Source organism: Kitasatospora sp. NPDC059327 (genome assembly GCF_042752535.1).
GTDB lineage: Bacteria > Actinomycetota > Actinomycetes > Streptomycetales > Streptomycetaceae > Kitasatospora.
Genome location: NZ_JBHYYB010000020.1, coordinates 57,020 through 110,881 on the forward strand (window position 1 = coordinate 57,020; position 53,862 = coordinate 110,881).

General features: G+C 72.0%; 54 protein-coding genes and 1 pseudogene (1 of these 55 running past the window's edge). 32 read left to right on the top strand and 23 right to left on the bottom strand.

What is annotated here, in order from left to right; translation table 11 throughout:
* Window positions 1-620, top strand: the 3' end of a protein-coding gene (locus tag ACFXHB_RS15025; protein WP_380574565.1) for a DUF6350 family protein. Its footprint begins 979 nt before the window's first position; 620 of the gene's 1,599 nt are visible here — the last part of the coding sequence; the start codon falls outside the window, past its left edge; its stop codon occupies window positions 618-620.
* A 25-nt stretch (window positions 621-645) separates the two neighbouring features.
* Here the strand turns inward: ACFXHB_RS15025 and ACFXHB_RS15030 are convergent, their stop codons facing one another.
* Window positions 646-1,311: a hypothetical protein gene (locus ACFXHB_RS15030; protein WP_380574566.1), complete on the bottom strand. Its 666-nt coding sequence runs from the start codon at window positions 1,309-1,311 to the stop codon at window positions 646-648.
* 466 nt (window positions 1,312-1,777) lie between these two features.
* On the opposite strand from ACFXHB_RS15030, the gene purN reads away from it, so the two are divergent.
* Both purN and purH read left to right on the top strand, forming a co-directional pair.
* Complete coding sequence (purN, locus tag ACFXHB_RS15035) at window positions 1,778-2,437, top strand: phosphoribosylglycinamide formyltransferase (protein ID WP_380574567.1); 660 nt, start codon at window positions 1,778-1,780, stop codon at window positions 2,435-2,437.
* Window positions 2,434-4,014 carry a bifunctional phosphoribosylaminoimidazolecarboxamide formyltransferase/IMP cyclohydrolase gene (gene purH / locus ACFXHB_RS15040; RefSeq protein ID WP_380574568.1) on the top strand — a complete coding sequence of 527 codons (1,581 nt, stop codon included), beginning with the start codon at window positions 2,434-2,436 and terminating at the stop codon, window positions 4,012-4,014. The genes purN and purH overlap by 4 nt, the downstream gene beginning before the upstream one ends.
* Before the next feature lie 99 nt (window positions 4,015-4,113).
* Here the strand turns inward: purH and ACFXHB_RS15045 are convergent, their stop codons facing one another.
* A complete protein-coding gene (locus ACFXHB_RS15045; RefSeq protein ID WP_380574569.1) occupies window positions 4,114-4,860 on the bottom strand; it encodes an RDD family protein in 747 nt (248 codons plus the stop codon).
* A gap of 527 nt (window positions 4,861-5,387) precedes the next feature.
* Here ACFXHB_RS15045 and ACFXHB_RS15050 point away from each other — a divergent pair.
* From ACFXHB_RS15050 to ACFXHB_RS15075, 6 genes are all read left to right on the top strand, one after another.
* Window positions 5,388-6,242, top strand: a complete 855-nt coding sequence (locus ACFXHB_RS15050) for a bifunctional methylenetetrahydrofolate dehydrogenase/methenyltetrahydrofolate cyclohydrolase (protein WP_380574570.1) — start codon at window positions 5,388-5,390, stop codon at window positions 6,240-6,242.
* A gap of 111 nt (window positions 6,243-6,353) precedes the next feature.
* The gene (locus tag ACFXHB_RS15055) at window positions 6,354-6,779 is read left to right on the top strand and encodes a DUF3017 domain-containing protein (protein WP_380574571.1); all 426 of its coding nucleotides are present in this window, start codon (window positions 6,354-6,356) and stop codon (window positions 6,777-6,779) included.
* Between the two features lie 215 nt (window positions 6,780-6,994).
* Entirely contained in the window at window positions 6,995-7,987 is a 993-nt protein-coding gene (locus ACFXHB_RS15060; protein ID WP_380574572.1) for a malate dehydrogenase, read from the top strand.
* Between the two features lie 102 nt (window positions 7,988-8,089).
* A complete protein-coding gene (locus ACFXHB_RS15065) occupies window positions 8,090-9,412 on the top strand; it encodes a hemolysin family protein (protein ID WP_380574573.1) in 1,323 nt (440 codons plus the stop codon).
* Window positions 9,413-9,487: 75 nt separating this feature from the next.
* Window positions 9,488-10,483 (top strand): tryptophan--tRNA ligase, encoded by a 996-nt coding sequence (gene trpS / locus ACFXHB_RS15070; RefSeq protein WP_380574646.1) that lies wholly within the window; start codon window positions 9,488-9,490, stop codon window positions 10,481-10,483.
* 188 nt (window positions 10,484-10,671) lie between these two features.
* On the top strand, window positions 10,672-11,160 hold the full coding sequence (locus tag ACFXHB_RS15075) for a 2'-5' RNA ligase family protein (RefSeq protein WP_380574574.1): 489 nt from the start codon (window positions 10,672-10,674) through the stop codon (window positions 11,158-11,160).
* Between the two features lie 100 nt (window positions 11,161-11,260).
* Here ACFXHB_RS15075 and ACFXHB_RS15080 read toward each other — a convergent pair whose 3' ends face one another.
* Together ACFXHB_RS15080 and ACFXHB_RS15085 are read right to left on the bottom strand one after the other, a co-directional pair.
* Window positions 11,261-13,774, bottom strand: a complete 2,514-nt coding sequence (locus ACFXHB_RS15080) for a CDP-glycerol glycerophosphotransferase family protein (protein ID WP_380574575.1) — start codon at window positions 13,772-13,774, stop codon at window positions 11,261-11,263.
* A gap of 273 nt (window positions 13,775-14,047) precedes the next feature.
* Complete coding sequence (locus ACFXHB_RS15085; protein ID WP_380574576.1) at window positions 14,048-17,620, bottom strand: CDP-glycerol glycerophosphotransferase family protein; 3,573 nt, start codon at window positions 17,618-17,620, stop codon at window positions 14,048-14,050.
* Window positions 17,621-17,797: 177 nt separating this feature from the next.
* On the opposite strand from ACFXHB_RS15085, the gene ACFXHB_RS15090 reads away from it, so the two are divergent.
* Window positions 17,798-18,796 carry a glycosyltransferase family 2 protein gene (locus ACFXHB_RS15090; protein ID WP_380574577.1) on the top strand — a complete coding sequence of 333 codons (999 nt, stop codon included), beginning with the start codon at window positions 17,798-17,800 and terminating at the stop codon, window positions 18,794-18,796.
* 137 nt (window positions 18,797-18,933) lie between these two features.
* Complete coding sequence (locus ACFXHB_RS15095) at window positions 18,934-19,893, top strand: YihY/virulence factor BrkB family protein (protein WP_380574579.1); 960 nt, start codon at window positions 18,934-18,936, stop codon at window positions 19,891-19,893.
* A gap of 23 nt (window positions 19,894-19,916) precedes the next feature.
* On the opposite strand, the gene ACFXHB_RS15100 is transcribed toward ACFXHB_RS15095, so the two are convergent.
* Window positions 19,917-21,143: a D-alanyl-D-alanine carboxypeptidase family protein gene (locus ACFXHB_RS15100; protein WP_380574581.1), complete on the bottom strand. Its 1,227-nt coding sequence runs from the start codon at window positions 21,141-21,143 to the stop codon at window positions 19,917-19,919.
* Window positions 21,144-21,285: 142 nt separating this feature from the next.
* Between ACFXHB_RS15100 and ACFXHB_RS15105 the strand changes: the two genes are divergently transcribed.
* Window positions 21,286-21,543 (top strand): SCO4848 family membrane protein, encoded by a 258-nt coding sequence (locus ACFXHB_RS15105; RefSeq protein ID WP_380574583.1) that lies wholly within the window; start codon window positions 21,286-21,288, stop codon window positions 21,541-21,543.
* Between the two features lie 143 nt (window positions 21,544-21,686).
* On the opposite strand, the gene ACFXHB_RS15110 is transcribed toward ACFXHB_RS15105, so the two are convergent.
* The 4 genes from ACFXHB_RS15110 to sdhC are packed head-to-tail and all read right to left on the bottom strand — an operon-like array spanning window position 21,687 to window position 25,137.
* Complete coding sequence (locus ACFXHB_RS15110; protein ID WP_371518497.1) at window positions 21,687-22,460, bottom strand: succinate dehydrogenase iron-sulfur subunit; 774 nt, start codon at window positions 22,458-22,460, stop codon at window positions 21,687-21,689.
* Window positions 22,460-24,202, bottom strand: a complete 1,743-nt coding sequence (sdhA, locus tag ACFXHB_RS15115; RefSeq protein ID WP_380574584.1) for a succinate dehydrogenase flavoprotein subunit — start codon at window positions 24,200-24,202, stop codon at window positions 22,460-22,462. Before sdhA ends, ACFXHB_RS15110 begins: the two co-directional genes overlap by 1 nt.
* Before the next feature lie 54 nt (window positions 24,203-24,256).
* Window positions 24,257-24,748, bottom strand: a complete 492-nt coding sequence (locus ACFXHB_RS15120) for a succinate dehydrogenase hydrophobic membrane anchor subunit (protein ID WP_360631424.1) — start codon at window positions 24,746-24,748, stop codon at window positions 24,257-24,259.
* An 8-nt stretch (window positions 24,749-24,756) separates the two neighbouring features.
* Entirely contained in the window at window positions 24,757-25,137 is a 381-nt protein-coding gene (sdhC, locus tag ACFXHB_RS15125; protein ID WP_360631421.1) for a succinate dehydrogenase, cytochrome b556 subunit, read from the bottom strand.
* A 254-nt stretch (window positions 25,138-25,391) separates the two neighbouring features.
* Here sdhC and ACFXHB_RS15130 point away from each other — a divergent pair, with 254 nt between their 5' ends.
* Window positions 25,392-26,159 (top strand): hypothetical protein, encoded by a 768-nt coding sequence (locus ACFXHB_RS15130; RefSeq protein WP_380574586.1) that lies wholly within the window; start codon window positions 25,392-25,394, stop codon window positions 26,157-26,159.
* A 13-nt stretch (window positions 26,160-26,172) separates the two neighbouring features.
* Here ACFXHB_RS15130 and ACFXHB_RS15135 read toward each other — a convergent pair whose 3' ends face one another.
* The 3 genes from ACFXHB_RS15135 to ACFXHB_RS15145 all read right to left on the bottom strand — a co-directional run bounded on the left by ACFXHB_RS15135 (window position 26,173) and on the right by ACFXHB_RS15145 (window position 29,443).
* A complete protein-coding gene (locus tag ACFXHB_RS15135; RefSeq protein WP_380574587.1) occupies window positions 26,173-26,658 on the bottom strand; it encodes a 2-oxo-4-hydroxy-4-carboxy-5-ureidoimidazoline decarboxylase in 486 nt (161 codons plus the stop codon).
* Window positions 26,659-26,968: 310 nt separating this feature from the next.
* Window positions 26,969-28,624: an alpha/beta hydrolase gene (locus tag ACFXHB_RS15140; RefSeq protein ID WP_380574588.1), complete on the bottom strand. Its 1,656-nt coding sequence runs from the start codon at window positions 28,622-28,624 to the stop codon at window positions 26,969-26,971.
* A 78-nt stretch (window positions 28,625-28,702) separates the two neighbouring features.
* Window positions 28,703-29,443: an SDR family oxidoreductase gene (locus ACFXHB_RS15145; protein ID WP_380574590.1), complete on the bottom strand. Its 741-nt coding sequence runs from the start codon at window positions 29,441-29,443 to the stop codon at window positions 28,703-28,705.
* 171 nt (window positions 29,444-29,614) lie between these two features.
* Between ACFXHB_RS15145 and ACFXHB_RS15150 the strand changes: the two are divergent.
* The 9 genes and pseudogenes from ACFXHB_RS15150 to ACFXHB_RS15190 all read left to right on the top strand — a co-directional run.
* Window positions 29,615-29,827: pseudogene (locus ACFXHB_RS15150) on the top strand (methylmalonyl-CoA mutase family protein); the annotation flags it as partial.
* A 32-nt stretch (window positions 29,828-29,859) separates the two neighbouring features.
* On the top strand, window positions 29,860-30,018 hold the full coding sequence (locus tag ACFXHB_RS15155; protein ID WP_380574591.1) for a methylmalonyl-CoA mutase family protein: 159 nt from the start codon (window positions 29,860-29,862) through the stop codon (window positions 30,016-30,018).
* A gap of 190 nt (window positions 30,019-30,208) precedes the next feature.
* Window positions 30,209-31,462 (top strand): amidohydrolase, encoded by a 1,254-nt coding sequence (locus tag ACFXHB_RS15160; RefSeq protein ID WP_380574593.1) that lies wholly within the window; start codon window positions 30,209-30,211, stop codon window positions 31,460-31,462.
* A 233-nt stretch (window positions 31,463-31,695) separates the two neighbouring features.
* The gene (locus ACFXHB_RS15165) at window positions 31,696-32,748 is read left to right on the top strand and encodes a BMP family protein (RefSeq protein WP_380574594.1); all 1,053 of its coding nucleotides are present in this window, start codon (window positions 31,696-31,698) and stop codon (window positions 32,746-32,748) included.
* Between the two features lie 338 nt (window positions 32,749-33,086).
* Complete coding sequence (locus tag ACFXHB_RS15170; RefSeq protein ID WP_380574647.1) at window positions 33,087-34,628, top strand: ABC transporter ATP-binding protein; 1,542 nt, start codon at window positions 33,087-33,089, stop codon at window positions 34,626-34,628.
* Between the two features lie 4 nt (window positions 34,629-34,632).
* Window positions 34,633-35,790, top strand: coding sequence for an ABC transporter permease (locus tag ACFXHB_RS15175; RefSeq protein ID WP_380574595.1), 1,158 nt, complete (start codon window positions 34,633-34,635; stop codon window positions 35,788-35,790).
* Window positions 35,787-37,052, top strand: a complete 1,266-nt coding sequence (locus ACFXHB_RS15180) for an ABC transporter permease (RefSeq protein ID WP_380574596.1) — start codon at window positions 35,787-35,789, stop codon at window positions 37,050-37,052. Before ACFXHB_RS15175 ends, ACFXHB_RS15180 begins: the two co-directional genes overlap by 4 nt.
* Complete coding sequence (locus ACFXHB_RS15185) at window positions 37,049-37,447, top strand: cytidine deaminase (RefSeq protein WP_380574598.1); 399 nt, start codon at window positions 37,049-37,051, stop codon at window positions 37,445-37,447. The genes ACFXHB_RS15180 and ACFXHB_RS15185 overlap by 4 nt, the downstream gene beginning before the upstream one ends.
* A 97-nt stretch (window positions 37,448-37,544) precedes the next feature.
* Complete coding sequence (locus ACFXHB_RS15190; RefSeq protein WP_380574599.1) at window positions 37,545-38,822, top strand: thymidine phosphorylase; 1,278 nt, start codon at window positions 37,545-37,547, stop codon at window positions 38,820-38,822.
* A gap of 27 nt (window positions 38,823-38,849) precedes the next feature.
* Here ACFXHB_RS15190 and ACFXHB_RS15195 read toward each other — a convergent pair whose 3' ends face one another.
* The 5 genes from ACFXHB_RS15195 to ACFXHB_RS15215 all read right to left on the bottom strand — a co-directional run bounded on the left by ACFXHB_RS15195 (window position 38,850) and on the right by ACFXHB_RS15215 (window position 42,172).
* Window positions 38,850-39,404: a Uma2 family endonuclease gene (locus tag ACFXHB_RS15195; RefSeq protein ID WP_380574600.1), complete on the bottom strand. Its 555-nt coding sequence runs from the start codon at window positions 39,402-39,404 to the stop codon at window positions 38,850-38,852.
* A gap of 41 nt (window positions 39,405-39,445) precedes the next feature.
* Window positions 39,446-40,120, bottom strand: coding sequence for an alpha/beta fold hydrolase (locus ACFXHB_RS15200; protein ID WP_380574601.1), 675 nt, complete (start codon window positions 40,118-40,120; stop codon window positions 39,446-39,448).
* A gap of 105 nt (window positions 40,121-40,225) precedes the next feature.
* Complete coding sequence (locus tag ACFXHB_RS15205) at window positions 40,226-40,492, bottom strand: hypothetical protein (protein WP_380574603.1); 267 nt, start codon at window positions 40,490-40,492, stop codon at window positions 40,226-40,228.
* A 12-nt stretch (window positions 40,493-40,504) separates the two neighbouring features.
* Window positions 40,505-40,858, bottom strand: coding sequence for an AbrB/MazE/SpoVT family DNA-binding domain-containing protein (locus ACFXHB_RS15210; protein ID WP_380574604.1), 354 nt, complete (start codon window positions 40,856-40,858; stop codon window positions 40,505-40,507).
* A 9-nt stretch (window positions 40,859-40,867) separates the two neighbouring features.
* Window positions 40,868-42,172 (bottom strand): MFS transporter, encoded by a 1,305-nt coding sequence (locus ACFXHB_RS15215; protein ID WP_380574605.1) that lies wholly within the window; start codon window positions 42,170-42,172, stop codon window positions 40,868-40,870.
* Between the two features lie 71 nt (window positions 42,173-42,243).
* Between ACFXHB_RS15215 and ACFXHB_RS15220 the strand changes: the two genes are divergently transcribed.
* The 3 genes from ACFXHB_RS15220 (at window position 42,244) to ACFXHB_RS15230 (ending at window position 45,105) form a co-directional block, all read left to right on the top strand.
* Window positions 42,244-43,242, top strand: coding sequence for a LysR family transcriptional regulator (locus tag ACFXHB_RS15220; protein ID WP_380574606.1), 999 nt, complete (start codon window positions 42,244-42,246; stop codon window positions 43,240-43,242).
* A gap of 165 nt (window positions 43,243-43,407) precedes the next feature.
* Window positions 43,408-44,550, top strand: coding sequence for an adenosine deaminase (locus ACFXHB_RS15225; RefSeq protein ID WP_380574607.1), 1,143 nt, complete (start codon window positions 43,408-43,410; stop codon window positions 44,548-44,550).
* Window positions 44,551-44,754: 204 nt separating this feature from the next.
* The gene (locus ACFXHB_RS15230; protein WP_380574608.1) at window positions 44,755-45,105 is read left to right on the top strand and encodes an ATP-binding protein; all 351 of its coding nucleotides are present in this window, start codon (window positions 44,755-44,757) and stop codon (window positions 45,103-45,105) included.
* Window positions 45,106-45,222: 117 nt separating this feature from the next.
* Here ACFXHB_RS15230 and ACFXHB_RS15235 read toward each other — a convergent pair whose 3' ends face one another.
* The gene (locus ACFXHB_RS15235; protein ID WP_209416762.1) at window positions 45,223-45,405 is read right to left on the bottom strand and encodes a PspC domain-containing protein; all 183 of its coding nucleotides are present in this window, start codon (window positions 45,403-45,405) and stop codon (window positions 45,223-45,225) included.
* 344 nt (window positions 45,406-45,749) lie between these two features.
* Window positions 45,750-47,210, bottom strand: coding sequence for a DUF2079 domain-containing protein (locus tag ACFXHB_RS15240; protein ID WP_380574609.1), 1,461 nt, complete (start codon window positions 47,208-47,210; stop codon window positions 45,750-45,752).
* Window positions 47,211-47,329: 119 nt separating this feature from the next.
* Here ACFXHB_RS15240 and ACFXHB_RS15245 point away from each other — a divergent pair, with 119 nt between their 5' ends.
* From ACFXHB_RS15245 to ACFXHB_RS15255, 3 genes are read left to right on the top strand one after another with little or no spacing between them, the layout of a single operon-like run.
* On the top strand, window positions 47,330-47,752 hold the full coding sequence (locus ACFXHB_RS15245; RefSeq protein WP_380574610.1) for a GntR family transcriptional regulator: 423 nt from the start codon (window positions 47,330-47,332) through the stop codon (window positions 47,750-47,752).
* The gene (locus ACFXHB_RS15250; protein WP_380574612.1) at window positions 47,749-48,708 is read left to right on the top strand and encodes an ABC transporter ATP-binding protein; all 960 of its coding nucleotides are present in this window, start codon (window positions 47,749-47,751) and stop codon (window positions 48,706-48,708) included. Before ACFXHB_RS15245 ends, ACFXHB_RS15250 begins: the two co-directional genes overlap by 4 nt.
* Window positions 48,705-49,847, top strand: coding sequence for a hypothetical protein (locus ACFXHB_RS15255; protein WP_380574613.1), 1,143 nt, complete (start codon window positions 48,705-48,707; stop codon window positions 49,845-49,847). Before ACFXHB_RS15250 ends, ACFXHB_RS15255 begins: the two co-directional genes overlap by 4 nt.
* 223 nt (window positions 49,848-50,070) lie before the next feature.
* Here ACFXHB_RS15255 and ACFXHB_RS15260 read toward each other — a convergent pair whose 3' ends face one another.
* Genes ACFXHB_RS15260 through ACFXHB_RS15275 form a run of 4 tightly spaced genes read right to left on the bottom strand, consistent with a single transcriptional unit; the run spans window position 50,071 to window position 51,099 of the window.
* Window positions 50,071-50,229, bottom strand: coding sequence for a hypothetical protein (locus tag ACFXHB_RS15260; RefSeq protein ID WP_380574614.1), 159 nt, complete (start codon window positions 50,227-50,229; stop codon window positions 50,071-50,073).
* Entirely contained in the window at window positions 50,226-50,465 is a 240-nt protein-coding gene (locus ACFXHB_RS15265) for a hypothetical protein (protein WP_380574615.1), read from the bottom strand. The genes ACFXHB_RS15260 and ACFXHB_RS15265 overlap by 4 nt, the downstream gene beginning before the upstream one ends.
* Entirely contained in the window at window positions 50,453-50,731 is a 279-nt protein-coding gene (locus tag ACFXHB_RS15270; RefSeq protein ID WP_380574616.1) for a hypothetical protein, read from the bottom strand. The genes ACFXHB_RS15265 and ACFXHB_RS15270 overlap by 13 nt, the downstream gene beginning before the upstream one ends.
* Entirely contained in the window at window positions 50,728-51,099 is a 372-nt protein-coding gene (locus ACFXHB_RS15275; protein ID WP_380574617.1) for an ATP-binding protein, read from the bottom strand. The genes ACFXHB_RS15270 and ACFXHB_RS15275 overlap by 4 nt, the downstream gene beginning before the upstream one ends.
* 262 nt (window positions 51,100-51,361) lie before the next feature.
* Between ACFXHB_RS15275 and ACFXHB_RS15280 the strand changes: the two genes are divergently transcribed.
* The 4 genes from ACFXHB_RS15280 (at window position 51,362) to ACFXHB_RS15295 (ending at window position 53,332) form a co-directional block, all read left to right on the top strand.
* Window positions 51,362-52,252, top strand: coding sequence for a helix-turn-helix domain-containing protein (locus tag ACFXHB_RS15280; RefSeq protein ID WP_380574618.1), 891 nt, complete (start codon window positions 51,362-51,364; stop codon window positions 52,250-52,252).
* Between the two features lie 10 nt (window positions 52,253-52,262).
* Window positions 52,263-52,463, top strand: coding sequence for a DUF397 domain-containing protein (locus ACFXHB_RS15285; protein ID WP_380574620.1), 201 nt, complete (start codon window positions 52,263-52,265; stop codon window positions 52,461-52,463).
* Window positions 52,464-52,585: 122 nt separating this feature from the next.
* Entirely contained in the window at window positions 52,586-52,786 is a 201-nt protein-coding gene (locus tag ACFXHB_RS15290; RefSeq protein WP_380574621.1) for a DUF397 domain-containing protein, read from the top strand.
* 75 nt (window positions 52,787-52,861) lie between these two features.
* The gene (locus ACFXHB_RS15295; RefSeq protein WP_380574622.1) at window positions 52,862-53,332 is read left to right on the top strand and encodes an NUDIX domain-containing protein; all 471 of its coding nucleotides are present in this window, start codon (window positions 52,862-52,864) and stop codon (window positions 53,330-53,332) included.
* The last annotated feature ends 530 nt before the right edge of the window (window positions 53,333-53,862 follow it).

Consider the following 53,862-nt stretch of genomic DNA (forward strand, 5'->3'; position numbering starts at 1 on the left):
GCGGGTGGCGGCTGCTGGTCTGTCTGCTGCCGGCGCTGGCCGGGGTGGTCCCGGCCCTGCTGCTGGGTCGGGCGGCGGCGAACGGAGCCCGGCGGCAGGGCCGGGCGGACCGCTCCCCGGACCGGCGCCCGCCCTACCTCGACGAGTGGGACGACCTCGACGAGCCGGACGGCCTGGACCGGTCGGAGGCCTCGGCGCCCGCGGCCGGGTGGCACCCGGCGGGGACGACCGTCGCCGTGCTGACGGTGGCCCTGCTGACCGGTGCGGCCGCCGCGGTGCTCGGCTGGCTCTCCGGCGGGGCCCTGGCCGGCGGCCGGCTGGCGGAGCTGGGCCCGGTGCCGTGGCGGACGGGTCTTGCGGCGGCGGGTTGGATCGCCGCGGTGGCCGTCCCGGGCGCCCTGCTGACGCGGGCCCGGCTGCTGGGCGCCGGAGCGGGCGGTGCCTTCGCCGCGCGGGACGCCCTCGGAACGGGAGCGGGCGGTGGCGGGCCCGTCGGCCTCGCCCGCCGGGGCGCGCTGCTGCTGCGTGCCGGCGCGTACGCGGTGGTGCTGCGGCTGGGCCGGTCGGCCGACCGCGCGGCGGGCGCGGACCCCGTGGACGGCCCGGGCGGGGCGGTCTGACCGGCTCCGCCGCCCCGCTACCCGCTCACTCGCTCTTCGTGGTGATGTCCACGTACCACTTCGGCGCGAGCCGCTCGCAGTTGTCCGCGCCGGTCGAGGTGAGCGAGTCCCGCACGCAGGTCACGTACTCGTTGTAGTGGAGGCTGAGGCCGATCAATGAGGAGACGAAGACCACCGTCATCGCGCCGGTGAGCACCCCGGCGAGGGCCGCCGGGGTCAGTGGGTTCGGGGTGGGGTTCTCCCCGGCGGCGGTCGCCGACGGGCCGCTGCCGGTGCTGTCGGCGGCGGGCTTGGCGGCAGCCGGCTTGGGGGCCCGCATCGCGGTGACGCCCCAGACGATGGCCAGCGCGCCGACGAACAGCGCCACGTAGTACAGCGAGGCGAACGCGCACACCAGCGCGCCCATGCCGGCCAGGGCGGCGTTGCGCGCCTTGCGCTGCGCCGGGTCGGTCGGGTCGAGCTTGGGCGGTTGCGGGGCCGGCGGCCGGGGGTGCCGGCCGCCGCCCTGGTAGCCGGGGCTCCACGGGTGCGGCGGCGGGACCTGCGGGCGTTCGTCCGGGCCCCCTTCGCCGTCGGGAGCGTCGGAACCCTCGGTGGGGCCGGGGTTGCGCGGCTGCCACGGCTGGTCCGGGGCATCCGCCGGCGGCGGCGCGAAGGGATTGCGCTCGCCGGTGTTGTCACCGCTGCTCATGGTTCAGCCATTCCTTCTCGGTCGGTGGGGCGGACGCCCGCGCCACCCTATGATCCCGCAGCCGCCAGTGGGGCCTTCGGCGGCCCGCTTTCGGGGTGGGTCGTGCCGCCCCGGCGAACGCGCGACGGGGCGGCCGCCCCGGCCGCTCGCCCCGGTACCACCCCCGCCGTCGGCCGTCCGCGGCCCCGCTCCGCCCTGCCCGCGGGCGGACAGCGGGCGTCCGGCGGGTGAACGGCACCCCGATGGAGATCCCCGTCTCAACTACGCGCGTAGCGCCGTCAGGGCGTTTCAGGGGCCGTCCGACCAGCCGTTATCGTGGTGACGGTCAGCAGCTCAGATAGGTTCCCCGGGGCCCGCGTCGCGGCGGGTTCTTCGGTGTCCCCCCTCGCTCGACCTGCCGTTCGTAGTGGCCCCACCGCCGGTGGATGTACCAGCGGGCGGCGCCCGACCTACGGAGATTCGCGCAGTGGCCGCCGCCCCCGCCCAGCTCTTCCCGCCCCGCACGCCCGGCCCGGCCCGCCTGGTGGTGCTGGTCTCCGGCTCCGGCACCAATCTGCAGGCGCTGATCGACGCGGCGGCCGACCCGGCCTTCGGCGCCGAGATCGTCGCCGTCGGCGCCGACCGTGACGGCATCGCCGGCCTGGAGCGCGCCGAGCGCGCCGGGCTGCCGGTCTTCGTGCACCGGCTGAAGGACTTCGCCGACCGTGCCGACTGGGACCGCGCGCTGACCGCCTCCGTCGCGGCCCACGAGCCGGACCTCGTGGTCACGGCCGGTTTCATGAAGATCCTCGGCTCCGGGTTCGTCACCGCCTTCGCCGGGCGGACCATCAACACCCACCCCGCACTGCTGCCCTCCTTCCCCGGCGCCCACGGCGTCACCGACGCGCTCGCGTACGGGGTCAAGGTCACCGGCTGCACCGTCCACCTGGTCGACGCCGGTGTGGACACCGGGCCGATCATCGCGCAGGGCGTCGTCGAGGTCACCGACGCCGACCACGCCGATGGCGGCGAAGCGCTGCACGAGCGCATCAAGACTGTCGAGCGAAAGCTGCTCGTCGACATCGTGGGCCGGCTGGCCCGCGAGGGTCACCGCATCGAGGACCGAAAGGTATGGATCCCGGCATGAGCGCCGCCCCCACCACGCCCGTTGTCTCCGAGAACGTCCGTCCGATCCGCCGCGCGCTGATCAGCGTGTACGACAAGACCGGTCTGGAGGAGCTGGCCCAGGGCCTGCACGCCGCCGGGGTCGTCATCGTCTCCACCGGCTCCACCGCCGGCCGGATCGCCGCCGCGGGCGTCCCGGTGACCGAGGTCTCCGAGCTGACCGGCTTCCCCGAGTGCCTCGACGGGCGCGTGAAGACGCTGCACCCGCGCGTGCACGCCGGCGTCCTCGCCGACCTGCGCCTGGAGTCGCACCGCGCGCAGCTGGCCGAGCTGGGCGTCGAGCCCTTCGAGCTGGTCGTGGTGAACCTCTACCCGTTCAAGGCCACCGTCGCCTCCGGCGCCACCCCGGACGAGTGCGTCGAGCAGATCGACATCGGCGGCCCGAGCATGGTCCGCGCCGCCGCCAAGAACCACCCGTCGGTCGCCGTCGTGGTCGACCCGGCCCGCTACGGCGACGTGCTGAAGGCCGTCCAGGAGGGCGGCTTCGACCTGGCCACCCGCAAGCGCCTGGCCGGCGCCGCGTTCGCGCACACCGCCGCGTACGACGTCGCGGTGGCCTCCTGGTTCGAGGCCGGCTACGCGGCGGGCGACGTCGAGGGCTTCCCGGAGTTCCTGGGCGCCACCTACGAGCGCCAGAACGTGCTGCGCTACGGCGAGAACCCGCACCAGGGCGCCGCGCTGTACAGCGACGGCACCGGCGGTCTGGCCGGCGCCGAGCAGCTGCACGGCAAGGAGATGTCGTACAACAACTACGTCGACACCGATGCCGCCCGCCGTGCCGCGTACGACCACGCCGAGCCGGCCGTCGCCATCATCAAGCACGCCAACCCGTGCGGCATCGCGACCGGCGCGGACGTCGCCGAGGCGCACCGCAAGGCGCACGAGTGCGACCCGGTCTCCGCGTACGGCGGCGTGATCGCGGTCAACCGCCCGGTCACCGTCGCGCTGGCCGAGCAGATCGCCCCGATCTTCACCGAGGTCGTCGTCGCCCCCGGCTACGAGGACGGCGCCGTCGAGGTGCTCGCCCGCAAGAAGAACCTGCGGGTGCTGGTGGCCCCCGAGGCGCCGGCCAACCGCCAGGAGGTGCGCCCGATCTCCGGTGGCGTGCTGCTCCAGGACGCCGACCGGATCCACGCCGCGGGCGACGACCCGGCGAGCTGGACGCTGGCCACCGGCGAGGCGCTGTCCGAGGCCGAGCTGGCCGAGCTGGCCTTCGCCTGGCGGGCCTGCCGGGCCGTCAAGTCCAACGCGATCCTGCTGGCCAAGGGCGGTGCCTCGGTGGGCGTCGGCATGGGCCAGGTCAACCGGGTCGACTCGGCGAAGCTCGCGGTGGAGCGGGCCGGCGAGCGGGCCCGCGGTTCGTACGCGGCCTCCGACGCCTTCTTCCCCTTCGCGGACGGCCTGCAGATCCTGCTGGACGGCGGCGTCAAGGCCGTGGTGCAGCCGGGTGGTTCGATCCGGGACGAGGAGGTCGTCGCCGCCGCCGCCGCGGCCGGCGTGACCATGTACTTCACCGGTACCCGCCACTTCTTCCACTGACCCGGGAGCCGGTGGCGACACCGGCGGGGTGACGACGTGACAGAGCGGCCCGGCCCCCGGGGAGGGGGCCGGGCCGCTCTGTCGTGCGTCCGGTGCGCGTTACTTCTTGATCACCAGGGTGCCGGCGGCACGGTCGTGCCAGCCCTGCAGCTTCCCGGAGTTGTCGAAGAACGGGGACAGGTAGACCAGCGCCGCGCCGATGTAGCAGAGGAAGGCGCCGACGATCGGGATGATGAAGCGGATGAAGCCGCCGCCCAGGCCGGGGACCTGGCCGTTGCTCTCCTTGACGACGCGCAGGCCCAGGGCCAGCTTGCCGAGGGTGGCGCCCGCGAAGGAGACCATCAGCCACTCGTAGAGCAGGTTGAACACCGACAGCACGCCGACCATGACCATCATGGTGACGAAGAAGCCGGCGGCGGCGTCGTTGTTGGCGTTCAGGCAGTCGTAGTACGCCGAGTTGGAGCCGCCGTAGGTGTACTTGGCGCTGCAGTCCTGGCTGTCCTTGGCGATCCCGAGCGCGCTGGCCAGACCGAGCGCCATCACCAGCGCGACGACCGCGCCGATCGCGAGGCCGTCGATCAGCCGGGCCAGGAACCGCTGCCCCATGGTGGCGATCTTCACCGTGCCCAGCTGGGCGATGTTGATGTAGCCGTTGTTGGCCTGGATGGTGCCCGGCATCGGCGCGTACCCGTAGGCCGGCTGCTGCGGCACGCCGTACTGCGGGGCCTGCGGCGGCTGCTGCGGGTAGCCGTACCCGGCGGCCGGCGGGGCCTGCTGCGGGTAGCCGTACCCCTGCGGCGGGGGCTGCTGGCCGTACGGGTTGTTCGGATCGGGCGGGTAACTCATCGATGCCTCCGGGCAGGATGTGGGGACGTGGGACAGGGCAGCGCAGGGCCCGGAACGCACCGGCGGGCCGACCTTGCCGGGCGGACGGGACGATAGCGGAGCGCGGTGACAACGGGGGCGCGAACGGTCCGGCGCCCGCCGGTACGGCTCAGGAACGTGGGTGGCGCCGGCGCGGCGCGAACGGGAGCATCGACGGCTGCGGTCCTGGCAGCACGCGGCCGTGGCGGTCGGGCGGCACGGTGTGGTGTGGTCGGCTCACTCTGTTCTTCCCCCGGGTACGCCCCGCCGGTGTGTCCGTCGGCCCGTCACCGGGCCGGAGGCGGCAGGGAATGCCCGCTTATCGTCAACCGGACGGCCCGGCGCTGTCCAGCCGCGCCCGCGTGGCGGACCGGACTGTGGCGCAACCGCAACGTGCTCCGAACGCTTTCGAACCGCCGGGGCCCCGGGGGGCGAACCGTCGGGGGGCCCGGGGGCGGGCGCCACCGGGGCTGGCGCGGTCCGCCTCCCGGATCCGGGAGAATGGGGTCATGACTGCGCAGATTCTCGATGGCAAGGCCACCGCCGCCGCGATCAAGTCCGAACTCGCCGCCCGCGTGGCGGCCCTTCGCGCCAAGGGCGTCACGCCCGGTCTCGGCACTGTCCTGGTCGGTGACGACCCCGGCAGCCGCTGGTACGTCAACGGCAAGCACAAGGACTGCGCCGAGGTGGGCATCGCCTCGATCCAGCGCGAGCTGCCCGCCACCGCCACCCAGGAGGACGTCGAGAACGTCGTCCGCGAGCTCAACGCCGACCCGGCCTGCACCGGCTACATCGTCCAGCTCCCGCTGCCCAAGGGCCTGGACCAGAACCCCGTGCTGGAGCTGATGGACCCGGACAAGGACGCCGACGGCCTGCACCCCACCTCGCTCGGCCGCCTCGCGCTGGGCATCGAGGGTCCGCTGCCCTGCACCCCGCTCGGCATCGTCGAGCTGCTGCGCCGCCACGGCGTGGGGATCAACGGCGCCGAGGTCGTCGTGATCGGCCGCGGCGTCACCGTCGGCCGCTCGATCGGCCTGCTGCTCACCCGGCGCAGCGAGAACGCCACCGTCACCCTCTGCCACACCGGTACCCGGGACCTCGCCTACCACCTGCGCAAGGCCGACATCGTGGTGGCGGCCGCCGGTGTTCCGCACCTGGTCAAGCCGGAGGACGTCAAGCCCGGCGCGGCCGTGCTGGACGTCGGCGTCAGCCGCAGCGAGGGCAAGATCGTCGGCGATGTCCACCCGGGCGTGGCCGAGGTGGCCGGCTGGATCTCCCCGAACCCGGGCGGCGTCGGCCCGATGACCCGCGCCATGCTGCTGAACAACATCGTCGTGGCGGCCGAGCGCCGCGCCGGCATCTGACACCAGCGATCCGACACCGGAGGGACGGCGGGCTATGAACGGGCGGACCGAGCGAACGCCGGGGAGCTGCGCGTTTCGCGACGCGGCGGCCGAACGCGGCGAGGTGGGCGCATGAGCGAGCCACGGCCGGTGCGCTCCCGGCGCAGGCCGGTGAAGACCACCGGGACGCTGCCCCCCGAGGGTTCGGCGGCGGCGCTGGGACGTGAGCACGCCCTGCCGGTGCGCCAGTGGCCGATAACCGTCGTGCTGCTGATGGTCGGCGCGGGGCTGGCCGTCACCTGGTTCGCCGACTTCAAGGACGGCTTCAAGTACGGGCTGCTGATCCTCGGCGGCGGCGTCCTGCTCGGCGCGCTGCTGCGGCTGGTCCTGCCCGAGGTCGGCATGCTGGCGGTGCGCAGCCGGTTCACCGACGTGATCGTGCTGACCTTCCTCGGTCTCTCGATCGTGCTGCTGACCCTGATGGCCCAGCCCAACCCCTGGTTGGAGATCCCGCTGCTGGACAACATCGGGCAGTTGATCGGGCGTCCCAAGCACTGACCGGCCGGGCACGACCGCCCGAACCGTCCCGACGACCCCCGCCCGCACCGGGCGGGGGTCGTCATCGTCTGTGACCAATCAGCCACCACCGCACCCGCGGCGTACGCTTCGCTTTGCGATAACCTGACGCCGGTCTCTCGATGTCGAGAGATCATCCTCGGCTCCAGTGCGCCGGTGTGCCTGGGGCGCCTGGCGATTTGCTGGAGAAGGTAGAAATGACCCGCACCCCCGTCAACGTCACCATCACCGGAGCGGCCGGCCAGATCGGCTACGCGCTGCTCTTCCGCATCGCCTCGGGCCACCTGCTCGGCGCCGACGTGCCGGTGAACCTGCGCCTCCTGGAGATCCCGCAGGGTCTGAAGGCCGCCGAGGGCACCGCGATGGAGCTTGTCGACTGCGCCTTCCCGCTGCTGCGCGACATCAAGATCACCGCCAGCGCCGACGAGGCCTTCGACGGTGCCAACGTGGCCCTGCTGGTCGGCGCCCGTCCGCGCACCGCGGGCATGGAGCGCGGCGACCTGCTGCAGGCCAACGGTGGCATCTTCGGCCCGCAGGGCAAGGCCATCAACGACCACGCCGCGGACGACATCAAGGTCCTGGTCGTCGGCAACCCGGCCAACACCAACGCCCTGATCGCCCAGCGCAACGCCCCGGACGTACCGGCCTCGCGCTTCACCGCGATGACCCGCCTGGACCACAACCGCGCGCTCGGCCAGCTGGCCGTCAAGACCGGTGCCGCCGTGTCGGAGATCAAGAAGGTCACCATCTGGGGCAACCACTCGGCCACCCAGTACCCGGACATCTTCCAGGCCGAGATCGCCGGCAAGCCGGCCTTCGAGGCCGTCGGTGCCGACCAGGCCTGGCTGGAGGGCGACTTCATCCCGACCGTCGCCAAGCGCGGCGCGGCCATCATCGAGGCCCGCGGCGCCTCCTCGGCCGCCTCGGCCGCCAACGCCGCCATCGACCACGTGCACACCTGGGTCAACGGCACCGCCGAGGGCGACTGGACCTCGATGGGTGTCGTCTCCGACGGCTCCTACGGGGTCCCGGCCGGCCTGATCTCCTCCTTCCCGGTCACCACCAAGGACGGCGCGTTCGAGATCGTCCAGGGTCTGGAGATCTCCGACTTCTCCCGCGGCCGCATCGACGCCTCGGTCCAGGAGCTGGTCGAGGAGCGCGACGCCGTCGCGGAGCTCGGCCTCATCTGAGCCATCCGGGCCCGGCGTCCGGGCCCGACCCCGGCAGGACCTCCGACGGCCCGCCGCCTCCTTCACCGGAGACGGCGGGCCGTCGCCCTACACTGACCCGCTGTGAACGAAACCCTGGAGGACGCGGCTCTCGTCCTCGTCTTCATCATGCTGGGTGGCCTGTTCAACGTCGCCGAGATCTCGCTGATCTCGCTGCGCGAGGGCCAGATCAGGTCGCTGGAGGCGCGCGGGACCCGGCGCGCGGCCCGGGCCGCGCACCTGGCGGCCGACCCGAACCGCTTCCTGGCCGCCGTGCAGGTCGGGGTGACCTGCATGGGCTTCCTCTCCGCCGCCTTCGGCGCGGACACCCTGGCCGGCAAGGTGGCACCGCTGTTCGTCCGGGCCGGGCTCTCCGAGGGCCTCGCCGACGCGCTCGCCCTGGTCGGCCTCACCCTGGTGATCAGTTACGCCTCGCTGGTGCTCGGTGAGCTCACCCCCAAGCGGATCGGCCTGCAGCGCGCGGACTCCATCGCCGTCCTGGCCGCCCCGGTGGTGGACGTGATGTCGGTGGCACTGCGCCCGGCGATCTGGCTGCTCGGTCACTCCACCAACCTGATGGTCCGCCTGCTCGGCGGCGACCCGGCGGCCGGCCGCGGCTCGATGAGCTCCGAGGAGCTCCGCGGCCTGGTCGCCACCAACACCGAACTCGGCAGCGACGAAAGGGCGTTGATCGCCGATGTGTTCGCCGCGGGGGAGCGTCAGCTGCGCGAGGTGATGGTCCCGCGCACCGAGGTGACCTTCCTGGACGCCGAACGCCCGCTCGCCGAGGTCCGCGAGCAGGCGGACTCCTCGCCGCACTCGCGCTACCCGGTGGTCGAGGGCAGCTACGACGCGGTCACCGGGTTCGTCCACGTCCGCGACCTGTACGGCGCCCGCGGCGAGCAGGCGGTGAAGGTGCGCGACCTGGCCCGCCCGATCAAGCTGCTGCCCGGTACCAAGCGGGTGCTGGCCGCGATGGGCGAGATGCGCCGCGAGGGCCACCACCTGGCCATCGTGGTGGACGAGTACGGCGGCACCGCCGGCATCGTCACCCTGGAGGACCTGGTCGAGGAGGTGATCGGCGAGATCCGCGACGAGTACGACTCCCAGGAGCCGAGCACCACCCGCCGACTGGCCGGCGGGGCCATGGAGCTGGACGGCCTGCTGAACCTCGGCGACTTCACCGAGGAGACCGGCGTCACACTGCCCGAGGGCCCCTACGAGACGGTGGCGGGCTGTCTGGTGGCGGCGCTCGGCCGGCTGCCCGTCGACGGTGACCAGGTCCGGATCCCGATCGGGGCCGAGGAGGTCCGGCTGACGGTGACGAAGCTGGAGGGCCGCCGGATCGCCCGGGTCGGGGTGAGTGCGGTCACACTGTCGGAACCTCCAGGGGCAGAGGTTTCCTGACCGGTCGGTGGAACTGGAACAATGGCCCGCATGGTCAACGCAGCGGTCACTGGTCCGGTCAAGGACCGTCCCCGGGTGCTCTCCGGCATCCAGCCCACCTCCGGCTCGTTCCACCTGGGCAACTACCTCGGTGCGGTCCGTCAGTGGGTCGATCTCCAGGAGGCCAACGACGCCTTCTACATGGTGGTCGACCTGCACGCGATCACCGTGGAGCAGGATCCGGCGACGCTGCGCCAGAACACCCGGATCTCCGCCGCCCAGCTGCTCGGCGCGGGCCTGGACCCGGAGCGCTGCACCCTGTTCATCCAGTCCCACGTGCCCGAGCACGCGCAGCTCGGCTGGGTGATGAACTGCCTGACCGGCTTCGGCGAGGCCGCCCGGATGACCCAGTTCAAGGACAAGTCCGCCAAGCAGGGCAGCGACCGCACCTCGGTCGGCCTGTTCACCTACCCGGTCCTGCAGATCGCCGACATCCTGCTCTACCAGGCGGACGCGGTGCCGGTCGGCGAGGACCAGCGCCAGCACCTGGAGCTCACCCGGGACCTCGCGGAGCGCTTCAACACCCGCTACAGCCCGACCTTCACCATGCCCAAGCCGTACATCCTCAAGGAGACGGCGAAGATCCTGGACCTCCAGGACCCGGCCGCCAAGATGAGCAAGTCCGCCTCCTCGGCCAAGGGCCTGGTGAACCTGCTCGACGAGCCGAGGACGAGCGCCAAGAAGTTCAAGAGCGCCGTCACCGACACCGGCACCGTCGTCTCCTACGACGAGGAGGAGAAGGCCGGCGTCTCCAACCTGCTGCGCATCCACTCCGCGCTCAGCGGCCAGTCGATCGACCAGTTGGTCGCGCACTTCGAGGGCCGGATGTACGGCGCCCTGAAGACCGAGCTGGCCGACCTGTTCACCGAGTGGGTGACGCCCTTCCAGGAGCGCACCCGCACCTTCCTGGACGACCCGGCCGAGCTGGACCGGGTGCTGGCGATCGGTGCGGAGAAGGCCCGCGCGGTGGCGTCGCAGACGCTGGAGACGGTGTACGACCGGATCGGCTTCCTCCAGGCCGCCAAGCGGTGACGCCGGAGACGAGCCTGCCCGACGGTGGCGGCGACGCGCCCTTCTCCTCCGGGAGTCAGGACCCGGTGCCGGCGTCCGGCGCCGCGGCGTGCCCCGCCCCGTCGGCCGCTTGTCGCTCCTCGCTCTCCGCGCCGGCGGGCGCCGCGGCCCCGGGAGACGTGCCCGGGATCGTCACCATCGGCGTGTCCGTGAGCGTTCCGGACCCGTACGGCGCGGCGGTCCAGGACGCCCGGGCCGGGTTCGGCGATCCGCTGGCCCGGTCGATACCCACGCACGTCACCCTGCTGCCGCCGACCGAGGTGGCGGCGGAGGACCTGCCGAAGATCGAGGAGCACCTGGCGGCGGTGGCCCGCGCGCACCGGCCGTTCCGGATGCTGTTGCGCGGCAGCGGTACCTTCCGCCCGGTCTCGCCGGTGGTCTTCGTCCGGGTCGAGGAGGGTGCCCAGGAGTGCCGGCTACTGGAGGCGGACATCCGCTCCGGTCCGCTGGCCCGGGAGCTGGCCTTCCCGTACCACCCGCACGTCACGGTGGCGCACGGGCTGTCGGAGGACGTGCTGGACCAGGCGTACGAACAGGTCCGCGGCTTCCGGGCGGCGTTCGCGGTGCCGGGGTTCGGCCTCTCCCGGTTCGACGCCGACGAGGTCTGGCGCCCCTGGCGCTCCTACACCTTCGATTGACCCGCGCCCCCGCCCGGCGGTGCGCCCCGGGCCGGTCGACCGCGCCGGACCGGCGCCCCGGACCGCCGGTCCGGGCCGCGGCGTCGGCCGGGGCGGTGGGCTACGGCGTCGGGCGGGCGCCCGCCCGGCCGAGGTCGAGCATCCGGTCGACCGCCCGGCGCGCGGCGCCACCGTCCTCCAGTCCGCAGTGCGTCGCCCGGAAGGCGCGGTAGCGCTCCCGGTACCCGGCCGGCGGGCCCGAGCCGTCGTCGGCGAGCCCGCGCAGCGCGTCCAGCAGACCGGCCGAGGTGGGGACGAGCGGGCCGGGGGCCAGCGCCTCGAAGTCGAAGGAGAAGCCGCGCAGCGTGTCGCGGTAGTGCTCCAGGTCGTAGGTGAAGAAGAGCACCGGGCGGCCGGTGATCGCGAAGTCGAACATGATCGACGAGTAGTCGGTGACCAACACGTCGGTGATCAGCAGCAGTTCCTGCACGTCGGGGTAGTCCCCGCAGTCGAACACGAAGCCGTCCCCGGTGCCCGGCAGCGGCTCGCGGACGTGCGCGTGCGGGCGGATCAGCAGGACGTGGTCGCGGCCGAGGGCGCGCCGGGCGTGGTCGAGGTCGATCCGCAGGTCGAGGCGGAACCCGTCGCCGTCGCCGCGCCGCTGGTCCTCGCGCCAGGTCGGGGCGTAGAGCACGACGCGCTTGCCGTCGGGGATGCCGAGCCGGCGCCGGACGGCCGCGGCCCGCCCGGCGTCCGGCCGGGCCAGGACGTCGTTGCGCGGGTAGCCGGACTCCAGGATCTCGCCCCCGTAGCGGAACGCCCGGCGCAGCAGCGGGGTGGCGAACGGGCTGGGGGAGAGCAGCAGGCTCCACTGCGGGGTCTCCCGGTCGAGTGCCTCCAGGTAGCCGTGGTCCGCGAGCCAGGGGTTCTCGACGTCGTGGGCGATCCGCTTGAGCAGCGATCCGTGCCAGGTCTGGACGACCACCTGGCCCTCCCGGCGCTCCAGGAAGTCGGGGAAGTGCGTGTTGCCGACCAGGTACCGGCTGGTGCCCAGCGCCCGGTACCACTCGGGGCTCCAGATCCGCACCGCGCGGACCCCGGCGGGCAGCTCGGCCTGGGCGTCGTCGACCACCCAGAGGTGCTCCAACGGTTCGCCGCGCCGGGCGAGTTCGGCGTGCACGGCGCGTGGTGAGTCGGCGTAGCCGCGACCGCCGAAGACGTCGTACAGCACGGCGTCGCGCAGCGGCTCCCGGCGGGCGGCCGGGTACGCGTCGGTGCGCTGCCGGCCCTGGGTCCAGGCGCTGCGCTCGGCCGGGGACAGGACCGGTGTGGAGTCCACCAGCAGGGTGTCGTGCCAGCGCCGTTGGAGCAGGATCCGCTTTCCGCCGGCGGCGGTGGCGGCGGGCAGCGCGGGGAGCACCGCGGGCGCGGCGATCAACGGCCGGGCCGGTCCGGGACGGCCGGCCGGGTGCAGCGACGCCTCCCAGACGCCCTTGCGCAGCGGCAGGGTGGTGCCGTCCGAGCCGGTCCGGGTGGCGGGCAGCCGGACCCGGAAGCGGCCGTCGGCGCCGCGGTCGACCGGGTGGCGGACCTCGCCGGCCGTCCCGGTGTGCCGCAGCACGAGGTCGAGCGGCTCGCCGCCGGGGCAGTGCCCGGTGAGGTCGAAGCCGCCGGCCCGGACGGCGATCCGCTCGACGTAGCCGGCGGCGGGTTGGACGCAGAGCTGGAGCCGGCCGTCGGCGAGGTGTTTCAGGTAGAGCGCCCGGTCCGGGGCGCCGGGCAGCGCGTGCTGGCCGGCCACCGGGCCGCCGCGCTCGTCCAGGGTGAGCTGCTCGGTGGAGCCGTCCGGACGCAGCAGTTCGGCGTCCCAGTGCTCCAGCGGGCCGGCGCCGCGCCCGTCGGCGGTGAACGGCCGGTACGGCAGCTGGACGGCGAAGGTGTTCCCCTCCCGGGCGACCGGGCGCAGCAGGACGGCGTCGCTCTCCCGGTGGCGCAGCCGCAGCGCGGTGCCGGGCGGGCAGTGCTGGGCGGTGCCGCGCAGGTCGAGGCCGTCCGCGTCGGGGGCGGCGTGGGTGAGCCGGACGCCGGGGCGTTCGAGCCGCAGGCGCAGCCGGCCGTCGGCGAAGTGCGGTTGGAGGCGGACGTCGCGGTCGACCCAGCGGGCCGGCGGGTACTCGCCGGAGCCGCACCAGTGCGGGGCGAGGGCGCCGTACTGGCGGCGCAGCCGGGTGGGCCGGGGGCGGGTGAAGAGGGTGGCCCCGATCTGCCAGTCGCCGAGCAGCCACTCCTCGCCGCGCCGCAGCCGGCGCGGTTCGACCAGGGCGGTGAAGCCGGACCAGTCGTGGTTGTGGTCGGGCTGGGCGCTGTCGTCGGTGACCTCGGGCAGCCGGCGGGGCCGGGAGCGGAGGTGGACGGGCGGCTCGTCCTCGTCGCGCAGCAGGGTCAGCCAGGTCCAGGCGGAGCCGGGACGGGCGGTGTCCAGGTCGTTGGGGCGGGCGAAGCCGGTGAGTTCGAGGCCGCGGGCCGTCCAGCGGGCGCGCAGCAGGCCGAAGGAGACACCCTCGTCGGCGGCGGGCAGCTCGTCGGGCGGGTGGGGGGTGGCGTGCGGGAGGACGAACCGCGTGAGGACAGGCATGGGGTGGCCCTTCGGGACGGGATCCCGATCCATGGCGGTGGTCCGGGGGCCTTCGTGCCGAGGGGAATCGGACGGGGGCCGAGTCGATATCGAATACCGAAAGGACACCCGGGGTCAACTGTACGGTCCGGCAGAAATTGCTGAGAAATTCGTTCGCGAAACACGTGTTCGAGTGCAATGTACGCGTAAAGGTCGGGTTGCCTCCCAGGCAACTCCCGGGAAACGCGAAGGCGCCCGACGCGGATCGCGTCGGGCGCCTCGGGGCGGTGCCGGTTACCGCTGGCGGAGCATGCCGTCCACCACGCGGGCCGCGGCCTGGCCGTCGTCCAGGTCGCAGTAGGCCTCGCGGAACGCCGTGTACTTCTCGGCGTACTTCTCGGTCAGCGTGTCCACCCGGCCCAGCGCGGCGACCAGCTCCTCGGAGGTGGCCAGCAGCGGGCCGGGCACCTCCGCCTCGTAGTCGAGGCTGAAGCCGCGCAGGTTGTCGCGGTAGTGCTCCAGGTCGTGGGCGAAGAACAGCATCGGCTTGCCGGTGGCCGCGAAGTCGAACAGCGTCGCCGAGTAGTCGGTCACCAGGACGTCCGCGATCAGCAGCAGCTCGGCCATGTCGGGGTAGCTGCCGACGTCCCAGACGTAGCCGTTGCCGGCGTCGGGGATCTGGCCGCACATCACGCTGTGCCGGCGGACCAGCAGCACCTGGTCGTCCCCGAGCGCCGCCTTGGCCGCCTCCAGGTCGATCCGCAGGTCGATCTGGTAGCCGCCGTTGGGGCGGCGGCGGTCCTCACGGAAGGTCGGCGCGTAGAGCACGACCTTCTTGCCCTCGGGCAGTCCGAGCCGCTCGCGGACCTGCTCGGCGGTCTTCTCCCGGTCGGGGGCGAACAGCAGGTCGTTGCGCGGCGCGCCGCTCTCCAGGATCTCGCCCTTGAAGTCGAACGCGCGGCGCAGCACCGGGGCCGACCAGCTGTTGCCGGCCACCAGCAGGCTCCAGTTCGGAACCTCCTTGACGACGCCCTTCAGGTAGTTGGCGTCGGTGAACCAGACCTTCTCGAAGTCGTACCCGATCTGCTTCAGCGGGGTGCCGTGCCAGGTCTGCACCACCACCTGGCCGGGACGGCGGACGAAGAAGTCCGGCAGGTGCGCGCTGGTGACGATGTACTTGGCGGTGGCCAGCGTCTCGAACCACTCGGGGCTCCAGAGCCGGATCGCACCCGCCGACTGCGGCAGGTCGGCCTGCAGGTCGTCGCTGCCCCACAGGTGCTCCAGCGGCAGGCCGCGACGGACCAGTTCCTCGTGGATCGCCCGCGGCGAGTCCGCGTAGAGGCCGCCGAGCGCGACGTTGTAGAGCACGGTGTCGCGCAGCGGGAGCCGGCGGGCCGACGGGTAGTCGACGGTGCGCTGCTGGCGCTGCCGGTAGCCGCTGCGCTCCTCGGGCAGCAGCGCGGAGTGCGACTCCAGCGAGAGGCCGTCGTAGTGGCGGCGCTCCAGCACGATCCGCTTGCCCCGCGACTCCACCTCCAGCGGCAGCGCGCCGAAGCAGTCCGGCGCGATCAGCGCGTACCGGGTCGCGAGTGTGTCGACCGGCTCGCCGAGCGGGCGGAAGAAGACGTCCCAGGTGCCCTGCGCGAGCGGCACCCGGCCGGCGAAGGAGGCCGTCGGCACCGCCGGCAGCGCGGCCCGGAACCCGCCGTCCGCGATCTCCACGGGGTAGACGTGCTCCTCCTCGCGCCAGTTGTGCCGCACGACCAGCTCCCAGCGGTGCGCACCGGGCAGCGGGAACGTGCCGCTGAGCAGGAAGCCGTCCGTGCCGCGCGAGGCGACCTCGGTGACCACCGGCTGCAGCAGCTGGTCGGAGAGCTGGAGGTAGCCGCCGGGGGAGGGCTTCGAGTACAGCGCGCGGCGCGCGTCGACCGGGGCGTCCGGGTTCAGGGCCAGGTGCAGCTGCTCGGGCGCGTTTCGGTCGTCCCAGGCCACCGGCACGGTGGTGCCGTCGGCGAGCAGTATGGCGGTGTCCCAGCGGTCACGGGCCCGCTCCGGGGCGATCGGGTCGAGCTCGGCCCAGGCCTCGCGGACGGCGGTCAGCTCGTCGACCGGGCAGGAGACGGTGAACGGCTGGAGGGTGCCGACCGCGGCGGTCAGCTCCATCGGGAACACCAGTTCGCGGTCCGACTCGACGTGGGTCAGCTTGAAGCGGGCCCCGGCGAGGTTCGGGCCGGGACGGGCCGCGCCGGCGATCTCCACCCGGCCGTCGCGCACGGCCAGCCCGGTCACCCGGGTCCGGACCGTCTCCACCCGCAGGTAGACGCTGCCGTCGCGGACCCACGGCACGATCCGCACGTCCGGCTCGACCCAGTGCGCGGGGAGGTACTGGGCGGTGTCGCTCCAGCCCGCCCAGATCCGGCCCTTGTAGACGCCGCCCTTGCCGGCGCCGGCCACCAGGACGCGCCAGTTGCCGTCCTTCCACTGGCCGCGGTGCTTGAGCCGCTTCGGGTCGATGGCGGCGGTGAAGCCGGCCCAGTCGCAGTTGTACAGGTCGTGGTGGCAGCTGGCGGTGGCCTCGGGGCTGTACTGGGTGCGGGTCGGCACGGCCAGCACGCGGCGGCCCTTGGCCTCGCGCAGCACCAGCACCCGGACCATGTCGTGCCGGTTCTCGGCGCCCAGCTGCTCCGGGTACGCGTGCCCGGTCAGCTGGAGCTTGCCGTCCTCCCAGGACGACTCGTACAGCCGGCTGCGCATCACCAGCGAGTTGTCCAGCTTGAGGATGCCGGCCGGCACGCTCTTGCGCCCGCCGCGCAGGAACGGGTAGTCCGCGTAGGGGCGCAGCAGGCCGCGGGCGGCGACACCGCCGTTGCTCTCGCCCTCGTACTTGATCTGCTCGACGAACTCGTCGATCCGGCCCGAGAGGGTCAGGTGGTACTTCAGCCGCAGCGGCGCGCGCAGCTTGCGGACCTGGTCGGGGCCGATCGCCCGGAGGAGCCGGCCGACGTTCTTCCGGTAGGCGTCCCGGTACTCCTTGTCGCCGTCCACGACGGACCAGAAGAACATCGGGATCTCCTCGACGAGGGTGTTCTCGTCGTAGGAGCGCAGGTACTCGGCGAAGCGCGGGTCGGTCTGCTTCTTCAGCCAGGTGCGGACCAGCTCCACCGAGGTGACACGGTCGACCAGGCCCTTGGGGTTGGTCCGCATCTGTGTGATCGACATCTCGCCGACCTCGCGCTCGCGCCAGTGGTAGATCGGCTCGGAGAGCACGTCCACGCTCGTGGCGAGGTAGTGGTGCGGCACGCTGACCGGGGCGTCCTCGTACAGGATGCCCTCGGGGTAGAGCAGGCCGGCCGCGTCGAAGAAGGAGCGGCGGTACACCTTGTTCCACGCCGTGCGGTCGGTGACCAGCGCGGGGATCTCGGTGACGTGGGTCTTGAGCCTGGTCTCCTTGAACGGCCGCGAGTGCCCGCCGGACTGGTAGTAGCCCACCGCGCGGAACCGCAGCACGTTGCCGGTGGCGAAGTCCGAGCCGGTCTCGTCGAGCGTGTTGATCATCAGCTCGTACGCGCTCGGCGGCATCGAGTCGTCGGAGTCGACGAAGCAGAGGAACTCGGCGTCCGGGTCGATGTGGCGGATGCCGGTGTTGCGGGCCGCGCCGAGGCCCTTGTTCACCTGGCGGACCAGCCGGAACCGGGAGTCCTGGGCAGCGTACGCCTCGGCGAGTGCCGCGCTGCCGTCCTTCGAACCGTCGTCGACCATGACGCACTCGAAGTCCGTGAAGGTCTGGGCGGCGATCGAGTCGAGGCATTCCACGAGGTAGCGCTCGACGTTGTAGATCGGAACGACGATGGAGAGGCGGGGAGCCATCGGCTACGCAGGCCTTTCTGGGGAAGGTGCGTGGCAGCCCGGTCGGGGTCTGGCCGCACTTTGAACCGGTGCGTACGTGCCCACCGATCCTACCGTCCGGCCCCGGCAGCCCTCCGGGGCGTCCGGGGCGCCCCGGGCCCGTGGGTCCGGCCGACCGGGGGCCACTACTCTGTGCCCATGCCCCGCTTCAGCGTCATCGTCCCCGTTCACAAGGTCGAGGAGTACCTTCCCGAGTGCCTCGACTCGGTGCTCGGCCAGAGTGGCCCGGACTTCGAACTGATCGCGGTGGACGACCGCTCCCCGGACGGCTGCGGCGCGATCCTCGACGAGGCGGCCGCCCGCGACCCGCGCGTGCGGGTGCTGCACCTGGCGGAGAACGTCGGCCTCGGCCGGGCCCGCAACGCCGGCCTGGCGGTCGCCACCGGCGAGTACGTGATCTTCCTGGACAGCGACGACACGCTGACGCCCGGCCTGCTCGGGGCGGTCGACGACCGGCTGGCGGCCGGCGGCGACCCGGACGTCCTGGTCTACGACTACGCCCGCACCTACGCCGACGGCCGGATCACCCGGGCCGCCTCGGCGCACGTCTTCGGCGCCGACTCCCCGGACGTCTTCGACCTCGACCGCCGCCCCGACCTGCTGGACCTGCTGCAGGTGGTCTGGAACAAGGCCTACCGCCGCGACTTCGTCACCGAGCAGGGCCTCGTCTTCCCGGCCGGGTACTACGAGGACACCCCCTGGACGTACCCGGCGCTGCTCGCCGCGGCGAGCATCACCCTGCTCGACCGGGTCGGCGTGCACTACCGCCAGCGCCAGGAGGGCGGCAACATCCTCGCCACCGCCTCGCGCAAGCACTTCGACGTCTTCGCCCAGTACGACCTGGTCTTCGCCTTCCTGGACCGCCGCCCGGACCTCGACCGCTGGCGCCCGGTGGTCTACGGCCGGATGCTGCACCACCTCAACACCGTGGTCTCCAGGCCCGGCCGGGTCCCGCCCGGCGACCGCCGCGCGTACTTCCGGCAGGCGGCCGGGCACTGCGCCCGGCTGCGCCCGGCCGGCTACACGCCGCCCGCCGGGGCGGCGGGCGTGCGCACCGAGCTGCTGAGCCGCGGCCGCTACGGCGCCTACCGGACGGTCCGCGCGCTGGCGGGGGCCCGCCGGCTGCTGAAGCGCTGACCCGGCCGCGGTTGCCGCGGGGGCCGTGGTGCCGGTGGTGCCGGTGGTGCCGGTGCGGGCCTTCGGCCGGTGTCTACTGCCCTGCGGCCCGCCGAGCCTGACGGCCGTTCGGGCGAACGGCCGGTATAACCGGACAGGTGGACTTCCTCACCCGCCTCCCGGTCATCGGCCCGCTCGTGACGTTGGTCCTGCGCAGCCGCCCGTACCGCGCGTACGAGCACTTCACCGCCGCGCGCGGCAACCGGCTGGCCGGCGCGGTCACCTTCTTCGGCTTCCTCGCGCTCTTCCCGCTGCTCACCGTGGCGCTGGCGATCGCGGTCGCCACCCTGACCGACTCCCGGGTCGCCGAGCTCCAGAAGCGCATCTCCGACCAGCTGCCGGGGATCTCGGACGCGCTCAACCTGTCCTCGCTGGTGGCCAACGCCGGCGCGGTCGGACTGGTCAGCGGAGTGCTGCTGCTGATCTCCGGCCTCGGCTGGGTGGACACCATGCGCACCTCGATCCGGGACATCTGGCAGCTGCCGGAGGAGGACGGCAACCCCGTCCTGCGCAAGGTCTGGGACTGTGTGGTGCTGGGCGGCCTGGGCCTGGTCTCGCTCTTCTCGCTGGCCGCCTCCGCCGCCGGGACGACGCTGGCCGGCCGGATCGCGGGCTGGATCGGCCTCGGGACCGGCGGCCCCGGCGGCTACCTGCTGACCGGCGTCGGCCTGCTGATCGCGGTCGGCTCCGACATGGTGCTCTTCGCCTACCTGCTGGCGCCCTTCCCCCGGATCGGCGGCCAGCACCGGCGGGACGTGCTGCTGGGCGCGCTGATCGGCGGGGTCGGCTTCGAACTGCTGAAGATCCTGCTCGCCTCCTACCTGGGCTCGGTCGCCGGGAAGAGCCTCTACGGGGCCTTCGGTGTCCCGGTGGCGCTGCTGCTCTGGATCAACTTCGTCTCCCGGCTGCTGATGTACTGCGTCGCCTGGACGGCGACGGCCGACCCGGCCGCCGCCCGTGACCGGGCCCGCGCGCGGGCCCTGGCCATGGTGCGGGCCGCCGACGAGGAGGAGACGGCGGAACGGGAGGGCACGCCGAAGGCCCGGCCCCAGGAGTGAGGCCGGGCCCGGGGCGGTGCCCGTCAGCCGGCGGTGGGCCGGCCGCGCCGCCGCAGCAGGAACAGCGCACCGGCGCCGCCCGCGGTGAGGGCGAGCGCGATCGCCGCCCAGCCGGCCGGGCCGATCCCGGCGGCGCCGTCACCGGCCGGGGCGGCCCGGTCCGGTGCCGAGCCCGCCGGCGCCGAGCCCGCCGGTGACGGGTGCGGCGGGGGCGCGGGCGCGCCGGCGGTGCCGCCCGCCTGGCCGGTCGGCGTCGGCTCACCGGCCGGCGCCTCGTCCACCAGCCGGCCGACCGGGGTGACCTTGTCGGCCGCCGCGAACCCCCAGTCCAGCAGCGCCGCCGTCTCGTCGTAGACCTTCTGGTAGGTCGTCGGGTGCATCACGGTCACCAGCAGGGTGCGGCCGTTGCGCTCGGCGGCTCCGACGAAGGTCGAGCCGGCCTCGGTGGTGAAACCGTTCTTCACACCGATCAGGCCCGGGTACTTGCCGAGCAGCCGGTCGGTGTTGGCGATCCCGAAGCTGCCGCGCTGGCCGCTGTTCTTGTCCACCGCGCCGGGGAACAGGGCGTCCCGGGTGGCGCAGTACATCCGGAAGTCGGGATTGCGCAGCCCGGCCCGGGCGAACAGGGTGAGGTCGTAGGCCGAGGAGACCTGGCCGTCCATGTCGTAGCCGTCCGGGGAGACCACCCGGGTGTCCCGGGCCTGCAGCGCGTTCGCGCGGGCCTGCATCTCGGTGACGGTCTGCTGGACCCCGCCGTTCATGTGCGACAGGACGTGCACCGCGTCGTTGCCGGAGCTGAGGAACACCCCGCGCCAGAGGTCCTCGACCTTGTAGTCCAGGTCCTCCTTGATGCCGACCAGGCTGCTGCCGGGGCCGATCCCCTGGATCTCCGCGTCCGCGACCCGGTGCACCAGGTCGCGGTCGAACTTGGGCAGCACGGTGTCCGCGAAGAGGATCTTCAGGGTGCTGGCCGGCGCGAGCCGCAGATGTGGATTGCTGGCGGCGAGCACCGCTCCTGACGCGGCGTCGGCGACTATCCAGGACCGCCCGGTGGGATCCCCCGGCAGGGCCGGCGCGCCGGCCAGCGGGGCCACCTGGACACCGGAGAGCCCCAGTCGCTCGCCACCGATCGCGGCCGGCGGGGGAGGCGGTTCGTGCGGGGCCGCGACGGCCGCCGGGGCGGCGAGCAGAACGGGGAGCACCGCGGCGTACGCGGCGAGCAGGTGTGCGAGCTTACGGCGTGTGGGCACCAGCTGACCGTACCCAGTCCGGGGCTCCGCCGTCCGCCACCCCGGGCCCGTCCTCCGCAGGAGGGGGCCGCCGTACGCCGAACGGCCGCCCGCGCATACTGGAGCCGCACACCATCTTCACGTCAGCCGCCGAGGACCGTCCATGAAGCTCAGCCGCCGCACCTCCTGGTTCCTGACCGCCTTCGGCGTCTGGTCCATGATCATCTGGATCACCTTCGTCAAGAACCTCTGGAAGGACTCCGGCGGCCAGGCCTTCACCGGCGGCGACCACTCCCAGCCGACCGCCTTCTTCTGGATCCACCTGCTGCTCGCCGTGACCTCCTTCGTCCTCGGCGTGGTCGTCGGCGCCGTCGGCGTCCGCGGCCTGCGCGCGACCCGCCGCGAGCCCGCCGCCGACTGAAATTCCGGTCGCCCCTGTCGGACCCCGCTGGCAAGATCCTCACCGTTCGACCTTCGACAAGGGTGGGGATTCGAGGGGCGCGGCATGCGCGGAGGCCCCGCCCGATCCGGGGATCGGGCGGGGCCTCCGTCGTGCCGCAGGGCTCAGAAGCGGCGGGTGACGAGCGCCCGCTTCACTTCCTGGATCGCCTTGGTGACCTCGATGCCACGCGGGCAGGCCTCCGAGCAGTTGAAGGTGGTCCGGCAGCGCCAGACGCCCTCACGGTCGTTGAGGATCTCCAGCCGCTGCTCCGCACCCTCGTCGCGCGAGTCGAAGATGAAGCGGTGCGCGTTGACGATCGCGGCCGGGCCGAAGTACTGGCCGTCGTTCCAGAAGACCGGGCAGGACGACGTGCACGCGGCGCACAGGATGCACTTGGTGGTGTCGTCGAACCGCTCGCGGTCCTCGGCGGACTGCAGGCGCTCGCGGGTCGGGTCGTTCCCCTTGGTGATGAGGAACGGCATGACGTCCTTGTACGCCTGGAAGAACGGGTCCATGTCCACGACCAGGTCCTTGAGGACCGTGAGGCCCTTGATGGCCTCGATCGTGATCGGCTTCTCCGGGTTGACGTCCTTGATCAGGGTCTTGCACGCCAGCCGGTTGCGGCCGTTGATCCGCATCGCGTCGGAGCCGCAGATGCCGTGCGCGCAGGAACGGCGGTACGTGAGGGTGCCGTCCTGCTCCCACTTGATCTTGTTGAGCGCGTCCAGGACGCGCTCCTTCGGGTCCAGGGTCAGCTGGTAGTCGACCCACACCGGGTCCGGGTGCTCCTCCGGGTTGAACCGGCGGATCCGGAAGGTGACGGTGATCAGCTCGACGCCGCCCGCCTCGACCGCGTCCAGAGCGGCCGAGTGCTTCTCCACAGTCGGAGTGCTCATCAGTACTTACGCTCCATCGGCTGGTAGCGGGTCGTGACGACCGGCTTGTAGTCGAGGCGGATGGAGGTGGTGCCGTCCTCGGCAACCTCCTGGTACGCCATGGTGTGCTGCATGAACTTCACGTCGTCACGGGTCGGGAAGTCCTCGCGGTAGTGACCGCCGCGCGACTCCTCGCGGGCGAGCGCGGAGACCGCCAGCACCTCGGCCAGGTCGAGCAGGTTGCCCAGCTCGACGGCCTCAAGGAGGTCCGTGTTGTAGCGGAAGCCCTTGTCCTGGATGGCGACGTTCTTGTAGCGCTCCCGCAGGGCGGCGATGTCCTCGACCGCCTGCTTCAGGGTCGCGCCGGTGCGGTAGACCATGGCGTTGGCGTCCATGGTCTCCTGCAGCTCCTTGCGGATCTGCGCCACGGACTCGGTGCCGGTGGACTCGCGCAGGCCGTCGACCAGCGCCTGCACCTTCTCGGCCGGGTTCTCGGGCAGCTCGGTGTACTCCACCGTCTGCGCGTAGTCGGCGGCGGCGATGCCCGCGCGCTTGCCGAACACGTTGATGTCCAGCAGCGAGTTGGTGCCGAGCCGGTTGGCGCCGTGCACGGAGACGCAGGCGACCTCGCCGGCCGCGTACAGGCCCGGGACGACGTCGGTGTTGTTGCGCAGGACCTCACCCTCGACGTTGGTCGGGATGCCGCCCATCGCGTAGTGCGCGGTGGGCTGGATCGGGATCGGGTCCGTGTAGGGCTCGATGCCGAGGTAGGTGCGCGCGAACTCCGTGATGTCCGGGAGCTTGGCGTCCAGCTGCTCCGGCGGCAGGTGGGTGAGGTCCAGGTAGACGTGGTCGCCGTCCGGACCGCAGCCGCGGCCTTCGCGGATCTCGGTGTAGATCGCGCGGGAGCAGACGTCACGGGACGCGAGGTCCTTCATGACGGGGGCGTAGCGCTCCATGAAGCGCTCGCCGTCCTTGTTGCGCAGGATGCCGCCCTCGCCGCGGGCGCCCTCGGTGAGCAGGATGCCCATGCGCCAGATGCCCGTCGGGTGGAACTGGAAGAACTCCATGTCCTCCAGCGGCAGGCCGCGGCGGTAGACCAGGGCCTGGCCGTCACCGGTGAGGGTGTGGGCGTTGGAGGAGACCTTGAAGAACTTGCCGGTGCCGCCGGAGGCGAACACGACGGACTTGGCCTGGAAGACGTGGATCTCGCCGGTGGCCAGCTCGTAGGCGACGACGCCGGCCGTCCTGCCCTCGTTGATCAGCAGGTCGAGGACGTAGAACTCGTTGAAGAACTCGACGCCGTGCTTGACGCAGTTCTGGAACAGCGTCTGGAGGATCATGTGACCGGTGCGGTCCGCCGCGTAGCAGGACCGGCGGACCGGGGCCTCGCCGTGGTTGCGGGAGTGGCCGCCGAAGCGGCGCTGGTCGATCCGTCCCTGCTCGGTGCGGGAGAAGGGCAGGCCCATCTTCTCCAGGTCGAGGACGGCGTCGATGGCCTCCTTGCACATGATCTCGGCGGCGTCCTGGTCGACCAGGTAGTCACCACCCTTGACCGTGTCGAAGGTGTGCCACTCCCAGTTGTCCTCCTCGACGTTGGCGAGGGCGGCGCACATGCCGCCCTGGGCCGCGCCGGTGTGGGACCGGGTGGGGTAGAGCTTGGTCAGCACCGCGGTGCGGCTGCGCTGGGTCGACTCGATGGCCGCGCGCATGCCGGCGCCACCGGCGCCGACGATGACGGTGTCGTACTGGTGAATCTGCATGGGGGTTCTAACTCGCCTCTGGCCTCTGCCGATTGCCGATTAGATGCTGTGTCGTCAGATGTTCGGGTCGAACGTGAAGATCACCAGGGTGCCGAGCAGCACGGTGAAGACCGTGGCGGCACCCATGAGGCCCTTCAGCCAGAGCCGGGTGGAGTCCTTCTCGGCGTAGTCGTTGATGACCGTCCGCATGCCGTTGGCGCCGTGGAGCATGGCGAGCCAGAGCATCAGGAGGTCCCAGCCCTGCCAGAACGGCGAGGCCCAGCGGCCGGCCACGAAGGCGAAGCCGATCTTGGAGACGCCGCCGTCGAGCACCAGCATGATCAGCAGGTGGCCGAGGATCAGCACCACCAGGACGATGCCGGACAGGCGCATGAAGAGCCAGGCCAGCATCTCGAAGTTGGTCCGGGTGCGGCGCGGGGTCTTCTTGGTCCGCTGGCGGGCCGGCTCGACCACAAAGGCGTCGGCGGGGTTGCCGGTGCCGAGGCCCTTGCCGGTGTGCGCCTGGGCGGAGGGGACCACCAGGGCGTCGGAGTATTCCGTGGTCATGTCTCAGATCACTTCCCGAACCAAGAGGTCAGCGTGTGCTGAAGGATCGGGTAGAAGGCGCCCGCCATCAGGACGACCCACACCCCGACCACGGTCCAGAGCATCTGCTTCTGGAACTTCGGGCCCTTCGACCAGAAGTCGACGGCGACGACCCGCAGGCCGTTGAGGGCGTGGAACAGGATGGCGGCCACCAGGCCGTACTCCATCAGGTTCACCAGAGGCGTCTTGTACGTCTGAATCACAGAGTCGTACGCCTCGGGCGACACTCGCACCAGTGCGGTGTCCAGGACATGGGCGAACAGGAAGAAGAAGATGAGGACGCCGGTGACTCGATGAGCCACCCAGCTCCACATGCCTTCCCGGCCGCGGTACAGCGTTCCAGCCGGCACGGAAAAACCCTCCGGAAGCGATTGGGGGCTCGGCCGGCTTCGGTGTCGGTCAGCCCGGCCGGGTACGGTCCACCGGCCGCCAGCATCCTATCGACGCCTTTCTGTGAACCGCCTCCGGGGGCCCGAGGTGTGATCAATCAGGCACGACTGGCCTAGTGCGGCGGGAACCGGAGCGGTTTCGGGCACCCAGCGTGACCGTCCGGTTGCGCTACCGTGGCCGCCCGCTCCTTCGCCGACATCCTGCCGAGGCCCCCGTGCCAGTGAGCCCGCCCCGCCGTCCGTCCGCCGCCGTCGCGGTCGGCGTCCTGCTGCTCGCCGTGGGCTGCACCACGGTCGGCGGCTCCGCCGACCGGGTCCGGCCGGCCCGCGAGCTGTCCGCCGCCGAGCTGCGGGCGGCCGCCGTGGCCGACGCCGATCTGGGGGCGGGCTACACGGTGACGGTGATGACGCCCGGTCACGGTGAGACCGGGGCGGGCGGCGGTCGGGAGGTCTCCGACCTGCCCGCCTGCCAGCCGCTGCTGGACGCGGTGACCCCGGCGGTGACGGCGGGCGGCGGCACCCCCTCGCCCGGTCCGGCGGATCCGTACGCGGAGACCGATCTGAGCGTGGCGCGGGCGGCCGACCCCAGGGGCGGCGTGTACGGAGGGCTGCTCGGCTACCGGGCCGGGCGGGCGGCGCAGCTGCAGGCGGAGCTGGAGAAGTTGTTCGGCCCGTGCGCCTCGTTCGTGTCGACCGCTCCGCCACCGCCGGCGGAGAAGAGCCGCAAGCCGGTGCGGACCAGGCACCGGCTGATCCGGGACGACACGCCCACGCCCGGGGGAGCGGACGCGGTGACCGGGTTCACCCTGACGAGTGAGTCGGGCACGGTGGCGCTCTCCCAGCGCGCGGTGGTGGCCCGGGTCGGTCCGGCGCTGGCGGTGCTCACCACGGTCGGCGTCGGCGCGGAGCCCGCCGCCGCGCCGGACGAGCGGATCGTCCGGCAGCAGGTGGTGAAACTCCGCGCCGCGCAGACGCGCGGGTGAGGGCGGGCGCGGCTCAGCGCGCTCCGGCCTCCGAGTGGGTCGCGACCAGGTGTTCCAGGCGGGTCAGGGCGATCCGGCGCAGCTCGTCCGAGGCGATCAACCGCTCCTCGTCCGGGTCGTGCGCCAGTCGCGTGCGGATCGAGCTGAGCACGGTGTCGAGCATCTCCTCGGGGGCCACGCCGTCCAGGCAGACCACGAAGACATGCCCGAACCGGGCCTCGTACGCGGCGTGGGCGGCGCGAAGGGCGGTGTGGGCCGCCTGGCTGCCGGGTGCGCGCATGCCCAGGAGCGGCTGCGGCATCCAGCTCTCGTCCGCCAGCGCCTCGGCCAGGTCGGCCGGTCGCAGGTCGTAGGAGGCCTCGCTGGCCGCGGCCAGCAGGGACTCTATGTCGGGGTAGGGCCGGTGGGCGGTGAGCCGCAGGGCCCAGCGGTGGCTGCCGCAGCAGGCGAGGAGGGCTTCCTCGGCCGCGCCGGCGTCGGCCTCGTTGAAGCGGTGCAACCCGAGGAGGGTCGGCTCGGAACTGGGATCGAGCCGCGGTGACGGGATGTCGCTGGCCAGCGGGTCCTCCTCGTGAGGGCGGGAAGGTGCCGGTGGAAGGGGTGGTGAAGCAGGTGAAGTATGGGGCTGCGGGGCGGGTTCCGGGACCCGCCGGGCAGCGGCTCAACGGTAGTTGAGCAGTCATCAGTTGGGGAGGGCGCACGCGGAATTCATCCGATCGAGCTATCAAGTTGTGACGTTGACACCTCGGTGTCAGCGCCCTCCCCACGCTCATCTGCTAATGGTCCAGGCCATTCGCGGGTGGCGACCCTCAGGAGCAGCGGGTCCCGGCGGCCGGCACGGTGCCCTCCACCAGGTACGCCTCCAGCGCGGCGTCGACGCAGCCGTTGCCCTTGCCGAACGCGCCGTGCCCCTCGCCGACCCGGGTCAGCAGGGTGGCGTTGGCGAAGCCCTTCGCGAGCGCCTCGGCGGAGGCGTACGGGGTGGCCGGGTCACCGGTGGTGCCGACCACCAGGATCGGCGCGCTGCCCTCGGCGCGCACGGTGTGCGGCTGCTCGGTCGTCTTGAAGGGCCAGTACGCGCAGGACGGCTCGCTGTAGTCGTCCACCGAGACGCCCTTGGACAGCAGCGGGGCCTCGGCCTGGAGCCTGGCCACGGCCTGCTGGGCGCGCTCGGGGGTGGGGGCCGGGCGGCTGCGGTCGGCGCAGCTGATCGCGCTGTTGGCCTCCTCCATCGGGCTGTAGTGGCCGTTCTCGTCGCGGCCGTTGTACTCGTCGGCGAAGGCGAGCAGGTAGTCGCCCTTCTTGCCGAGCATGGCCCAGCCGAGCGCGTTGCGCAGGTACGTCCAGGACGTCTTCTCGTCGCCGTAGAGCATCTGGATGGTGCCGGTCCAGGCCAGGTCGGCGCCGAGCTTGCGGCCGTCCTTGGCGGTCATCGGGTGCTCGCGCAGCCCGTCGAGGAAGTCGGCGGCCTTCTGGGCGGCCTTGGCCGGGTCCTTGCCGAGCGGGCACTCGGCCGCGTGGTTCTGCACGCAGTCGGCGGCGAAGCGCTCGAAGGACTTCTCGAAGCCCACCTGCTGGTCGATGCCGTGCTCCAGCCCGTCCTGGGCGGGGTCGACGGCACCGTCCAGGATCAGCCGGCCGGTGTTCTGCGGGAACTGCTCGGCGTAGAGCGCGCCGAGGTAGGTGCCGTAGGAGATGCCGAGGTAGTTGAGCTTCCTGTCGCCGACGACGGCGCGCAGCACGTCCAGGTCGCGGGCGGTGTTGCGGGTGCCGACGAAGGGCAGCAGCTTGCCGGACTTCTCCTGGCAGGCGGCGGCGTGTTCGGTGGCGTACTTGACGTGGTCGGCCTTGCGGACCACCGGGTCCAGCGACGAGTCGCGCTGGTTGGACGCCTCGTGCTGCTTGTCGTCGTAGCAGATCACCGGGGAGCTCTCGCCGGTGCCGCGGGGGTCGAAGCCGACCACGTCGAAGCGGTTGTGCAGGGCGCCGTCGTACTCCTTGGCGCCGTACTTGACCATCTCGATGCCGGAGCCGCCCGGGCCGCCCGGGTTGACCATGAGGGAGCCGAGCTTCTGGTCCGGCTTGGCGGCCGGCAGCTTGATCAGCGCGATGTCGAGGGCGTCGACGGCGGGGTTGGCGTAGTCGAGCGGGACGTGCAGCTTGCCGCAGAGCATCCCGGATATGTCGATCTTGGCCTTCTCGGCCTGCGGGTCGGCCGGGCAGGCCGCCCAGGAGATCTGCTGGCCGTAGAAGGGCTTGAGCGCCGGGTCGTCGGCGCCGGTGGGCTTGGGGGTGGGCGTCGGCGTCGCGGTGGGCGTCGGCGCGGCCGGGGCGGCCGACGGGGTCGCGGCGGCCTGGTCCTGGGCGGGCTTGGCGGTGTCGTTGCAGGCGGAACCGAGAAGCAGGGTGCTGACCGCGAAAGCGGTCAGCAGAACGCGCGGGCGGGCGGCCCGAAGAGATGTCATCGCACGTGTGTATCACTGCCGGGTGACATGTTCGATCTTGCCCCCGGGCCGGGGGGCCGCCCGCCCGCGCGGCCGGCGTCAGGCCCGGTGCACCTTGTGGTTCGCGGCCTGGGCCCGCGGGCGCACCACCAGCAGGTCGATGTTGACGTGCGGGGGCCGGGTGACCGCCCAGCCGACCGTGTCCGCGACGTCCTCCGAGGTCAGCGGCTCGGCGACGCCCGCGTACACGGCGGCGGCCTTCTCCTCGTCACCCCGGAAGCGGGTGACGGCGAAGCCCTCGGACTTCACCATGCCCGGAGCGATCTCGATCACCCGGATCGGCTCCCCGCACAGCTCCAGCCGCAGCGTGGCCGCGATGGTGTGCGCCGCGTGCTTGGCCGCCACGTAGCCGCCGCCGCCCTCGTACGCGGCCAGCGCCGCGGTGGAGGAGAGCACCAGCACGGTACCGTCGCCGCTCGCCCGCAGCGCCGGCAGCAGCGCCTGCGTCATGTGCAGCACGCCGAGCACGTTCACCTGGTACATCGCCAGCCAGTCGGCCGGGTCGGCGGACTCGACCGACTCCGCGCCGATCGCCCCGCCGGCGTTGTTGACCAGGACGTCCACCCGGCCGACCTCGGCCGCGAAGGCGTCCACGGCCGCCCGGTCGGTGACGTCCAGGGTGTGGGCGCGCCCGCCGAGCTCCTTGGCGAGCTCCTCGATCCGCTCGGTGCGGCGGGCGGTCAGCACCACCTCGAAGCCCTCGGCCGCGAGCCGGCGGGCGGTCGCCGCGCCGATTCCACTGCTGGCACCGGTGACCACGGCCACCTTCTGCTCGGTCATTGCCACTCCCTGGGGATCAGGTCGGTCGGGGGAAGTACCTCGGTCGCTCACCCGATCATCTCAATGGCACCGGCTCCGCCCACGCCGGGCCGGGAGCCGTTACCTTGCGAAGGCAGGGCGCGTCGCACCGCGAAGGGCGGTGAACCGCCCGCCGATCCCGTGGAGGGACCCATGGCAGCCGAGCCGCGCCGCACCGAGTCGGGCTTCCCCGTCGAGCCGCTGTACGGGCCGGAGGCGCTGGAGGGCTGGGACCCGGGGGAACGCCTGGGCGGCCCCGGGGAGTACCCGTACACCCGGGGCGTCCACCCGTCGATGTACACCGGTCGGCCCCGGACGATGCGCCAGTACGCCGGCTTCGGTACCGCCGCCGAGTCCAACGCCCGCTAGCGGCAGCTGCCGGGCGCGACTCCTCGGCGGTGGGCCGCGCGCTCGGCGCGCTGCGCCGGGCCGCGGAGGGGCGGGACAACGTGCTGTACCCGATGAAGGAGGCGCTGGCCGCCCGCGCCACGGTGGGCGAGGTCTGCGACGCGCTGCGCGAGGTGTGGGGGACGTACGCGCCCGCCGAACGGTTCTGAGGGCTCGTCAATCCGCCGTCCGAGTGGCCCGTGACCGTCGGCGCGGGCGGTCGTTGCACAGGGCACTCAACCCGGGGAAGGCGACTGAAACGAGATGTCATACCCATCTGCTCAGCCACTATGCGCCCATACGGGGACTTCTTTGCGGGAAGTCAGGCCAAAACCCCCCAAGAGGCCTACCCTTGTTGAGATGAACCGTCCTGAGTCCGCCCAGTCGGCCATCACGCTCACCGCTGCCCACCCCGTCGCCGGTCTGCGCGACCGGGTCACGGCGCTGGAGCCGGAGCTGATCGCCTTCCGCCGCGATCTGCACCGCCACCCGGAGCTGGGCCGCCAGGAGTTCCGCACCACCGGTCTGCTGCGCGACCGGCTGACGGCGGCCGGTCTTGCCCCCCGGGTGCTGCCCGGCGGCACCGGGATGATCGTCGACATCGTGCCGGCCGGGACGGCGCGCGACGCCGAGTTCCTGGCCTTCCGCGCCGACATCGACGCGCTGCCGATCGACGACGCCAAGACGGACGTGCCGTACCGCTCCACCGTCGCCGGCCGGGCCCACGCCTGCGGCCACGACGTGCACACCTCGGTGGTGCTGGGCACCGCGCTGGTGTTGGCCGCGGCGGCCCGCTCCGGTGAGCTGCGCCGTCCGGTCCGGCTGGTCTTCCAGCCCGCCGAGGAGGTCATGCCGGGCGGGGCGCTGGACGTGATCAAGGCCGGCGGGATGGACGGCGTCGGCCGGATCTTCGCGGTGCACTGCGACCCGAAGGTGGAGGCGGGCCGGATCGCGCTGCGCACCGGGGCCATCACCTCGGCCTGCGACCGGCTGGTGCTGCACCTGGACGGCCCCGGCGGCCACACCGCCCGCCCGCACCTGACCACCGACCTGGTGACCGCGATCGCGCGGATGGCCGCCGATCTGCCGGGCGCGCTGTCCCGCCGGATGGACCCGCGCTGGGGGGTCAGCCTGGTCTGGGGCCGGATCGCCTCGGGCTCGGCCCCCAACGTCATCCCGCAGCACGCCGAGCTGGAGGGCACCGTCCGCTGCCTGGAGCTCGCGGGCTGGCGCGAGGCGCCGGACCTGCTGCACGAGCTGATCGCCAAGCTGGCCGAGACCTACCGGGCGAAGTGGACGCTCGACTACCACCGCGGGGTGCCGCCGGTGGTCAACGAGGCGGTCTCGGTGGGTCTGCTGGAGGCCGCCATGACGGCCCGGTTCGGCCGGGACGGCCGCCAGGTGGTGGAGGACACCGAGCAGAGCCTCGGCGGGGAGGACTTCTCCTGGTACCTGGAGCACGCCCCGGGCGCTCTGGCCCGGCTCGGCGTCCGCGCCCCCGGCGACACCACGGTCCGTGATCTGCACCAGGGCCGCTTCGACGTGGACGAGCGGGCGATCGGGATCGGCGTGGAGCTGTTCGCGGCGCTGGCACTGGAGGCCGACGAAGCGTAGTCGACGCAGTGCCCGAGTTGTCGGATTCAGTGCTTTATGAGCGGTTACGTACACTGGGCAGCGCCAGTTCCGACCACCCTCCGCGTACGGGAAAGGGGCCTCGGGGAGGCCGCGAGACCACGGTTTGATAACAACCCGAATGCTCCGGCAGCCTGTGACCCAACCGTGTTCTACGCGCGTTACGGTGGCGTCCGACCACGCTAAACGGGTGCGTGTGAGAAGGAGATACTCCCTTGCGCCGTTCAACTAAGCTCGCTGCGGTTGTGCTCTCGGGTTCCCTGGGCATTGCCTCGCTCGCCGCTTGCGGCGCAAAGAGCAACGACACGACCGCTTCGTCCGGCTCCTCCGAGGGCGGCCTGAAGGTCGGTATGGCCTACGACATCGGTGGCCGTGGCGACCAGTCGTTCAACGACTCCGCCGCGCGCGGCCTGGACAAGGCCAAGGCCGAGCTGGGTGTCGCCGTCACCGAGGCCGACGCCAAGACCGGTGAGGCCGAGGCCGACAAGGAGACCCGGCTCAAGAACCTGGTCACCGCCGGCTACAACCCGATCATCGCGGTGGGCTTCGTCTACCAGGGTGCCGTCGAGAAGGTCGCCAAGGAGAACCCGAACACCAAGTTCGCGATCATCGACTCGGCGTCCGACACCCAGCCGAGCAACGTCACCTCGCTGACCTTCTCGGAGCAGGAGGGCTCGTACCTGGCCGGTGTGGCCGCGGCCCTCAAGTCCAAGACCAAGCACGTCGGCTTCATCGGCGGCGTGCAGTCCGAGCTCATCAAGAAGTTCGAGGCGGGCTACAAGGCGGGTGTGAAGTCGGTCGACCCGAGCATCGCGGTCGAGACCACCTACCTGACCACGCCCCCGGACTTCTCCGGCTTCAACTCGCCCGACAAGGGCAAGGAGGCCGCGCAGGGTCAGCTCGACAAGGGCGCGGACGTCATCTACACCGCCGCCGGTTCCTCCGGCAACGGCGCCATCGAGGCCGTCGCCAACGCCGGCAAGCTGGCCATCGGCGTCGACTCCGACCAGGCCGCCCAGCCGGCCCTGGCGAAGTACAAGAACAGCATCCTGACCTCGATGGTGAAGAACGTCGACAAGGCCGTCTTCGCCTACATCGACTCGGCCAAGAAGGGCAGCGTCTTCACCGGCGTGAAGAACTTCGACCTGAAGGCCGACGGCGTCTCGCTCGCCACCACCGGCGGCAAGATCGACGACATCCAGGGCAAGCTCAACGACGCCGCCACCGCCATCAAGAGCGGCGCCACCACCGTCCCGACCGCTCCGTAAGGCGCGCCCGGACGTCGCTGCCGCTGCCGTCTGCCCGGCAGCGCAATGATTGACGCAGCATCAGGGAGGGGCCCGGAAGGGTGCGCTCAGTGCGTACCCCCGGGCCCCGTCCCGTACCCCACCGTTTTTTCTTGGCCCTCCAGCGCAACGACGCGCCTCCAGACCACCAGGAGATCGCCATCACCGCATCCGACCCCGCCCTCAGCAAGGGCGGTACCCCCAGCGCGGGGACGGCGACACCGGCCGTCGAACTGCGCGGAATCACCAAGCGCTTCCCCGGCGTCGTGGCCAACCACGACATCAACCTCACCGTCCGCACCGGCACCGTCCACGCCCTCATGGGTGAGAACGGCGCCGGCAAGTCGACGCTGATGAAGATCCTCTACGGCATGCAGAAGCCGGACGAGGGCACCATCGCGATCAACGGTGAGCTGTGCGAGTTCAACACCCCGGGCGACGCCATCGCGCGTGGCATCGGCATGGTGCACCAGCACTTCATGCTCGCCGACAACCTCACCGTCTGGGAGAACGTCGTCCTCGGCGGCGAGAAGATCCACGGCATCGGCGGCAAGGCCAAGGCGAAGATCAAGGAGATCTCCGACCAGTACGGCCTGGGCGTGCGCCCGGACGCGCTGGTCGAGGACCTGGGCGTGGCCGACCGCCAGCGGGTCGAGATCCTCAAGGTGCTCTACCGCGGCGCCAAGATCCTGATCCTCGACGAGCCCACCGCCGTCCTCGTCCCGCAGGAGGTCGAGGCGCTCTTCGACAACCTGCGCGAGCTCAAGTCCGAGGGCGTCACCGTCATCTTCATCTCGCACAAGCTGCACGAGGTGCTCTCGGTGGCGGACGCGATCAGCGTCATCCGGCGCGGCACCACGGTCGGCGACGCCGACCCGGGCAACGTGACCGCCCGCCAGCTCGCCGAGATGATGGTCGGCGCCGAGCTGCCCTCCCCGGAGAGCCGCGAGTCGACCGTCACCACCGACGAGATGCTGGACGTCCGGGACCTGCGGATCGCCAAGACCGATGCCGAGGGCATCGAGCGCGTGGTGCTGGACGACATCTCGCTGCGGATCCACAAGGGCGAGATCCTCGGCATCGCCGGCGTCGAGGGCAACGGCCAGGCCGAACTGGTCGAGGCCATCATGGGCATGCTGCCGCTGGACGGCGGCACCGTCACCCTCGACGGCAAGGACCTCTCCGGCACCCTCACCCGGGCCCGCCGCGAGGCCGGCATCGGCTACATCCCCGAGGACCGCCACAAGCACGGCCTGCTGCTGGAGGCCCCGCTCTGGGAGAACCGGATCCTCGGCCACGTCACCGAGACCCCGAACTCCAAGGGCGTGCTGCTCGACCCGGCCGGTGCCCGCAAGGACACCCAGCGGATCGTCGAGGAGTACGACGTCCGCACCCCCGGCATCGAGGTCACCGCGGCGTCGCTCTCCGGCGGCAACCAGCAGAAGCTGATCATCGGCCGCGAGATGAGCCACGAGCCCAAGCTGCTGATCGCCGCCCACCCCACCCGCGGTGTGGACGTCGGCGCGCAGGCGCAGATCTGGGAGCACATCCGGGTCGCCCAGCGGGCCGGTCTGGCCGTCCTGCTGATCTCCGCCGACCTGGACGAGCTGATCGGGCTCTCCGACACCATCCGGGTGATCTACCGCGGCCGTCTGGTCGCCGACGCCGACCCGGCCACCGTCACGGCGGAGGACCTGGGGACCGCGATGACCGGTGCGGCCCGCGGCCACATCGAGTCCGACGCCGACGCCGTGGAGGAGTTCCAGGCGCTCAGCGCGGAGGGCACCGAGGCCGCCGCGGCCGAGGACGGCACTCCGTCCGACACCCCCACCGACACCGCCGACCCGCAGGCGGGGGAGTAGCCACATGACCAGTCCCAACCCCGCCGCCAAGCCCAGCCTGGCGAAGCGGTTCGACGGCGAGAAGATCGTGCTCGCCCTCGCAGCCCCGGTGCTCGCCGTGCTGCTCTCCGTCGCGATCTGTTCGGTGCTCCTGGCGACCTCGGGCAAGAACCCGTTCGACGCCTGGAACGTGATGATCACGTACGCGACCAAGTCGGACGGTCAGGTGGCCATCCTCAACCGGTCCACCACGTACTACCTGGCCGCCGCGGCCGCCGCCTTCGGCTTCCGGATGAACCTCTTCAACATCGGTGTCGAGGGCCAGTACAAGGTCGCGGCGCTGTTCGCGGCCTTCGTCGGCAGCAAGCTCGACCTGCCGTCCTTCATCCAGATCCCGCTGCTGCTGATCACCGCCATGCTGGTCGGTGGCCTCTACGCCAGCATCGCCGGTCTGCTGAAGGTCTTCCGCGGCGTCAGCGAGGTCATCTCGACCATCATGCTGAACGCCATCGCGGTCGCCATCGTCGGTCTGCTGCTCGTCCCCGGCATCTTCGCGCCGGAGAAGGGCACCACCAGCAACTCCATCCAGACCTCCCCGGTCTCGGAGTCCAGCCACTTCTTCGCGATCAACACCGACGGCGGCCCGCTCTACGGCTTCCTCTTCATCGCCATCCTGGTCGGCGTGGCCTTCCAGTTCACCCTGACCCGGACCCGCTTCGGCTTCGACCTGCGCGCCACCGGCCGCTCGGAGACCGCGGCCACCGCGTCCGGTGTGAACGTCAAGCGCATGGTCGTCACCTCGATGGTGGTCTCCGGTGCGCTGGCCGGTCTGATCGGCATGCCCGAGCTGCTGCAGAACTCGTACAACTTCGGTCAGAGCTTCCAGGGCGGCCTCGGCTTCCTCGGCATCTCCGTCGCGCTGCTGGGCCGCAACAGCCCGATCGGCATGGCCTTCGCGGCCCTGCTGTTCGCCTTCCTGGACGCCACCGGCTCCCAGCTGCCGCTCCAGGGCGGCTTCCCGTTCGAGATCGTCCCGGTCATGCAGGGCACCATCGTCATCTGCGTCGTCGTCGCCTACGAGCTGGTGCGCCGTTACGGCCTCAAGCGCCAGCAGCAGAAGGTCGGCGCCGAGCTGGCCGCCCAGGCCGCGGCCGCCAACGAGAAGAAGGAGGTGTCCGCATGAGTACGGCCACCGCCGCCCGCGCGAAGGCGCCGGGCGCTCCCGCCAAGAAGCGCAAGATGTCCTGGCCCGTGGTGCTGCTGCTGATCGCGGGCGCCCTGGTCCTCTTCTCCGCCGTGGGCATGGCCACCGGCAACCACTCGCTGACCTCCTCCGGCCAGGTCACCGCCGCGCTCAGCGCCGCCGTGCCGATCGGCATGGCCGGTCTGGGCGGTCTCTGGTCCGAGCGGGCCGGTGTGGTCAACATCGGCCTCGAAGGCATGATGGTCGCCGGCACCTTCTGCGGCGCCTGGGGCGGGTACCTGGTCAGCCCCTGGTTCGGCTTGGTGGCCGGCATGCTCGGCGGCGCGCTGGGCGGTCTGCTGCACGCCGTCATCACGGTGACCTTCGGCGTCGACCACATCGTCTCCGGTGTCGGCGTCAACCTGCTGATCCCCGGCATCTGCGCGTACGTCAACCGGATCTACTACAAGGACTACATCTCCGTCGGTGCCGGCGCGAACCAGTCCCCGCCGGCCGATCCGCTGCCGTACATCACCATCCCCGGGCTCTCCTCCGGGCTGAAGGACATCGAGCTCCACCACTGGTTCCTGGTCTCCGACGTCGCCGGTGTGCTCGGCGGTCTGGTCACCAACATCTCGGTGGTCGTGCTGCTGGCCGGCGCGCTGATCGTGGTCAGCTACTTCGCCCTGTGGCGCACGGTGTTCGGCCTGCGGCTGCGCTCCTGCGGTGAGAACCCGACCGCGGCCGAGTCGCTGGGCGTCAACGTCTACAAGTACAAGTACTACGCGGTCATCACCTCCGGCGCCTTCGCGGGCCTCGGCGGCGCCTACCTCTCGCTGGTCGCGGCGCACTTCTACAAGGACGGCCAGACCAACGGCCGAGGCTTCATCGGCCTCGCGGCGATGATCTTCGGCAACTGGATGCCGGGCGGCCTCGCGATGGGCGCCGGTCTGTTCGGCTTCACCGACAGCCTCCAGCTGCGTGACCCGGAGTCGGTGCACGTGCTGATCCTGGTGGTCGCCATCGCGATGTTCCTGCTGGCGCTCTGGAACCTCTACCGCCGCAAGATCCCGGCCGCGCTGATCACCTTCGTGGTGGCCGGCGGTCTGGCGACCTGGTACGCCACCACCGAGGAGGTGCAGCGTCCGCTGATCGTCGCGACGCCGTACGTGATCACCCTGGTGGTGCTCTCGCTGGCCTCGCAGCGGCTGCGGCCGCCGAAGGCCGACGGCCAGATCTACCGCAAGGGCCAGGGCAAGTGACGGCCCCCGCGGTGGCGGTCGACTGGGAGGCGCTGCGCGCCGCCGCACGGGAGGCGATGACCCACGCCTACGCCCCGTACAGCAAGTTCCCGGTCGGCGCGGCCGCGCTGGTCGACGACGGCCGCGTGGTCACCGGCTGCAACGTGGAGAACGCCTCGTACGGACTCGCGCTCTGCGCCGAGTGCGGCCTGGTCTCCACGCTGCACGCCACCGGCGGCGGCCGGCTGACCGCGTTCACCTGTGTGGACGGGGACGGCGGTCTGCTGATGCCGTGCGGGCGCTGCCGCCAGCTGCTCTACGAGCACGGCGGGCCGGAACTGCTGGTCGAGCTGCCGTCCGGCGTGAAGCCGATGAGCGAGGTCCTCCCCGACGCGTTCGGGCCGGAGCGGCTCTAGTCTTTGTTTCTGTTACGCGCGTAGAGTGTCGCGAGTGGGGCCGCAATCCGGCCAGCTCGCGACACTCTTCGCATTTTGAACCCCTCTTGGAGCAGCCATGGACGCCATCTCCGTCATCAGGACCAAGCGCGACCGCGGAGAGCTGAGCGACGCTCAGATCGACTGGGTCATCGACGCCTACACGCGCGGCGACGTCGCCGACGAGCAGATGTCCGCCCTCGCCATGGCGATCCTGCTGAACGGCATGAAGCCGCGCGAGATCAGCCGCTGGACCGACGCGATGATCCGCTCCGGCGTCCGGATGGACTTCTCCTCGCTCGCGCGGCCCACCAGCGACAAGCACTCCACCGGCGGCGTCGGCGACAAGATCACCCTGCCGCTCGCCCCGCTGGTCGCCGCCTGCGGCGCCTCCGTCCCGCAGCTCTCCGGGCGCGGCCTCGGCCACACCGGCGGCACCCTGGACAAGCTGGAGTCCATCCCCGGCTGGCGCGCCCTGCTCTCCAACGACGAGATGATGAAGGTGCTGCACGACGCCGGCGCCGTGATCTGTGCCGCCGGCGACGGCCTGGCCCCCGCCGACAAGAAGCTGTACGCGCTGCGCGACGTCACCGGCACCGTCGAGGCGATCCCGCTGATCGCCTCCTCGATCATGTCCAAGAAGATCGCCGAGGGCACCGGCGCCCTCGTCCTGGACGTGAAGGTCGGCTCCGGCGCCTTCATGAAGAACCTGGACGACGCCCGCGAGCTGGCCCGCACCATGGTCGGCCTGGGCACCACGGCGGGCGTCAACACCGTCGCGCTGCTGACCGACATGTCCACCCCGCTCGGCCTCACCGCCGGCAACGCGCTGGAGGTCCGCGAGTCGGTCGAGGTGCTGGCCGGCGGCGGCCCGGCCGACGTCGTCGAGCTGACCCTCGCGCTGGCCCGCGAGATGCTCGCCGCGGCCGGCGTGCACGGCAAGGACCCGGCCGACGCGCTGCGCGACGGCTCCGCGATGGACCACTGGCGCCGCATGATCTCCGCCCAGGGCGGCGACGTCGACGCCCCGCTGCCGGTCGCCCGCGAGCAGCACGTCATCCCGGCCCCGGCCTCGGGCGTGCTCACCGCGCTGGACGCGTACGCGATCGGTGTCAGCGCCTGGCGCCTGGGCGCCGGCCGCGCCCGCAAGGAGGACCCGGTGCAGGCGGGCGCCGGCATCGAGATGCACGCCAAGCCCGGTGACACCGTGGTGGCCGGCCAGCCGCTGCTGACCCTGCACACCGACACCCCCGAGCGCTTCGACTACGCGATCGAGGCGCTGACCGGCGGCATCGAGGTCGCCCCGGCGGGCACCGCGTTCACCCCGAACCCGATCGTGCTCGACCGCATCGCGTGACCGACCGTCCTGCGCACGTGCGACCGCTCAGGCGTACGTGCGCAGGACGCCGGTGTCGATCGACCACGGGCCGACGGTGACCACGTCGCCGAAGGCGAACTCCCTGCGGGACGTGTAGCCGGGCTCGTCGTGGACGATTCCGGTGCCCTTGCGGGGGTCGACCAGCAGGTAGAGCGGGATGCCCATGGCCGCGTAGTCGCGGACCTTGCCGTGGTAGTCGTTCTCGGGGTTGGACTTGGAGACGATCTCCACGACCAGCAACACCTCGTGGGGGAGGAGCGCGGGCTGCTCGTCGTCGAGCGTCGCGATGGGGAAGACCATCAGGTCCGGGTTCCGAAGCTTGCCCATGCTGGCGTCCTCCAGGTCGGCACCGCCATGAGCGATGAAGCCGGGATGCGTCCGGGGAAGTTGGGTGTTCAGTTGCTCGGCGATGCGAATGACAGCGAGCTCGTGCCGCTTGACCGGCGACCTCATCATGACGATCTCGCCGTCGGCGATCTCGATCTTCCCTATCCCCGGCACCTGCGGAAGCTGATCGGCGATCTCCCGCAACCGGGCGTACACAGCGGGGTCGATGCTCATACTCGGAGTGTATCGACGGGCCCGGACAGGAGGGCCGTTCCTCACTCGGCGGCGCTGAGCGCGATCTTCAGGAACTCCTCCGGGGCCTCGTGGATCAGGTCGTGGCCGACCGGGAGCGTGTGGACCGTCCAGGCCGGGTCGTCGCGCAGGCGGTCGTAGGTCTCCAGCAGCGGGCTGTCCTCGAAGCGCTCGGCGTGGATGTAGACGCGGCGGGTGACGGCCTCGCCCGCGCCGGTGAGGGCGACCGGCTGGAACAGGCTGGCCGTCGGGTGGACGGTGGCGCGCGGGTCGAGCGCGGGGTTCGAGCCGACCACGGTGACGCCGCCGCCCGCGGCGGCGCCGGCCAGGTAGCGCTGCTTCCAGACGTCGTTGACGATCCGGTACGCCGACTCGCCGTCGCGCGGCACGAAGGCGTCCGCGTAGACCAGCGCGGCGATCCGCCCGGGTGCCCGGTCGGCGACCCCGGAGAGGACCATCCCGCCGTAGCTGTGCCCGACCAGCACCACGTCGGTGAGCCGCTCGGCCTCCAGGGTGGCCAGTACGTCCTGGACGTGCGTGTCCAGGTTGACCGCGCCGTTGTTCAGGTGGCCGCGCTCGGAGACCCCGGTCAGCGTCAGCGGGTACACCTCGTGCCCGGCGGCGCGGAGCCCGTCGGTGAGCGGCCGGTACCACCAGGCGCCGTGCAGCATGCCGGGGACGAGAACGAAGGTGGCCATGGTCGGTTCCTCTGGTCGAGCGGGCCGGACGAGAGGAAAGCTACGGCGGATACCTGACACCCTGCGTCAGGTATCCGCCGGGGGAAGTGCGGGCTCGCGGGCCGCTCAGGGGCGGTGGAAGATCTCGTGCGTGCCGATCCGCCGCCGGACGATGTGTGGGTCCCCGTCCTGGACGGGCTCTCCGTAGCTGAAGGTCGCCCGGCCGTCCGGCGCCCAGGTCAGCTCCCAGATGTCCGGATGACCCTGCATCGTCTTCACCCGGAGCCCCCGCCGAAAGCCCTGGCCGGCGCGCAGGTCGGTGACGAACTGGGCGACCGCGACGAGGAACGCCGCTTTCTGGGCCGCGGTCAGGCCCTTCCGGTCGCGCGGCAATGGGCCGGTGACTCATACGTCGGCACGGCGCTTGATCTCCTCCAGGTCCAGCCCGGCCTCGTTCGCGAGCGACCGCAGGAACTCGTCGCCGTCCTGGAACACCTCGCCGCGTTCGCCGTCGGCGAGAGCCTCGTCGACATCTGCTTCGCGGGCCTGCCAGGCCGGGCTCCAGAACCAGGCCTGGTCGTCCGGGATGACGGAGGCGGGGGTGAGGACGATCCGCCCGTGCTCCACCGCGACGACCAACTGGTCACCCTCCTGGAGATCGAGCTGCTCCCTGATCTCCAGCGGGATGGTGACCACGCCCTTCTTCCGAACAGGTGTGGACACCAGGTGGGGGCGACGACGGCGCTTGAGATCGGCCACGAGGAGAATCTACCGGGCGGACAGTCTGGCCGGCAGGCCGTTGCCGGCCCGCCGGGCGGCGAGGGCGCGGCGGGTGGCGTAGAGGGTGACGCCGGCGGCGAGGGTCATCGCGGTGAGGCCGACGGCGGCCGCGCCGGGCCAGCCGGTGGAGTGGTAGGCGTCGGCGCCGATGGTGCCGCCGAGGCTGTTGCCCAGGTAGTAGGCGATCAGGTACAGCGCGGAGGCCTGGGCGCGGCCCTCGGTGGCGGTGCGGCCGACGGCCGAGGACGCTGTGGCGTGGCCGGCGAAGAAGCCGGCGGTGATCAGGACCAGGCCGAGCAGGGCGCAGAGCAGCGAGTCGGCGAGCGACAGCAGCAGGCCGGCGGCCGTCACCCCGATGGACACGTACAGCGCGCCGCGCCGGCCGAGGCGGCCGGAGAGGCGCCCGGCGGCGGCCGAGGTGCCGGTGCCGACCAGGTAGACCACGAAGATCGAGGCGGCCACCGACTCGGGCAGGTGGAACGGCGCGGCGATCAGGCGGTAGCCGACGGTGTTGTAGACGGCGCCGAACACGGCCATGAAGAGCAGTCCGAGCGCGTACAGCCGGACCAGCAGCGGGTTGCGCAGGTGGCGGCCGACGGTGCGGGCCAGCGCGCGGGCGTCCACCGGGGTGGGCGTGAAGTGGCGGGCGGCCGGGATCAGCAGCCGGAAGGCGAGCGCGGCCAGCAGGGCGAGGGCGGCGGAGGCGGCCAGGCCCCAGCGCCAGCCGAAGCCGGCGGCCGTCCAGCCGGAGATCAGCCGGCCGCCCATGCCGCCGATGCTGTTGCCGGCCACGTACAGGCCCATCGCGGAGGCCAGCGCGCTGGGGTGGACCTCTTCGGCGAGGTACGCCATCGCGGTGGCGGGCAGCCCGGCGAGGGCGGCGCCCTGGAGGACGCGCAGCACGACCAGGGTGGTGAGGTCCGGGGCGAACGGCAGGGCCAGCGCGAGGGCCGAGGCGGCGAGCACGGAGGCCGTCATCACCGCGGTGCGCCCGTAGCGGTCGGAGAGGGCGCTGGCCGGGAGCAGGGCGAGGGCGAGGCCGAGGGTCGCGGCGGAGGCCGTCCAACTGGCCTGGCCGGGGGTGAGGTCGAGGTCGGCCGAGAGGATCGGCAGCAGGCCCTGGGTGGAGTAGAGGAGGACGAAGGTCGCGATACCGGCGGCGAAGAGGGCCAGGTTGGCGCGGCGGAAGGCGCGTTGGCCGGGGCGGTGGCGGGCGTCGTCGGTGGCGAGCGGGGACGGCTGGGTGAGGGCATCCGGCAGGGTCGCGGATGCCCCGGTACTGGCGGGCTGCATGACGTCGACGTTAGGGGCGGCCGCGCTGATGCGTCCAATGCATGATTGGCGGACAATCGATGCGACAGGGTATGAGCAAAGGTCGCGGCGGTGAGGGTGGCGTGGGAGTGGTGGACGGCACGGACGAGGTCGAGCGCCCGCACCGGGCGGCGGAGCTGGGGCCGGAGCTGCCGGCCGTCCAACTGGCACCGCGGTTGGCACAGTTCGCGGCGGTCGCCCGGCTGGAGCACATGACCCGGGCGGCCGCCCTGCTGGGCATGCCGCAGCCGACGCTGTCCCGCGCGGTGGCCCGGCTGGAGGCGGAGCTGGGGGTGGACCTGCTGGCGCGCCAGGGGCGGACGGTCCGGCTGACCAGGGCCGGCCGGCTGCTGCTGGCCTCGGTGGAGCGGGCGCTGGCCGAGGTCGAACGCGGCGCGGAGGCGGCCCGGGCGGAGGCGGACCCGGCGGCCGGGCGGGTGGTGTTCGGGTTCCTGCACACGCTGGGGACGGACGCGGTGCCGGCGCTGCTGCGCGGGTTCCGGGCGGCGCACCCGCAGGTGCGGTTCCAGCTGGCGCAGGACTACGTCGGCGCGATGCTGGAGCGACTGCTGGCCGGGGAGCTGGACCTCTGCCTGGTCTCGCCGGTGCCGGACGACCCGGCGCTGGTGGCCCGTCCGTTGGACGAGCAGCGGCTGCACCTGGTGGTGCCGGCCGACCACCGGCTGGCCGGGCGGCGCCGGATCCGGCTGGCGGAGGTGTCCCGGGAGCCGTTCGTCGGGCTGGAGCGGGGCTACGGGTTGCGCGCGATCACCGACGGGTTCTGCGCGGAGGCCGGGTTCGTGCCGCGGATCGCCTTCGAGGGGGAGGACGCGGAGACGCTGCGCGGACTGGTCGCGGCCGGGTTGGGCGTGGCGCTGCTGCCGCCGGCGCTGGTGCCCCGGCCGGGGGTGGTCGAGCTGGAGGTGACGGCGCCGCGCACCCGGCGGGCGATCGGCCTGGCCTGGGCGGCGGGCCGGCCGCTCACCCCGCCGGTGGCGGCGTTCCGGGACTTCGTGCTGGCGCGCCGGGGGCGATTGTTGCAGCACGACTGAGGGCGCGCGACCCGGCGCCGGGGGCGGTCGCTGTCGCACGACTGAGGGCGCGCGACCCGCGTCGGGGCGGTGCGCTCGGCCCTTCGGTGGAATTCCGGGTGCACATTGGCCGAACCCGCCGCGCGGGTGTGGCCTGTCTACGCGCGTAGGAGCTACACTCCCGCAATGGAGAACCAGATCCCTGTCACCACCGCGGGCACCGGCCCCCGGATCCCCACCCCCGAGCAGATCGCCCGCGCCCCGAAGGTGCTCCTGCACGACCACCTCGACGGCGGGCTGCGGCCCGAGACCATCGTCGAGCTGGCCGCGGCGGTCGGCTACGAGGGCCTCCCCACCACCGACCCGAAGGAACTCGGCGAGTGGTTCCGCGAGGCCGCCGACTCCGGCTCGCTGGTCCGCTACCTGGAGACCTTCGCGCACACCTGCGCCGTGATGCAGACCCGTGAGGCCCTGATCAAGGTCGCCGCGGACTGCGCCGAGGACCTGGCCGCCGACGGCGTCGTGTACGCCGAGGTCCGCTACGCCCCGGAGCAGCACCTGGAGGCCGGCCTCACCCTGGACGAGGTCGTCGAGGCCGTCCAGGAGGGCTTCCGCCTCGGTGAGGCGAACGCCCGCGCGGCCGGCCACCGCATCCGGATCGGCACGCTGATCACCGCGATGCGCCACGCCGCCCGTTCGCAGGAGATCGCCGAGCTGGCCAACCGTCACCGCGAGGCGGGCGTCGTCGGCTTCGACATCGCCGGCGCCGAGGCGGGCTACCCCCCCACCCGCCACCAGGCCGCCTTCGACTACCTCAAGGGCGAGAACAACCACTTCACCATCCACGCGGGCGAGGCCTTCGGTCTGCCGTCGATCTGGGAGGCCCTGCAGTGCTGCGGCGCCGACCGGCTCGGCCACGGTGTGCGGATCGTCGACGACATCACGGTGAACGAGGACGGCAGCGTCGAGCTGGGCCGCCTGGCCGCGTACGTGCGCGACAAGCGTGTCCCGCTGGAGATGTGCCCGACCTCCAACCTCCAGACCGCGGCGGCCACCTCGTACGCCGAGCACCCGATCGGGCTGCTCAGCCGGCTGAAGTTCCGGGTGACGGTGAACACCGACAACCGGCTGATGAGCGGTACCAGCATGAGCCGCGAGTTCGGGCACCTGGTGGAGGCGTTCGGCTACACGCTGGCCGACATGGAGTGGTTCACCGTGAACGCGATGAAGTCGGCGTTCCTGCCGTTCGACGAGCGACTGGCGATGATCAACGACGTGATCAAGCCGGGCTACGCCGAGCTCAAGGCGGAGTGGCTGTTCAGCTCCTGAGACGCCGCGGTCGGTCGGATGAACGCCCTTGTCACCCTTGGGTGTTGGCGTTCATCTGACTACCCACTCGTGTGGGTTAACCGCCTTTGATCCTCGCCTGATCCGATCACTACGGTGTGCCAGTCAACGCCGACCGGCGGAGGCGGCGGAACCCGCTGCTCTGCCGCGAATGTCGGCCACCGGCGAGGATCCAAGGGGACGAACATGAAGCAGGCCACTCTCAAGGCCGCCGGCACCGCCGTGCTCGGCATCGCCATCGCGGCGGTGGGCGCCGGCAGCGCGTCCGCCGACCCGGTCGCCGCGGGTGGCCTCGGCCTTCCCACCGGTGCGGTGACCAACCCCGCCGTGACCGGCGCCGTCGCCGACACCGCGAGCAAGCTGCCCGGCGGGGACAAGGTCGCCGGCACCCTCGGCACCCTGGCCCCGAGCGCCGGCCAGGCCGCCGCCCCGGCGGACGCCGCCCCGCGTGCCGGTGTGCCGAGCATCCCCGGGCTGGGCAGCACCCCGATCGGTGGCCTGACCGGCGCCCTCCCGCTCCCGGGTCTCGGCGGCTGACGCTCCCCGCGCACGGCCGGACGGGCCGCCCGCACCCCGGTGACCCCGGGGTACGGGCGGCCCGTCCGGCGTTTCGGCGTTCCGGCGGGATGTCCGACGCGGCGGCGGCCCCGGGGCTCACGGCTCCTGCGGGAGCAGCAGCCAGAGCGCGAGGTAGATCAGGAACTGCGGGCCGGGCAGCAGGCAGGACGCGAGGAAGATGATCCGGACCGTCCACGGGGTCAGGCCGAAGCGCTCGGCGATCCCGGCGCAGACGCCGGCGATGACGCGGTGGTGGCGGGGGCGGGCGAGGCGGCTCATGGCGTTCTCCGTGGTCCTGGCACCCGGTCCGGGCTTTCCGGGGGGCGTGGTTCCATGCTCCGCCGGGCGCGCCGCCGGATCCTCAGCCTCTGCGGCGATCCCGACCCCGGGCTTTCTCGTTGGTGCGGAGGACCTGACCTCGGGGTTCTTCTCGGGGCCGCCCCTGAGGTTCGTGTGCCGAGGAGGGGGAAGTCGGACCGGCCGACGTCCGGCGCGGCCGGGGCCGACGGGCGGTGCGGCGTGGTCGCGCGGCGCGGCCGGGCGCGCCCGCCGCGCGGTGGGCGGTCGCTCGGGAGGCCGGCCGCCCAGGGGGCACCGGGCCGGCCGGTCCTCCGCGGAGCCGGTCACGGGCGGCGCAGGACGGTGATGCCGTCCTCGTCGGCGACCGCGCGGTAGCCGGCGGCGCGGTAGCGGGCCAGGGCGGTGGCCGTGTCGGCGGCCGCGCAGGGCGTTCGTACGGTCGGGTCGGTGGCGTCGGCGACCACCCACTCCGGCGGCTCGGCGCCGCCGGGCCCCGGCGGGTGGCAGACCAGGGCGACCGTCGCCCGGGCGACCAGCAGCGGGGCCAGCCGGTTGGTGGCGGCGACGGTGGCGCCGTCGGGTATCGCGTCCAGCAGCCGGTGCGCGGTGCGGACGTGGTCAGGCACCCGCCAGGTGGCGGGCAGGGCCAGTTCGCGCAGCGGGTAGACGAGGGTGCCGACGGCGGCCACGGTCGCGCAGGCGGTGAGGACCCGGCGCAGGGCGCGCTGCCGGCACAGCCCCGGGTGACGCCGGAGGGCGTCGACGAGACCGCCGAGGACGATCGGCATCAGGACCGCGCTGTAGTGGTAACTCGGCTGCCAGTAGTGCTCGTTGTCGGCGACCAGGCGCCAGGACAGGGTGGGCAGGCCGAGCAGTGCGAGCGGTGATCTCAGGGCGAGGAAGGCGCTCGGCGCCGCCACCATCAGCAGCAGCGCGTACTTCACCGGGGGCCAGAACGGCCGCAGCGGCAGGGGCAGCCCGCCCGTCCCGGCGGACTGGGCGCCGTCGCCCGGCAGTTGGTGCCAGTAGTCGAACACCCCGCCGGTGTTCATCGCGGGCAGCAGGACGCCGACCTGGAGGGCGGTGCCGGCCAGTCCGACCAGGGCGGTGGCCAGGCCCAGCAGACGGGTGCGGCGGCCGTCGGCCCGCCAGGCGGTGTAGCCGCCCACCGCCGCGACGGTGAGGCCGAGGTCCTCCTTCACCAGCAGCAGGGGGAGCGACCAGAGCAGTGCCCGGTGCCAGCGGCCGGTCCCCAGGGCCTCCACGGTGAACGCCAGCAGCGGGACGGCGAAGGCGATCTCGTGGAAGTCGTAGGCCACCGCCGAGACGATGCCCCAGGACGTCCCGAGGCCCAGGCCGACCACCAGGCCGGCGACCGGCCCGGCCGTCCGGTGCGCCCAGCGGGTCAGCGGTACGCAGGCCAGCGCGATCAGCCCGGCCTGGGCGACCAGGAGGGTGAGCGGGGTGGGGAACAGTCGGTAGGCGGGGGCGAGGACGGCCAGCACCGGGTGGAAGTGGTCGCCGAGCAACTGGTAACCGGCGCCCTTGAGTTCGGAGACCGGCAGATGTCCGTGGGCGTAGGAGCGGACCGCCTGTTCGAAGATCCCCAGGTCGTAGGCGGCGCTGAGCATCCGGGCGTGCCGGCGGATCGAGAGCAGGGTGTAGAGCGCGCAGAAGAGGCCGGCGAGGCCGACCGCCATCGTGGTCGGCCCGGGCCAACCGGTCGACCTGTCGGCGCTCGGCGCCGGCCGGCTCAGGAGTGGCGACGGCCGCGTATCGATCATCTGATCACCATTCCACTAGTTAACTAGTGGAATGGTGATCAGCGAGAGGCGGGGCTGTCAAGACGGGAGTTGACGGCGCCTCATGGCCCGGTGCACCATTCCACTAGATCACTAGTGGAATGGTGGATGCCATCGTCGAGTACCTCATCGACCGTCGCGGCGGGTTGTCGCCGTACCTGCAGATCATCGAGCAGACGAAACGGGCGCTCCGGCTCGGAGTGCTCCAGCCCGGCGACCAACTCCCCACCGCCCGTGAGGTGGTGGAGGCGACGGCGATCAACCCCAATACCGTGCTCAAGGCCTACCGGGAGCTCGAACGCGAAGGCCTGGTCGAGAGCCGAAGAGGCGTCGGCACCTTCGTCCGGAAGTCCCTGGCGAAACCGCAGACCGTCGAGGACTCGGCGCTCCACGCCGACCTGACGGCGTGGATCACCCGGGCCCGCGAGGTCGGCCTGGAGCGCGAGGACGTCGCCGCGCTCGTCGACACCGCCCTGGACCGCGCCTACCCCACCAGCACCGAGGCCCCCGAGGAGTCCGGGTGAACCACCCCGTAGTGCAGCACCGACCGACCGAGGACACGCCCGCCCTGGAGGCGGTCGGCCTCGGCCTGAAGTACCGCCGGCGCTGGGCCCTGCGCGACTGCGAACTCCGGCTCCCGGCGGGCCGCGTCTGCGCGCTCGTCGGCCCGAACGGCGCCGGCAAGAGCACGCTGATGGCGCTCGCCGCCGGCCTGCTCGCGCCGACCGAGGGAGCGGTCACCGTCTTCGGTGACGGACCGCGCGAAGCCACCGCCCTGCGGCGCACGGCCTACCTGCGGCAGGACAAGCCGCTCTACCCGCGGTTCACCGTCGCGGAGACGCTGCGCACCGGCCGGGAGCTCAATCCGGGCTGGGACCAGGAGGTCGCCGAGCGGATCGTGCGGCTGGGCGGCTTCCCGCTGGACGCCAAGGTGGGCACGCTCACCGCCGGCCAGCGCACCCGGGTCGCCCTCGCGCTGGTCCTGGGCAAGCGGCCCGACCTGCTGATGCTCGACGAGCCGCTCGCCGACGTCGACCCGGTGGCCCGCCAGGAGCTCACCGGCATCCTGATGGCCGAGGCGGCGGAGCACGGGACCACCATCCTGATCTCCTCGCACGTCCTGGCCGAGCTGGACGGGGTCTGCGACCACGTCACCGTGCTGCAGGAGGGCCGGATCCGGCTCAGCGGCGACGTCGAGGACCTGCTGGACGACCATCGCCTGGTGGTCGGCGCCGCCGAGGGCACTGGTGGCACCCCGGTGGAGCTGGGGCACCACGAGATCGTCGAGCTGCGCCGCACCGGCCGCCAGGCCACCGCGCTGCTCAAGCCCTTGGGAGAGATCGATCCGAGCTGGGACGTCAGCCGGCCGAACCTGGAGGACATCCTGATCGCCTACCTGCGCACCCCCGCCCCGCAGGGCCGCCCCCCGGCCGGGGTCGGCGCGACCGTCGCCGGACACGACGAGGTGGCGGCCCGATGAGCGTCAGCGTGATGTCCGAGCCGACCGCGCCGTCCGGCTACCGTGCGCCGACCCGGCGCGTCCTGCGCGGCGCCGTCTGGGTGAGCGTGCGCCAGGAGCGCACCCCGCTCCTGATAGCCGGGGCCGTGCTCCTGCTGCTCTGCGGCTGGATGCTCTTCCTGGGCAGCCAGATCCAGGGCTTCGTCGAGGACCACGGGATCCAGGGCTGCAACGTCGTCTACTTCCCCCCGGAGTGCGAGGCGCTGAGCGACCAGGCGATCGTGCTGGCCGAGCGCTGGGGCACCGCCGTCCAAGCCACCGGCTGGCTGCTGGTGGTGCTGCCGGTCGCCTTCGGCGTGTTCTTCGCCGCGCCGATGCTGGCCCGCGAGTTCGAGACCGGGACGTACGCCCTGGCCTGGACGCAGTCCGTGTCGCGGCTGCGCTGGCTGGCGACCCGGCTGGGGGTGCCGCTGGCGCTCACCCTGGTGGGGTCGGTGCTGCTCGCGGTGGTCTCCACCTGGTGGACCGGGGTGGTCGAGGGGCGGTTCTCCGTTGCCGGCTACTACCACTGGTTCACCTGGATGAGCCGTACCACGTCGGGTCCGTCGGTGGTCGGGTTCTGCCTGCTCTCCGTGGCCCTGGGGGCCGCGGTCGGGCTGGTGCTGCGCCGGGTGGTGGCCTCGATCGTTGTCACGGCCGTCCTCACCCTCGCGGTGCGGTTCGCGGTGGACGCCGGGCGGTACCTGTTCGCGCCGGCGCGGGAGACGTTCGCCGCCCTCACGATGGCGGGCCCCCGCCCGGCCGGTCGGCCGTACACGGGCCCCGGCGGCCCCCCGGTCGATCCGACGCAGGTGATCACCACCGGGCACCTGCCGACCAGTACCCCGCTCGAATCGCACGTGGTCGAGAACGGACTGCTCACCAGTGACGGTCTGCGGATCCCGCTGGACGGCGACTGGCTGGGGCGGTACTCGGACGGGTCGGTCGAGTGCCCGACGTCCGAGTGCGCGGCCCACCAGGACACCATCGTGCAGGCGTACGCGAGCTACCACCCGCCGGCCCAGGAGTGGGCGATGCACTGGGCGCAGACCGGGCTGAGCCTGGCGGTCACCGTGGTGCTGGTGGTCTTCTGCGCGGTGTGGGTGCGGCGGATGCGCTGAGCGGGGTCGTCGACTGAGCGGCGGCGTCGCGTGATCCGGGCAGGGCTTCCTTCGGGGAGCCCTGCCTTTCGCTTGCCGGGGGCGGCAAGTCTGCAATGGCGTGGAGTGGGCGGAGTGGGTGAGCGGGCGGGGTGGGAAGTCGGCGGGGCCGACTTCCTGTGTCGGGGCCTTCGGGGCCTTTGGGGGCGCGGCGGCTGGGGCGGCAGCCGCCGGGCGGGGTAGGTCAGTGCGGTATGCCGTCGGGGTGGTCGTCGCCCTGCCGGTTCCGTCGGTTCACCGTGAGTGCCGTGATCACGCCGAGCACGACGGTGAGGAGGGCGAGGGCGAGGAGCGTGACGAAGGCGGTGGCGACGAGGAAGCCGGCGGAGCTGCCGAGGCTCATCGCGGCACCCCGATGACGCGGCGGCCGAGGCGGGCGGCGAGTTCGTGCAGCAACTCGTCGGCCTGGTCGCGGGTGAGGGGGACGGCGAGGTGTTCGCCGGGGCCCGCGTGGACGTCGAGGTCGACGGCGAAGCGGAGTTGGAGCGCGGCGTCGGGGACGGTCTCCACGGCGAGGTAGGCGACGGTGGTGCGCTCGGTGTGGACGGCCTGGGTGAGGAGGGGGATCAGGACGCCCACGGGTCACCCCGCTCGGTGCGCTGTTCAGCGGTGCGTTCGGCGTCGAGGAGCAGGTTGAGGAGGTTCAGGAGGGTGGTGGAGGGCGCGGTGCCGAAGCGGACGAGGACGCGGCCGTCGATGGTCCGGTCGGTGCCGGAGCTGGGCCAGACGATGCCGAACTTGCGGCCGCGCTCGTGGAGTTCGGCGAGGAGGGTGGTGATCTGGGCGTCGGTGTAGGCGCGGACGCGGGGGTCGGTGGGTCGGATCGGCCGGCGGTCGGGGTTCACGCGGCGGCGTCCAGCTCGAACCAGACGACCTTGCCGTTCTTGCGCGGGTCGGCGCCGAACCGGTGGGTGAGCGAGCGGACCAAGTGGATTCCGCGGCCGGAGAGTTCGTACGGATCGGCGGAGGTTCTCGGCTCGGGGAGGGTGGGGCTGTCGTCGGCGACGGAGACCCGGAGGGTGCGGTTCAGGAGGACGACCACGACGAGGGGCGCCTGGCTGCCCGCGTGGCGCCAGGCGTTGACGAAGAGTTCGTGAAGGGCGAGTTCGGCGTCGGAGATGGTGTCCGGCGGCCAGTTGGAGAGGACGAGGGCCTCACGCAGCTCGTGGCGGGCGGCGGACCAGTCGGGGGGAGGGCAGGTGAAGGCACGCACGAAGAACCTCCGGAAGGGGAGTGGGAGTTCGGGATCGGAGCGAGACCGTGAGCCAGGCCGAACGTGGCTGCTCTGCGGCGCCCGGACAGGGCATTACTGACACTCCGTCGTGTGATCGGTGCAACACTGAGAGTAGGGCTATAAGTTCCACGCGTGCAACACAATCGCCCGAGAAGGCCCCCAGGGCTCGGTAACCTCACTCTTGTGAGTGGCGCCCGGCGCCCTCGAAGCGGGAAGCTGCTCCGACACGGAAGGAAGATCCTTGGCTCTCAGGACTCAAATCAGCGAGCGGCAGAAGCGGTTCGGCGCTGAGCTGAGGAGACTGCGCGAGGCTGCTGGGCTGGCGGTGAAGGATGCCGGTGCCACGATCGGCATGGGCGGACCGCAGCTGAGCCACATCGAGGCCGCTCGCACAGGACTGGATCCGGCGCGGCTCACGACATTGCTCGATGCCTATGGGTGCACGGATGAGACCTACATGGCCATCTTGCACGAGCTGGGCGCCAGTGATGGCAAGGGCTGGTGGACGGAGTTCAAGGGGAAGGTCCCGGCACTCGCGCTCGACCTGGCGGAGGTCGAGGACCGGGCGGTCTCTTTGGCTAGCTATGACAGTCTCTACATCCCAGGCGCTTTTCAGCTGCCCGGATATGCGAGGGCGATCTACGAGAGCTCGAACCGGTCCGGTATCTGGGAGCCGGAGACGCAGGTCCGGTTCCGGATGGAACGGCAGCGGATTCTGGCCGATGGCGGGCGGCGCGAGTTCCTGTTCGTGGTTCACGAGGCTGCGTTGCGGATGAGATTCGCCGGCGACGATGTTATGCGGGCCCAGTTGCTGCACCTCGTCGACATGGCAGAGCTCCCCAATGTCACCATCCAGGTCATTCCGTTCACGGCGCCGAAGCACGCACCTCTCTCGGCCTCGTTCCTCTTCTGTGACCCTGGTTGTGCTGATCTTTCGACCGTTATTCTGGACGCACCAAGGCATGCCGAGCATCTTGGAGACCAGGCCGACATCGTGGCCTACCGTCGAAAGCTTCAGCAGCTGAGTGATGTTGCGCTGCCTGCCGTCGATACGAGCGGGTCACTGCGCGACCTTTCTGCTCGCAGTTCGCTGGGGCTCATTCAGCATCTCCTCTATCTGCTCCAGAGCTGAAAGGCACCCGATGTTCCATCTCTCCTGGCAGAAGTCCTCATACAGTGAAGGTGAAGGCTCCAACAACTGCCTAGAACTGGCCTCTGGCGCGGGCGACCTGCGTCACCTCCGTGAGTCGGACGACCCGGCCGTGGTTGTCACGACCGACGCCGCCAAGCTTCGCGCGTTCATCCTCGGAGTGAAGGCCGGCGAGTTCGACCACCTCGTCTGAGCGCCATGCAAGAGGGTAGGGCGGCCAGTTCGGCCGGCCCTGCCCTTCGTCGCGGGGGTAGGGCGGCCATGGCACGGGGTATGTCTGAGGGCGCCATCGGCTGCGGACCTGAAGGGTGTGCGATGTTCCATCTCGCCTGGCAGAAGTCGTCCTTCAGCGGAGGGGATGCCTCAAACAATTGCCTCGAACTGGCCTCTGGAACCGGCGACCTGCGTCACCTCCGCGAGTCTGATGACCCGGCCGTGGTCGTCGCGACTGACGCGGCCAAGCTCCGCGCGTTCATCCTCGGAGTGAAGGCCGGCGAGTTCGACCACCTTGTCTGAGCTGCACGCAAGGGGGCGGGGCAGCCCTCCGTCGGCGCCGCCCGTTGTTGTCGGGGTGTTGAGGAGAACTGAGACGTGGCACGGACCGAGTACTACGACGATCCTGATGCGCCCAAGCCCAATCGGCTTGTGGTGGCGGCTTCCGCGGTCGTTACGGATGGCGCCGGTCGCATTCTGCTCCAACGGCGTACCGACAACGGCCTGTACGCGCTGCCCGGCGGGACGATGGACTTCGGCGAGTCGTTGCCGGGGACGGCGGTGCGTGAGGTTCGCGAGGAGACCGGGCTCGATGTGGAGATCACCGGGTTGGTCGGCACCTACACCGACCCCCGGCACGTCATCGCCTACTCCGACGGGGAGGTGCGACAGCAGTTCAACGTCTGCTTCACCGCCCGGGCGGTCAGCGGCGAGCTACGCATCTCCGACGAGTCCACCGATCTACGGTTCGTCGCGCCCGAGGAGATCGCCGGCCTCCCGATGCACCACACCCAACAGCTGAGAATCCAGCACTTCCTGGAGCAGAGGGCCACTCCCTACCTCGGCTGAGAGGAATGACGAAGCCTCGATCAACCACGCGGTCGGGCAAGGGCTTGGCCATCGACCCCTCCCTCGTGACCTACCCCAGGCCTGACGCGGCCCCGTCCAGGTGAACCCGGACGGGGCCGCTTCCAGGGTCGCTGATCAGCGAGGGGTGGGAAGGACGAAGCCCCGCGTCGCGTCGCTCTGACCGTCCTGCCGGGATCGACCGGCGATGATCGTCAGTACTGCGTCAGTGATGTCCCGCCGGGCGACGGGATCACTGCTGTACTACACCCGCCATGGCCCGTCCGGGGTGTCGAGGTCTTCGGGGGACACGATTCCCCGAAGACCCAACAGGCGGAGCTTATTGGCCACTCGATGGGCTTCGTTCGTGTTGGTGGTTCCCGCCCTTTCGGAGTTCGGTGCGCCCAGGCTAGCGGCGTTGCTCGTGGTGGGGGGGGGGGGGGGGGGGGCGCCCCCCCCCCCCCCGCCCCCACCCCCCCCCCCCCCCCCGCCGAGGTGACGGAAAGAAGAAAAAAAAAAAAAACCCAACCCCC

Coding starts and splice junctions, on each gene's coding strand:
- ACFXHB_RS15055 (WP_380574571.1), top strand. CDS start 6,354: ATGAGCGAGCCACGGCCGGTGCGCTCCCGGCGCAGGCCGGTGAAGACC.
- ACFXHB_RS15240 (WP_380574609.1), bottom strand. CDS start 47,210: ATGATCGATACGCGGCCGTCGCCACTCCTGAGCCGGCCGGCGCCGAGC.
- ACFXHB_RS15175 (WP_380574595.1), top strand. CDS start 34,633: ATGACCAGTCCCAACCCCGCCGCCAAGCCCAGCCTGGCGAAGCGGTTC.
- ACFXHB_RS15030 (WP_380574566.1), bottom strand. CDS start 1,311: ATGAGCAGCGGTGACAACACCGGCGAGCGCAATCCCTTCGCGCCGCCG.
- ACFXHB_RS15235 (WP_209416762.1), bottom strand. CDS start 45,405: ATGAGCCGCCTCGCCCGCCCCCGCCACCACCGCGTCATCGCCGGCGTC.
- ACFXHB_RS15060 (WP_380574572.1), top strand. CDS start 6,995: ATGACCCGCACCCCCGTCAACGTCACCATCACCGGAGCGGCCGGCCAG.
- ACFXHB_RS15050 (WP_380574570.1), top strand. CDS start 5,388: ATGACTGCGCAGATTCTCGATGGCAAGGCCACCGCCGCCGCGATCAAG.
- ACFXHB_RS15170 (WP_380574647.1), top strand. CDS start 33,087: ATGGGTGAGAACGGCGCCGGCAAGTCGACGCTGATGAAGATCCTCTAC.
- ACFXHB_RS15105 (WP_380574583.1), top strand. CDS start 21,286: ATGAAGCTCAGCCGCCGCACCTCCTGGTTCCTGACCGCCTTCGGCGTC.
- ACFXHB_RS15085 (WP_380574576.1), bottom strand. CDS start 17,620: ATGGCTCCCCGCCTCTCCATCGTCGTTCCGATCTACAACGTCGAGCGC.
- ACFXHB_RS15220 (WP_380574606.1), top strand. CDS start 42,244: ATGAGCAAAGGTCGCGGCGGTGAGGGTGGCGTGGGAGTGGTGGACGGC.
- ACFXHB_RS15195 (WP_380574600.1), bottom strand. CDS start 39,404: ATGAGCATCGACCCCGCTGTGTACGCCCGGTTGCGGGAGATCGCCGAT.
- ACFXHB_RS15260 (WP_380574614.1), bottom strand. CDS start 50,229: ATGAGCCTCGGCAGCTCCGCCGGCTTCCTCGTCGCCACCGCCTTCGTC.
- ACFXHB_RS15225 (WP_380574607.1), top strand. CDS start 43,408: ATGGAGAACCAGATCCCTGTCACCACCGCGGGCACCGGCCCCCGGATC.
- ACFXHB_RS15045 (WP_380574569.1), bottom strand. CDS start 4,860: ATGAGTTACCCGCCCGATCCGAACAACCCGTACGGCCAGCAGCCCCCG.
- ACFXHB_RS15290 (WP_380574621.1), top strand. CDS start 52,586: ATGTTCCATCTCGCCTGGCAGAAGTCGTCCTTCAGCGGAGGGGATGCC.
- ACFXHB_RS15190 (WP_380574599.1), top strand. CDS start 37,545: ATGGACGCCATCTCCGTCATCAGGACCAAGCGCGACCGCGGAGAGCTG.
- ACFXHB_RS15145 (WP_380574590.1), bottom strand. CDS start 29,443: ATGACCGAGCAGAAGGTGGCCGTGGTCACCGGTGCCAGCAGTGGAATC.
- ACFXHB_RS15180 (WP_380574596.1), top strand. CDS start 35,787: ATGAGTACGGCCACCGCCGCCCGCGCGAAGGCGCCGGGCGCTCCCGCC.
- ACFXHB_RS15245 (WP_380574610.1), top strand. CDS start 47,330: ATGGTGGATGCCATCGTCGAGTACCTCATCGACCGTCGCGGCGGGTTG.
- ACFXHB_RS15140 (WP_380574588.1), bottom strand. CDS start 28,624: ATGACATCTCTTCGGGCCGCCCGCCCGCGCGTTCTGCTGACCGCTTTC.
- sdhA (WP_380574584.1), bottom strand. CDS start 24,202: ATGCAGATTCACCAGTACGACACCGTCATCGTCGGCGCCGGTGGCGCC.
- ACFXHB_RS15110 (WP_371518497.1), bottom strand. CDS start 22,460: ATGAGCACTCCGACTGTGGAGAAGCACTCGGCCGCTCTGGACGCGGTC.
- ACFXHB_RS15285 (WP_380574620.1), top strand. CDS start 52,263: ATGTTCCATCTCTCCTGGCAGAAGTCCTCATACAGTGAAGGTGAAGGC.
- ACFXHB_RS15160 (WP_380574593.1), top strand. CDS start 30,209: ATGAACCGTCCTGAGTCCGCCCAGTCGGCCATCACGCTCACCGCTGCC.
- ACFXHB_RS15090 (WP_380574577.1), top strand. CDS start 17,798: ATGCCCCGCTTCAGCGTCATCGTCCCCGTTCACAAGGTCGAGGAGTAC.
- ACFXHB_RS15200 (WP_380574601.1), bottom strand. CDS start 40,120: ATGGCCACCTTCGTTCTCGTCCCCGGCATGCTGCACGGCGCCTGGTGG.
- ACFXHB_RS15230 (WP_380574608.1), top strand. CDS start 44,755: ATGAAGCAGGCCACTCTCAAGGCCGCCGGCACCGCCGTGCTCGGCATC.
- ACFXHB_RS15215 (WP_380574605.1), bottom strand. CDS start 42,172: ATGCAGCCCGCCAGTACCGGGGCATCCGCGACCCTGCCGGATGCCCTC.
- purH (WP_380574568.1), top strand. CDS start 2,434: ATGAGCGCCGCCCCCACCACGCCCGTTGTCTCCGAGAACGTCCGTCCG.
- ACFXHB_RS15120 (WP_360631424.1), bottom strand. CDS start 24,748: ATGACCACGGAATACTCCGACGCCCTGGTGGTCCCCTCCGCCCAGGCG.
- ACFXHB_RS15080 (WP_380574575.1), bottom strand. CDS start 13,774: ATGCCTGTCCTCACGCGGTTCGTCCTCCCGCACGCCACCCCCCACCCG.
- ACFXHB_RS15255 (WP_380574613.1), top strand. CDS start 48,705: ATGAGCGTCAGCGTGATGTCCGAGCCGACCGCGCCGTCCGGCTACCGT.